At 33.9% G+C, this 52556-nt stretch carries 53 protein-coding genes; 38 read left to right on the top strand and 15 right to left on the bottom strand.

All coding sequences use genetic code 11. The annotated features are described in order from the left end of the window. Window positions 1-143 precede the first annotated feature (143 nt). The 3 genes from Q5Y73_RS23320 (at window position 144) to Q5Y73_RS23310 (ending at window position 1808) form a co-directional block, all read left to right on the top strand. Window positions 144-509, top strand: a complete 366-nt coding sequence (locus Q5Y73_RS23320; protein WP_305994333.1) for a hypothetical protein — start codon at window positions 144-146, stop codon at window positions 507-509. Between the two features lie 150 nt (window positions 510-659). Further along, window positions 660-1214, top strand: coding sequence for a PadR family transcriptional regulator (locus Q5Y73_RS23315; protein WP_305994332.1), 555 nt, complete (start codon window positions 660-662; stop codon window positions 1212-1214). 99 nt (window positions 1215-1313) lie between these two features. After that, window positions 1314-1808 (top strand): anthrone oxygenase family protein, encoded by a 495-nt coding sequence (locus tag Q5Y73_RS23310; protein WP_305994331.1) that lies wholly within the window; start codon window positions 1314-1316, stop codon window positions 1806-1808. Window positions 1809-2025: 217 nt separating this feature from the next. Here Q5Y73_RS23310 and Q5Y73_RS23305 read toward each other — a convergent pair whose 3' ends face one another. After that, window positions 2026-2823 (bottom strand): alpha/beta hydrolase family protein, encoded by a 798-nt coding sequence (locus Q5Y73_RS23305; RefSeq protein WP_305994330.1) that lies wholly within the window; start codon window positions 2821-2823, stop codon window positions 2026-2028. Window positions 2824-3040: 217 nt separating this feature from the next. Between Q5Y73_RS23305 and Q5Y73_RS23300 the strand changes: the two genes are divergently transcribed. Further along, window positions 3041-3562 carry a DUF4275 family protein gene (locus Q5Y73_RS23300; protein ID WP_305994329.1) on the top strand — a complete coding sequence of 174 codons (522 nt, stop codon included), beginning with the start codon at window positions 3041-3043 and terminating at the stop codon, window positions 3560-3562. Window positions 3563-3849: 287 nt separating this feature from the next. Here the strand turns inward: Q5Y73_RS23300 and Q5Y73_RS23295 are convergent, their stop codons facing one another. Continuing rightward, window positions 3850-5211, bottom strand: a complete 1362-nt coding sequence (locus Q5Y73_RS23295; protein ID WP_305994328.1) for an MATE family efflux transporter — start codon at window positions 5209-5211, stop codon at window positions 3850-3852. 319 nt (window positions 5212-5530) lie between these two features. On the opposite strand from Q5Y73_RS23295, the gene adh reads away from it, so the two are divergent. Further along, complete coding sequence (gene adh, locus Q5Y73_RS23290; protein ID WP_305994327.1) at window positions 5531-7051, top strand: aldehyde dehydrogenase; 1521 nt, start codon at window positions 5531-5533, stop codon at window positions 7049-7051. Between the two features lie 3 nt (window positions 7052-7054). Next, the gene (locus tag Q5Y73_RS23285) at window positions 7055-7396 is read left to right on the top strand and encodes a DUF779 domain-containing protein (RefSeq protein WP_305994326.1); all 342 of its coding nucleotides are present in this window, start codon (window positions 7055-7057) and stop codon (window positions 7394-7396) included. A gap of 113 nt (window positions 7397-7509) precedes the next feature. Here the strand turns inward: Q5Y73_RS23285 and Q5Y73_RS23280 are convergent, their stop codons facing one another. Together Q5Y73_RS23280 and Q5Y73_RS23275 are read right to left on the bottom strand one after the other, a co-directional pair. Then, window positions 7510-8853, bottom strand: a complete 1344-nt coding sequence (locus Q5Y73_RS23280; protein WP_305994325.1) for a D-arabinono-1,4-lactone oxidase — start codon at window positions 8851-8853, stop codon at window positions 7510-7512. Then, window positions 8841-10028, bottom strand: coding sequence for an amino acid deaminase/aldolase (locus tag Q5Y73_RS23275; RefSeq protein ID WP_305994324.1), 1188 nt, complete (start codon window positions 10026-10028; stop codon window positions 8841-8843). The genes Q5Y73_RS23280 and Q5Y73_RS23275 overlap by 13 nt, the downstream gene beginning before the upstream one ends. 251 nt (window positions 10029-10279) lie before the next feature. Here Q5Y73_RS23275 and Q5Y73_RS23270 point away from each other — a divergent pair, with 251 nt between their 5' ends. The 3 genes from Q5Y73_RS23270 to Q5Y73_RS23260 all read left to right on the top strand — a co-directional run bounded on the left by Q5Y73_RS23270 (window position 10280) and on the right by Q5Y73_RS23260 (window position 12961). Then, window positions 10280-12094, top strand: a complete 1815-nt coding sequence (locus Q5Y73_RS23270) for a 5'-nucleotidase C-terminal domain-containing protein (RefSeq protein ID WP_305994323.1) — start codon at window positions 10280-10282, stop codon at window positions 12092-12094. Window positions 12095-12241: 147 nt separating this feature from the next. Continuing rightward, window positions 12242-12481, top strand: coding sequence for a hypothetical protein (locus tag Q5Y73_RS23265; protein ID WP_305994322.1), 240 nt, complete (start codon window positions 12242-12244; stop codon window positions 12479-12481). 255 nt (window positions 12482-12736) lie between these two features. Beyond that, window positions 12737-12961, top strand: a complete 225-nt coding sequence (locus tag Q5Y73_RS23260; protein WP_305994321.1) for a hypothetical protein — start codon at window positions 12737-12739, stop codon at window positions 12959-12961. 103 nt (window positions 12962-13064) lie between these two features. On the opposite strand, the gene Q5Y73_RS23255 is transcribed toward Q5Y73_RS23260, so the two are convergent. After that, a complete protein-coding gene (locus tag Q5Y73_RS23255; protein WP_305994320.1) occupies window positions 13065-13385 on the bottom strand; it encodes a dehydrogenase in 321 nt (106 codons plus the stop codon). 176 nt (window positions 13386-13561) lie between these two features. On the opposite strand from Q5Y73_RS23255, the gene uptA reads away from it, so the two are divergent. The 18 genes from uptA (at window position 13562) to Q5Y73_RS23160 (ending at window position 30993) form a co-directional block, all read left to right on the top strand. Continuing rightward, window positions 13562-14653 carry an undecaprenyl phosphate transporter UptA gene (gene uptA, locus Q5Y73_RS24955; protein ID WP_371320267.1) on the top strand — a complete coding sequence of 364 codons (1092 nt, stop codon included), beginning with the start codon at window positions 13562-13564 and terminating at the stop codon, window positions 14651-14653. A 174-nt stretch (window positions 14654-14827) separates the two neighbouring features. Continuing rightward, the gene (locus Q5Y73_RS23240; protein WP_305994319.1) at window positions 14828-15334 is read left to right on the top strand and encodes a GNAT family N-acetyltransferase; all 507 of its coding nucleotides are present in this window, start codon (window positions 14828-14830) and stop codon (window positions 15332-15334) included. A gap of 130 nt (window positions 15335-15464) precedes the next feature. Beyond that, window positions 15465-16094, top strand: coding sequence for an MBL fold metallo-hydrolase (locus Q5Y73_RS23235; protein WP_305994318.1), 630 nt, complete (start codon window positions 15465-15467; stop codon window positions 16092-16094). Between the two features lie 51 nt (window positions 16095-16145). After that, entirely contained in the window at window positions 16146-16886 is a 741-nt protein-coding gene (gene nfsA, locus Q5Y73_RS23230; protein ID WP_305994317.1) for an oxygen-insensitive NADPH nitroreductase, read from the top strand. Between the two features lie 144 nt (window positions 16887-17030). Next, a complete protein-coding gene (locus Q5Y73_RS23225) occupies window positions 17031-18068 on the top strand; it encodes a class I SAM-dependent methyltransferase (protein ID WP_305994316.1) in 1038 nt (345 codons plus the stop codon). 43 nt (window positions 18069-18111) lie between these two features. Then, window positions 18112-19302: a M24 family metallopeptidase gene (locus Q5Y73_RS23220; protein ID WP_305994315.1), complete on the top strand. Its 1191-nt coding sequence runs from the start codon at window positions 18112-18114 to the stop codon at window positions 19300-19302. A gap of 144 nt (window positions 19303-19446) precedes the next feature. After that, window positions 19447-20406 carry an alpha/beta fold hydrolase gene (locus Q5Y73_RS23215; RefSeq protein ID WP_305994314.1) on the top strand — a complete coding sequence of 320 codons (960 nt, stop codon included), beginning with the start codon at window positions 19447-19449 and terminating at the stop codon, window positions 20404-20406. Window positions 20407-20550: 144 nt separating this feature from the next. After that, on the top strand, window positions 20551-22128 hold the full coding sequence (locus Q5Y73_RS23210; protein WP_305994313.1) for a DNRLRE domain-containing protein: 1578 nt from the start codon (window positions 20551-20553) through the stop codon (window positions 22126-22128). A 205-nt stretch (window positions 22129-22333) separates the two neighbouring features. Then, window positions 22334-23506, top strand: a complete 1173-nt coding sequence (locus tag Q5Y73_RS23205; protein ID WP_305994312.1) for a metallophosphoesterase family protein — start codon at window positions 22334-22336, stop codon at window positions 23504-23506. An 83-nt stretch (window positions 23507-23589) separates the two neighbouring features. Next, entirely contained in the window at window positions 23590-24159 is a 570-nt protein-coding gene (locus tag Q5Y73_RS23200; protein WP_305994311.1) for a hypothetical protein, read from the top strand. A gap of 13 nt (window positions 24160-24172) precedes the next feature. Beyond that, window positions 24173-24535 carry a hypothetical protein gene (locus Q5Y73_RS23195; protein ID WP_305994310.1) on the top strand — a complete coding sequence of 121 codons (363 nt, stop codon included), beginning with the start codon at window positions 24173-24175 and terminating at the stop codon, window positions 24533-24535. Window positions 24536-24586: 51 nt separating this feature from the next. Continuing rightward, window positions 24587-25972, top strand: a complete 1386-nt coding sequence (locus Q5Y73_RS23190) for a hypothetical protein (protein WP_305994309.1) — start codon at window positions 24587-24589, stop codon at window positions 25970-25972. Between the two features lie 66 nt (window positions 25973-26038). Beyond that, window positions 26039-26416 carry a hypothetical protein gene (locus Q5Y73_RS23185; RefSeq protein WP_305994308.1) on the top strand — a complete coding sequence of 126 codons (378 nt, stop codon included), beginning with the start codon at window positions 26039-26041 and terminating at the stop codon, window positions 26414-26416. A 294-nt stretch (window positions 26417-26710) separates the two neighbouring features. Further along, on the top strand, window positions 26711-27835 hold the full coding sequence (locus Q5Y73_RS23180; RefSeq protein ID WP_305994307.1) for a WG repeat-containing protein: 1125 nt from the start codon (window positions 26711-26713) through the stop codon (window positions 27833-27835). Next, a complete protein-coding gene (locus Q5Y73_RS23175) occupies window positions 27810-29396 on the top strand; it encodes a WG repeat-containing protein (RefSeq protein ID WP_305994306.1) in 1587 nt (528 codons plus the stop codon). Before Q5Y73_RS23180 ends, Q5Y73_RS23175 begins: the two co-directional genes overlap by 26 nt. 155 nt (window positions 29397-29551) lie before the next feature. After that, a complete protein-coding gene (locus tag Q5Y73_RS23170; RefSeq protein ID WP_305994305.1) occupies window positions 29552-29836 on the top strand; it encodes an autorepressor SdpR family transcription factor in 285 nt (94 codons plus the stop codon). Then, a complete protein-coding gene (locus Q5Y73_RS23165) occupies window positions 29826-30485 on the top strand; it encodes an SdpI family protein (protein WP_305994304.1) in 660 nt (219 codons plus the stop codon). Before Q5Y73_RS23170 ends, Q5Y73_RS23165 begins: the two co-directional genes overlap by 11 nt. Window positions 30486-30870: 385 nt before the next feature. Next, window positions 30871-30993: a hypothetical protein gene (locus Q5Y73_RS23160; RefSeq protein WP_305994303.1), complete on the top strand. Its 123-nt coding sequence runs from the start codon at window positions 30871-30873 to the stop codon at window positions 30991-30993. Between the two features lie 36 nt (window positions 30994-31029). Here the strand turns inward: Q5Y73_RS23160 and Q5Y73_RS23155 are convergent, their stop codons facing one another. Together Q5Y73_RS23155 and Q5Y73_RS23150 are read right to left on the bottom strand one after the other, a co-directional pair. Continuing rightward, entirely contained in the window at window positions 31030-31800 is a 771-nt protein-coding gene (locus tag Q5Y73_RS23155; RefSeq protein ID WP_305994302.1) for a DUF6920 family protein, read from the bottom strand. A 166-nt stretch (window positions 31801-31966) separates the two neighbouring features. Then, the gene (locus tag Q5Y73_RS23150; protein WP_305994301.1) at window positions 31967-33088 is read right to left on the bottom strand and encodes an AI-2E family transporter; all 1122 of its coding nucleotides are present in this window, start codon (window positions 33086-33088) and stop codon (window positions 31967-31969) included. A 174-nt stretch (window positions 33089-33262) separates the two neighbouring features. On the opposite strand from Q5Y73_RS23150, the gene Q5Y73_RS23145 reads away from it, so the two are divergent. Together Q5Y73_RS23145 and Q5Y73_RS23140 are read left to right on the top strand one after the other, a co-directional pair. Next, the gene (locus tag Q5Y73_RS23145; protein WP_305994300.1) at window positions 33263-33640 is read left to right on the top strand and encodes an ATPase; all 378 of its coding nucleotides are present in this window, start codon (window positions 33263-33265) and stop codon (window positions 33638-33640) included. Between the two features lie 304 nt (window positions 33641-33944). Next, window positions 33945-36275, top strand: coding sequence for an ATP-binding protein (locus Q5Y73_RS23140; protein WP_305994299.1), 2331 nt, complete (start codon window positions 33945-33947; stop codon window positions 36273-36275). A 128-nt stretch (window positions 36276-36403) separates the two neighbouring features. Here the strand turns inward: Q5Y73_RS23140 and Q5Y73_RS23135 are convergent, their stop codons facing one another. Together Q5Y73_RS23135 and Q5Y73_RS23130 are read right to left on the bottom strand one after the other, a co-directional pair. Further along, window positions 36404-37480 carry a KamA family radical SAM protein gene (locus Q5Y73_RS23135; RefSeq protein ID WP_305994298.1) on the bottom strand — a complete coding sequence of 359 codons (1077 nt, stop codon included), beginning with the start codon at window positions 37478-37480 and terminating at the stop codon, window positions 36404-36406. 61 nt (window positions 37481-37541) lie between these two features. Then, the gene (locus Q5Y73_RS23130; RefSeq protein ID WP_305994297.1) at window positions 37542-38708 is read right to left on the bottom strand and encodes a YheC/YheD family protein; all 1167 of its coding nucleotides are present in this window, start codon (window positions 38706-38708) and stop codon (window positions 37542-37544) included. 359 nt (window positions 38709-39067) lie between these two features. On the opposite strand from Q5Y73_RS23130, the gene gatC reads away from it, so the two are divergent. The 3 genes from gatC to gatB are packed head-to-tail and all read left to right on the top strand — an operon-like array spanning window position 39068 to window position 42330. Then, the gene (gene gatC / locus Q5Y73_RS23125; RefSeq protein ID WP_305994296.1) at window positions 39068-39355 is read left to right on the top strand and encodes an Asp-tRNA(Asn)/Glu-tRNA(Gln) amidotransferase subunit GatC; all 288 of its coding nucleotides are present in this window, start codon (window positions 39068-39070) and stop codon (window positions 39353-39355) included. A 60-nt stretch (window positions 39356-39415) separates the two neighbouring features. Continuing rightward, on the top strand, window positions 39416-40873 hold the full coding sequence (gene gatA / locus Q5Y73_RS23120) for an Asp-tRNA(Asn)/Glu-tRNA(Gln) amidotransferase subunit GatA (protein ID WP_305994295.1): 1458 nt from the start codon (window positions 39416-39418) through the stop codon (window positions 40871-40873). Between the two features lie 20 nt (window positions 40874-40893). Continuing rightward, a complete protein-coding gene (gene gatB, locus Q5Y73_RS23115; RefSeq protein ID WP_305994294.1) occupies window positions 40894-42330 on the top strand; it encodes an Asp-tRNA(Asn)/Glu-tRNA(Gln) amidotransferase subunit GatB in 1437 nt (478 codons plus the stop codon). A gap of 161 nt (window positions 42331-42491) precedes the next feature. Here the strand turns inward: gatB and Q5Y73_RS23110 are convergent, their stop codons facing one another. The 4 genes from Q5Y73_RS23110 to Q5Y73_RS23095 form a co-directional block, all read right to left on the bottom strand. Next, window positions 42492-42800, bottom strand: coding sequence for an alpha-helical endospore appendage domain-containing protein (locus Q5Y73_RS23110; protein ID WP_305994293.1), 309 nt, complete (start codon window positions 42798-42800; stop codon window positions 42492-42494). Window positions 42801-42877: 77 nt separating this feature from the next. Beyond that, window positions 42878-43153, bottom strand: a complete 276-nt coding sequence (locus Q5Y73_RS23105; protein ID WP_305994292.1) for a hypothetical protein — start codon at window positions 43151-43153, stop codon at window positions 42878-42880. After that, window positions 43146-44552, bottom strand: a complete 1407-nt coding sequence (locus tag Q5Y73_RS23100) for a radical SAM protein (protein ID WP_305994291.1) — start codon at window positions 44550-44552, stop codon at window positions 43146-43148. Before Q5Y73_RS23100 ends, Q5Y73_RS23105 begins: the two co-directional genes overlap by 8 nt. A gap of 2 nt (window positions 44553-44554) precedes the next feature. Beyond that, on the bottom strand, window positions 44555-45313 hold the full coding sequence (locus Q5Y73_RS23095; RefSeq protein WP_305994290.1) for a prolipoprotein diacylglyceryl transferase: 759 nt from the start codon (window positions 45311-45313) through the stop codon (window positions 44555-44557). Between the two features lie 223 nt (window positions 45314-45536). On the opposite strand from Q5Y73_RS23095, the gene Q5Y73_RS23090 reads away from it, so the two are divergent. The 6 genes from Q5Y73_RS23090 to Q5Y73_RS23065 all read left to right on the top strand — a co-directional run bounded on the left by Q5Y73_RS23090 (window position 45537) and on the right by Q5Y73_RS23065 (window position 50885). Further along, on the top strand, window positions 45537-46133 hold the full coding sequence (locus tag Q5Y73_RS23090) for an RNA polymerase sigma factor (protein ID WP_305994289.1): 597 nt from the start codon (window positions 45537-45539) through the stop codon (window positions 46131-46133). Next, window positions 46093-46464: a cytochrome P450 family protein gene (locus tag Q5Y73_RS23085; RefSeq protein ID WP_305994288.1), complete on the top strand. Its 372-nt coding sequence runs from the start codon at window positions 46093-46095 to the stop codon at window positions 46462-46464. The genes Q5Y73_RS23090 and Q5Y73_RS23085 overlap by 41 nt, the downstream gene beginning before the upstream one ends. A 17-nt stretch (window positions 46465-46481) precedes the next feature. Continuing rightward, window positions 46482-47081: a TM2 domain-containing protein gene (locus Q5Y73_RS23080; protein WP_305994287.1), complete on the top strand. Its 600-nt coding sequence runs from the start codon at window positions 46482-46484 to the stop codon at window positions 47079-47081. Next, complete coding sequence (locus tag Q5Y73_RS23075; protein WP_305994286.1) at window positions 47056-48342, top strand: DUF4097 family beta strand repeat-containing protein; 1287 nt, start codon at window positions 47056-47058, stop codon at window positions 48340-48342. Before Q5Y73_RS23080 ends, Q5Y73_RS23075 begins: the two co-directional genes overlap by 26 nt. Before the next feature lie 152 nt (window positions 48343-48494). After that, on the top strand, window positions 48495-48920 hold the full coding sequence (locus Q5Y73_RS23070) for a Fur family transcriptional regulator (protein ID WP_305994285.1): 426 nt from the start codon (window positions 48495-48497) through the stop codon (window positions 48918-48920). 213 nt (window positions 48921-49133) lie between these two features. Then, window positions 49134-50885, top strand: a complete 1752-nt coding sequence (locus tag Q5Y73_RS23065) for a glycosyl hydrolase family 18 protein (RefSeq protein ID WP_305994284.1) — start codon at window positions 49134-49136, stop codon at window positions 50883-50885. A 155-nt stretch (window positions 50886-51040) separates the two neighbouring features. On the opposite strand, the gene Q5Y73_RS23060 is transcribed toward Q5Y73_RS23065, so the two are convergent. Both Q5Y73_RS23060 and Q5Y73_RS23055 read right to left on the bottom strand, forming a co-directional pair. Next, window positions 51041-51397 (bottom strand): DUF2614 family zinc ribbon-containing protein, encoded by a 357-nt coding sequence (locus Q5Y73_RS23060; RefSeq protein ID WP_305994283.1) that lies wholly within the window; start codon window positions 51395-51397, stop codon window positions 51041-51043. Window positions 51398-51511: 114 nt separating this feature from the next. After that, window positions 51512-52030 (bottom strand): gamma carbonic anhydrase, encoded by a 519-nt coding sequence (locus Q5Y73_RS23055; protein WP_305994282.1) that lies wholly within the window; start codon window positions 52028-52030, stop codon window positions 51512-51514. Window positions 52031-52556: the final 526 nt, after the last annotated feature.

Raw genomic sequence — 52556 nt, 5'->3', positions numbered from 1 at the left:
TCTGGCGCTTTTCACTAAGAAAAGCGTCTTTCTTTATGAAATGGGGCAATATTGTGGAATAAAGCTATATTTTAAATTGAAATTTGAAGTTTGTACTTTTATAGTATAAGGGTATAAATGTTATGAAGGAAGGTGGCATTCTAGTGAAAACTAATCAAATCTATTTACTTATTATTGTTCTTGCTGTATTAGGTACTTACTGCTCCAATATTTATACGATTTCTTTCCCAGATAAATTCGACTTACCTGATAAGGGATTCTATACAGTTTTTTATATACAGGATAAAGGTTCAGAATCTCAAAGTGAATTGCCTGACTTCCTAAATCCTTCTACTCCACATAAAATGTCCACATTAATTTTAAAGAACCGGGAAGATTTCAACGAATTATATGGGGAGAATATTGAAAAAACTCCTTATTTTATTTTTGTGGACTCTGAAGAGACTATATTTCAAACATCAGACTTGAAAGAAGCAGGATTATTCTTTGAAGAGAATGTTTATAAATGATATGTGTAGGCAGCATTGTTTTATTTAAAATAACTCAAAAGATTATAATAGAAGATAAGTTGACTGATATGAGATGGGATAGTATATTAAATGCACATTCATTATTTAAATTTGAGTAGTTCACTATTAGTAGCAGAAGGAGTAATAATTATGAATAAACCACAGTTTATTGTATTAGGTATTTTGGAACAGTTAGGACAAGGAAGTGGGTATGATATTAAACAAATGTATGATCTTAAAAAAGTAGATCAGTGGTTAGATGTCAAAATAGGTTCAATTTATCATGCAATTAAGCAGTTACACAAAGATGGATATATCCATGAAGTGGAAAAAAAGCAAGCAGGGAAATACCCAGAGAAAACAATTTATACAGTAACAGAAAAGGGAAAAAATCGATTTGATTTGTTGCAGGAAAAGGCATTTTTGGGTTTGTTTCCTGACTTTTACGGATTTAAATTAGCACTAAAATTTAATGAAAGACGTACAAAAAATGAAATTAAAGAATACGCAAAAATGGCAATTAAAATCATTGATGAAAAACTTGGGTCTATGGCAGAACACTTAAATTCACTAGACTCGGAAAACCATCGATTTCACTATGATGCTTTTTTTATTAAGCATGAGAAACATTTATTCCAAGCTGAGAAAGAATGGATTCAAGATGCAGTTAGAAATATTGACCTTATTATACCTGTACAAAAGTGAGCTTTAATTGAATCTTAAATAATGAGCTTTTGACAATCTATTCAAACTTGAATATAATGAACAAAACTAATCAAATTTGAATAGATTGGAGAGATGGTTATGAAAACAAGCTATTATGAAAATGGTACTTTGGCTATCGCATTGTTGATCATCGGCATTATGGCAGGCTTTTTCTATACTTACACAATAAATGTGAATTTGGCAATGCTAGAAGTGAGTGGTGAAATATATGCTACAGTACAATCTTTGTTTAATGAAAATGTTCGCCATTTTATGTTCTTCATCTTTTTCTTTGGAGGTGGGGTGGCATCAGTCATCGCAGTGTTAGCCAATATAAAGTACTATAAAACAATATCTTTTTGGTTGATTGTTTCAGCAGGAATTATTTACATTTTTGGAATCATTATTTTTACCGCTCAAGTGAATTTACCACTGAACTACGAAACTGAAAGTTGGAATCCACAAGCATTGCCTAAAGATTGGGAACAAACCCGTGATGATTGGAATCAAGCTAACTCAATTCGGGTCCTATTCTCCATGCTTTCTTTCATACTCTATATACTAGTTTTGGTTATTCGAGCATCAAAAAAATGAATAACATTATTCTATAATCTGGCGGGTTTAGTGAACAACTTAGATGAAAAAATATCAAATAAAAATGAACAACTCTGACAGGTCTATGTCAGAGTTGTGGTTTTGTTATATCTGATGAGGTGCTCTATTTGTATTTGACATTCCCTGTTCTATTCATGAAAGGAGGATGATCAAGGAGGTTAGGGAAGGATTTTATTATTTATGGTATGTCCAATTCTTAATTGTTGACTAGTAACTGAATCTCTTCCTTGACTGTTTGCCAGGCGGAAGAGGTAGTATTTGTTAACATGAGATGTTCTGCAGTAGGTAGATTAACATATTTTACACTATCTCCTGCCCTTTCTGCTTCACGATGATAGTGATCACTAATTCCGATCGGCACGTGGATATCAAGTGCACCATGAACTAGTGTCTGGTGGACACCGATTGGAAGAAGTTCAACAGGAGAAGCATGTTTGTAGCGCTTTGGATATTCCTCTGGCGAACCCCCTATTAATTCAGCTGTTGGATTATCTGGTTCACGAGATAGCACCTGATCACGATAATGATGAACACCATGCATCATTTCAAGGTCGTTCACTCCAGCAAGGCTAACAGTACCAAGAATAGAGATAGGGTCTTCGATGAAAAGCTCGCTATCCCTTGCAATACGATGACGTGCAGCAATCCAGGTCGCGAGATGACCACCAGCGGAATGACCAATTGTGACAACCTTATTCAGGTCGAGCGGATAAGACTCTGAAAGGGTACGTATGTAGTCACTCGCGTTCGCAGCATCAATTAATGTACCTGGCCAACCTCCACCTTCCTGACCAGTGCGACGGTATTCAATGTTCCATGTTGCGAACCCGCTTGCTGTTAAGTCCTGAGCAGCCGGTCTCATCCTCTCAAGCGTGACTCGTTTTCGCCAGAATCCACCATGAATGACGATGGCAACAGGATGAGGCCCTTCACCTTCAGGAAGAAGTAGTTCCCCAAATTGATTTTGATTTGTTCCGTAAAATATTTTATCCATTCTTAGTTCACCTCAAATGTTGATGATTGATTCTAATTTTATTAAAACATAGTTTGTATTCGAAACAAAGTTATAGCCATTTGTCAGCTTGCCCTCAATCCCCAATAATGTGTTTAAACCACAAGAGCAACGATTTGTGTATAATTATGATATAAAAAAAGTTAGAAGTGAGAAGTCGAATAGAACTAAAATAAAAAACTCAATAGTAGGTGGATGTGTGAATACATATAGAGAACGATTAAATACAATTGTTGAGAAGTTACCCTATGAAGGTGTTTTTGAACTATTGTTTATAGCTGAAGCTGTAAAAAATAGATATGATTTTAAAGATGAAATGAAGAGTAAAGGTGTTATTGTAAATTACCTTGATTCAGCAGAAAAATTGAAGAGACAATGGGAAGAAAAGTTTACTAGCTGTATTAGTAAAAACAAAAAAGATGAAATCTATTTATATCAATATTTATGGCATGTTTTCAGCTATGAATTACTACCACATGAAGAAAAAGAAAATGCGATCAAAGCTTTTGACAATGAAAAGAAGAATAAATGCTATGTTTTTTATCAGAATCAAAATCATATTACCGGGTTTCCATTGAAGCTTGAAAATGCCGAAAAAATTAAAGCAGAGGATTTTAAAGGCGAACAAGATCTATATATAGTTGATGAAAACTTTACATGGACTTACGTACAAACACATGAACAAGAGTGGGGTTTAGGTCCTTATTTTTATAAACTATAAACTAACTTTCACTAAATTTATCAACTAAATCAAACAGTGATTTAACTTGATTTAAAAGAGCTTGTCTTAATGTATCTAATTCAGCATGTGTTTCTTAGTAATAAAATGATTATAAAGAATATTTTTTCATTTCTTTACGTCATTTCTATTCATGAATAAGAAATTATAGTCATTCTCATTTTTAATAAAGTAGCACTGTCAACTAAATAAGAGTGCTACTTTATTAAAATTATGGTAAATCTAAGTGGTCAACTTCTATCCAAGTGTTTTCTGGTGATTTGTATATTCTATGTCTCTGTTTGTTTTTTTGTTTTAACCAAAGCCATCTTTTCCCAAACGCGGGAACGCCATCTCCACAGCATGGCCAAACCTCTCAGCCATTCATCTAAAATATATCCGATCCAAATCCCATAAAGTCCAAATCCGAAATGAACACCTAAAATATAAGCAGTTGGAACACTAACCCCCCACATGAATATAGCCCCCATATAAACAGGAAACTTAACATCTCCAGCAGCTCTTAATGAGTTGTTGATGACAAGGTTTAACGCTCTTCCAGGTTCAAGAATAATAGTCAATAATAATAAACCGAGTCCTAAGCTTATAATCTCAGCATTATCAGTAAAACGACTCAACAATGGTTCACCAACAATATAAAAAATAGCTGCAATCATCAAACTTATGAACATTCCTATTTTTAAGCTGCGCATAACCTGTTTATAAGCTTTTTCATTTTCTCCTGCTCCGATATGTCGCCCAACGATAATTTGTGTTCCTTGTCCAATAGCAAGTGAAAATAATAGGATGTAAAAGATAAGATTAAATACATATATACGAGTATTAATGAACATTGTTCCAAGCAACCCTATAAAGGCTACAATGGTAAGCTGCTGTGTATTATAAAACAAACCTTCACCTGCAGCTGGTACTCCTATTTTTAAAAGCTTTTTAACATGTTCTTTTGGAAAATAAAATAGATGTCGGAAGTGGATAGGCTGTTTTACTTTTCGAATTAAAAAGATAAATAGGATGGAGAGACCAATGGCTCGGCTGACAACAGTAGATATCGCAACACCAGTAACACCTAATACTGGAATTCCAAATGGCCCAAAGATAAATAAATAATTACCAATAACATTAATGAGATTCATTGCAAGCGTGGCATACATCGTTTGTCTGGTAAATCCATGACTTCGAATGATGCCTGAAGCTGTCATGATTAGAGCTTGAATAAACAAAAAGGCACTGGTGATTTGTAAATAAGCTTTAGCCTCACTCATTAACTCTGGCGTTGTGTTTAATAATTTTAAAGCAAATGGTGCACTTATGAATAAAACTAGACTAAGTGCAATTCCAATAACAATATTTAAAGAAATAGATGTTCTTCCAATTTCAAAAGCCGCTTTTTTATTTTCTGCTCCTAGATTTTGAGAGATAAGAATCGTAGTACCTGTTACAACAATACCAAACAGAAGAATGATGAAGTTTTGAATTTGATTTGAAATTCCAACTGCACCAACCGAATTGTCTGAATACTGACTGAGCATGATTGTATCAGCAGTACCCATCATTATATAAAGTAGAAACTCAATGAAAATGGGCCAGGTTATATGGAAAAGAGATAATTTTTTGTTTGATTTTTCGCTCATCTTTTTGCTCCTAAAATATTTCAGTTTATCTTTAAATTTTCATCTATTTACTTATTATACAGCGAGTCCTTTTTTTAAGTAATTCGAACATTATATCACGTTTCATAATAGATGAATACATAAAAAATCACCATCTTAAGTTAATTATCGCATCAAATGTCTGATGATTCTTTAGTTTTGGATGAAAGGATGGGGGTTTATACATCAGACAAAAATAAGACGCAGCATTCTATCACTCCATATACTCGAATAAATTAGGAGTAGACAGACAACCTTTGGTAAACCTCATCAATTATAAATTCGTGAGGAGGAAATAAGTATGATTTATGCTGCACCAGGAACAGAAGAAGCTTTACTACATTTTAAAAAAAGGTATGATAATTTCATTGGGGGAGAGTGGACTGCTCCAGCAAAAGGTGAATACTTTGAAAATGTGAGTCCGGTGACAGGCCAAGTATTTTGTGAGGTAGCTCGCTCAAATGCAGAGGATATTAATAGAGCACTTGATGCTGCTCATAAGGCAAAAGATAACTGGGGGAAAACCTCAGTTACAGAAAGATCTCAAATTTTGAACAAAATTGCAGATCGAATGGAAGAAAACCTTGAGACGTTAGCTGTAGCTGAAACATGGGACAATGGTAAACCTATTCGTGAAACAACGATAGCTGACTTACCGTTAGCTATTGATCATTTTCGCTACTTTGCTGGATGTATTCGAGCACAGGAAGGAAGTTTAGGAGAGCTTGATGAGGACACCGTGTCTTATCATTTTCCTGAACCTCTTGGTGTCGTAGGGCAAATTATACCTTGGAATTTCCCATTGTTGATGGCCGCTTGGAAACTTGCACCTGCTCTAGCTGCAGGGAATTGTGTTGTTATTAAACCGGCGGAGCAAACACCAGCATCGATTATGGTATGGGCGGAGCTCATACAAGATTTATTGCCTCCAGGCGTATTGAATATTGTAAATGGCTTTGGAGTTGAAGCTGGAAAGCCGCTTGCATCAAGTGATCGCATCGCAAAAATTGCTTTTACAGGAGAAACAACAACAGGGCGTTTGATCATGCAATACGCATCTAATAACATTATCCCTGTCACTCTTGAATTGGGAGGGAAATCCCCAAATATATTTTTCAAAGATGTGATGGATCAAGATGATGACTTTTTGGATAAATCGATTGAAGGATTTTCTATGTTTGCCTTAAATCAAGGTGAGGTTTGTACTTGTCCATCACGTGCTTTAATTCATGAATCTATATATGATCAGTTTATGGAAAGAGTTTTAACTCGTGTTGGAGAAATTAAACAAGGAAATCCACTAAATATGGAAACGATGATCGGTGCCCAAGCTTCATCTGAACAAATGGAGAAAATCCTTGCCTATTTTGATATTGCTGGTCAAGAAGGTGCAGAAAGACTGATAGGTGGAAAAAGGAATGTTCTTGAAAGCGAATTCAAAGATGGTTATTATATTGAGCCTACGATTTTCAAAGGGAATAATAAAATGCGTATTTTCCAAGAAGAAATTTTTGGTCCTGTTGTTTCCGTTACAACATTTAAGGATGAGGAAGAGGCTCTGGAAATTGCAAACAATACTTTATACGGATTAGGTGCAGGCGTTTGGACAAGAAATATGAATACTGCCTACCGTTTTGGTAGAAACATTCAAGCTGGTCGAGTGTGGACAAATTGTTATCATGCTTATCCAGCACATGCAGCATTCGGAGGATATAAAATGTCCGGTATTGGCAGAGAGACACACAAAATGATGTTAAATCATTATCAACAAACTAAAAATCTACTAATTAGTTATAGCCCAAAAGCGTTAGGATTTTATTAAAAAATGTGTGATAAAGTTATAGCTACTAATGAGGCACTAGGATTGATACAAAAGTTAAAAGAAAAACATGGCCCACTTCTATTTCATCAATCCGGAGGATGTTGTGATGGAAGTTCTCCGATGTGTTATCCACAAGATGATTTTTTGTTAGGGGATAGTGACGTTAAGATGGGAGAGATCGGAGAAACACCTTTTTATATGAATAGACAACAGTATGAGTATTGGAAACATACTCAGCTTATCATTGATGTAGTGCCTGGCAGAGGGGGTATGTTTTCACTTGAAGGTCCAGAAGGTGTTCGATTTATAACAAGATCAAGAGTTTTTCCGAAAGAGGAATCTTGATTTTGTTGAATATTAGGGTCCCGTAAGGATGTTGGGACCCTATATTTTTTATTTGATCTCGTATCAACACTCCGTAAAACTTCAGCTTCTTTAAGTGAGAACTTGGGATCTCACTAAGCTATCCCTTCACTTTTACGGGTATTGTTAATATCAAATATCTTTTCTAAATATTCATTTAAGAAGATTCCATATGGATCCATTTGTTTTCTCATCTCTCCAAAATCATCCCACTTTGGATACAGCTTTCTTAAGCTTTCTGGAGTTAAAGTATGCATTTTTCCCCAATGCGGTCTGCCGTTATATTTTTGTAAAATAGATTCCATTTCTTTGAAATAGGCTTCATATTTCATTCCTTTATACATATGAACAGCAATATAAGCTGAATTCCTTTGATAGGAAGGACTTAACCAGATGTCATCTTTTTTTACGAAACGGCACTCAATCGGAAAGTGAACAGCAAATTGATGCTGATCCATACTATTTTTCATTTTTTCAACTACTTTTTTTAAGTTTGCTTCAGGAACACAATATTCCATCTCGTAAAATTTAACGAGTCTTTCAGAAGTATATATGAATGGGCTATAGTCTATATTTTCAGTATTGGGGACACCACTAGCTGATATTTTACTGATAGCTTTGCTTAAACGAGGTGCTATACGGCTAACTTCAGACAACATCCAAAAAACATAGTTCTCCAACACTACATTTTTGAATTTTTGTAATCGATGATTAGACGAGGATGGTTTTCTTGTTTCGTTTGTGATTTTAATTTGAGTTGTTTTGGTGTGAGGGTAATAAAAAAATTCAAAGTTCCGATTCGATTTCAAATGATCGAGCTGATCTAAACAATTTGATAAATTTTGTTTGTATGATCGACAATGGAGTTTGTAAGCAGGGACTACATTCAGTTTTACTTTCACTATGATCCCCAGTGCTCCGAGGGACACAGAAGCTGCTTTAAATAGATTTTGATTTCTTTCGTTGGAACACGTAATTACTTCTCCTGTACCAGACACGATGGTCAGTTCTTTTATTTGCGTGGATAAATTTCCTAGATGAACACCTGTACCATGTGTTCCTGTACTTAAAGCCCCTGCAATAGATTGGTGATCAATATCCCCCATATTTTCAAGTGCCATTCCATGTTCATGCAGTAATCTACTTAGCGATTTCAGTTTTGTTCCGGCCCATACTTCAGCCCACCGCTCTTCCTGATTTACTTCAACAATACCCTGCATATCATCTAATGAAACTAAGAGTTGGTTAGTGTGTACTAATGGGGTAAAAGAATGCCCCGAACCCACTACTCTCAAACGTTGTTTTTGTTTTATACAATGATGAATGAGCGTAGATACTTCTTCTATATTTTGAGGATAAATCAATTTTTGAGGTGAGCTTTTTACATGACCAGACCAATTTTTCCAGGTTTGCATTGGTTTGCTTTTTAAAGAAAGCATTTTCCTTCCCCCCTATAGGTTGCATATTCATCAACGACCTCTCCATTTGAAATGCAGTAGAGGCTGTTAAACCTTTCACACAATTCACCGCTTTTGCTGTGGCGGAAAAAGACAGGATCTCCAATATCCAAGTTTTCATTTCCTTTATATAAAATAGGAGTTTGTACTTCTCCCGCTCCTTCTAAAGAATGAAGATTTGCATTTTCAGGCAAATATGGAGCTGGCAGTTTATCCTTTCCTGTTGCTCCAGAAGCAACGTAACCTCCCCCTGAACAAGTATAAATATTTTCTGCAGGTTTTCTCACAATATCTAAGGCAAAACCTGCTGCAGGTTTATATTGAAAATCTTTATATGCGTCAAATAGAAGCGGTGAAAAAAAACCAGAGCCGACAGTAACTTCAGTAATCACTTCCTCTTTGCAGGTGCTTGCCAAACTGCCTGTTCCACCACCGTTCACAAATCGAAATGAGAGATCATATTCTTTTATGGATTCTATGATTTCTGATCTAAGCTCTTTAATTTGCTGAATCGATTGTTTTTTAAGCATCTGCACCACTGAATTTTTCAACAATTTTCCCTTAACCTGATCACCAACACCTGCAATTTGTGCTTCATAACCCATTAATCCATCTAGTTTCAACTGTTTGGATTGCTGAATCGTATAGATGAGCTGATGTATTTCATGTATTGAACGTAAAGGAGATCGATAGACTCCGAATCTGAAATTGGGATAAACTAATGACATATCTACGTCAATACATACTGGTATAATGATATTTTCATCCCGCACAGCATCTTCAATGATTTTGATATGTTTAAAGCAATCTACCATCAGTGTAATCTGCTTTCCTTTTTTTATTTCATGGGCTATAGAGGATATATAATCTTTGTTTGAAATAGGGTAACCGATTAACAAATCATCAAAGCCATTTTCAGATAGAAAAATAGCTTCAGATGCAGTAAAACACATCACCCCTTGAAAGCGCTCGCTTTTTTCCATAATCCTTTTTAGAACGGGTACACTTCGAATGGATTTGCTTGCAATCCGAACTTGTTTATTTAAACTGTGACTTAAAATTTGGGAGATATTGTCATCCAGTAGATCAAGATCCAAATAGGCAAAAGGTTTTGCAATATGGTTTGTAGCTTTTTTATATTGAATATATGTATTCATTCATAAGACTCCCCCTTAATATATTTAATGAGTCATACATGTATTTATATTCGATAACATGAATTTATTTTCCTTTATATGTATTTTAAATCTTTAATTTTCTTTAGGTTAGTAAAGAAAAGGTCATATTATTGTAAAAAAAAATTTATCAAAGTTAAAAATTATAAAAATATAGTTAAAAATAGTTGAAATTTTAGAATATTAGTTTACACTTATTGTGCAGTCAATTTTATTATTTTGGAGGGGAAAAAATGAAGCGTTTTTTAATTCTAGCTTTAAGTTGTTTTCTAATTTTCTCAAGTTTTAGTGTTGTATTTGCAGAAGGGGATGCAGCAACTGATACTGAAGGAACAGAGACAACTACTGAAGATGGCACTGTTGAAGGTGAAGAGCAAGAAGTGGTAGAAAAAGAAGGGACTTCTGAAGAAGGAGTTCAAAAGATTACCATCCTACATACAAACGATTCACATGCAAGAGTTAATGAAGGTAAGTATGATGGAATGGGTTTTGCTAAATTATCTACTCTAGTAAAACAACACGAAGAAGAAAATGCGAATGTGCTTTTACTAGATGCAGGAGATACATTCCACGGTACAACTTTTGCAACGCTAGAACAAGGGGAAAGTATTGCAGAAGTATTAAATGCAGTAGGTTATGACGGAATGGCTGCAGGAAACCATGATTTCAACTATGGTTATGAGAGATTGCTAGAGTTGGAAGAAATGACATCTTTTCCAGTTTTAAGTGCGAATGTAATTGTAGAAGAAACAGGGGAATTGCTACTTCCTCCGTATATGGTTCAAGAGATAGATGGTATTAAATTGGGTATTTTTGGGTTATCAACTCCAGAAACTCACTATAAAACACACCCGGATAATGTAGAAGGACTTAAGTTCACAGATCCTGTTGAAGCTGCTCAAAAAATGGTGGCTGAGTTACAAGAGCTTGAAGTTGACGTAATTATTGCGTTATCACATTTAGGAACAGATGCTTCAAGTACAGATACAAGTATTAAAGTAGCTCAAGGTGCTTCTGGCATTGATTTAATTGTAGATGGACACAGTCACACTACAGATAACGTTGGTGAAAGCGGCACTTTAATAGTAAGCTCTGGTGAGTATACTAAAAACTTAGGTGTAGTAGAACTTACTTTTGAAGATGGTGTGTTAACTAACAAAGAAGGAAAATTAATTACAAAAGAAGATGCAGCTGATGTTGAACCAGATGCAGATGTACAAGCCGTTATTGATGCAATCGCTGCAGCTCAACAAACGATTTTGGATGAAGTTGTAGGTTCAACAAGTGTAGTGCTTGATGGAGAAAGAGAACAGGTTCGTGCAGGTGAAACAAATTTAGGAAACTTAATTACTGAAGCAATGATTAACGAAACAGGTGCAGATGTTGCTCTTACAAACGGAGGCGGAATCAGAGCTTCTATTGATGTAGGTGAAATTACAAAAGGTGAAGTGATTAATGTGCTTCCTTTTGGAAATTACATCGTAACAAAAGAAGTAACAGGTTCAGTGATCAAAGCAGCATTAGAAAACGGAATTGATTCCTATCCAGAAGCAAAAGGAGCATTCCCACATGTAGCTGGTATTACGTATACGATTGATGCTTCTAAACCAGCTGGGGAAAGAGCGGTTTCTATCCAAATTAATGGAGAGCCAATTGACCTAGAAAAAACATATGTCTTAGCTACAAATGACTTCTTAGCTGCTGGTGGAGACGAATACACGATGTTTGCAGACATAGCAATTAAAAATGAATACCCGGCTCTTGATGAAGTACTTATTCAATATATTCAAGAAAAAGGAACAGTTAGCCCTGTTGTAGATGGTCGTGTAACAGTGATCAATGAAGTGACTGAAGTTGAAGAAACAACAGAAACTGAAGAAACAACAGAAACTGCAACAGGTATTTACATTGTAGTGTCTGGTGACTATTTATCTAAAATAGCAGTAAAATACAATACAACATGGCAGGAACTTCAAGAATTGAATCAGCTTGATGATCCGAACTTAATCTTCCCAGATCAAGAAATTATCGTTCCTGTTGTTGAATAATTTAAAATAAATTAAAACATCAAACATCCGAATTTAGGTTGAATACCTAAATCCGGGTGTTTTTCATTTTATTTTAAAAGATAGGCGCAAATCATGAAGGTTAGGCATACTTTATTATGAAAATATGTTGTATGGGAGGAAATATGATTGATACATGAAATGAACCATCAACAAAGTTATCGTCAGCTTATAAAACCTATGCCTCGTTTAAAACCACGCACATATGGAGGGGTGAAATTTAAACGTAGACCTAAACTTAAACTTGAGATTAGTATGAAGATGGATCATGACACTCATGATGTGCCAGTCATCGCTTATGCAAGAAGACGACCAAATGACCCAGGTTTCTCTGTTTATGGATATGGTTATCCCACTTCTATTTATTGATACTTAAGATTAGTTATAACATCATTAGTAAGGCTTTATTTGTTGAATCAAATATTGTCTTGCTTTTTTTGCATCTTTGAAAGACTCCAATAGTTTTTTTATTGCATATAAGTAAAGTTATTTTTTTCAGCTGTCCTTGAGCTTTTCTTGAATTTTATAGGTTGTGTATAAATAAAATTGGGCGTTTGCAGGAGGCAAAACGTCTATCATAGGCATATTTTGATATAGAAATTGAAGTAAGAGGAGGGAGTAACTTTGCATAATCATTTGTATTTCAGACCAGCTGTCCAAATTCGCCAACAGCCACCTAGACCTCGTCCAAGGCCTCGTCCAAGACCGAGACCCAGACCAAGGCCATATCCATATTATCCGTATCCTAGACCGAGACCATATCCATATCCAAGACCTGTCCCAGTACCATACCCTTATCCTTACCCACAGCCATACCCGTATCCCTACCCACCACCTTACTATTATTGAGAAGAAGTAAAAGAAGGATTTTGAAAATACCATCTTTTTATCGTTAAAAAGATGGTATTTTTGTTTGTCTAGATTCATTTTTATCAATAGTTTCGGAACGCTATTATTTCTTCCTAACAAAAGCATTTCGAAAAGCATCACTTATTTTTTTTTCCTCAATTCCCCATAAGGCAGAAAAATCTGCACAAACATTTTCATCAAACCAATCAGCAAGTATTTTACGATTATCTCCATTTTCTAATATAAATTTAGAATTAATCAGCACTTTTTTGTAGTACAATTGTTCAGCCTCTTCTATTTTTTCAGGAGGAATCCAAGTCTTTAAGCGCTTGACCGTCCTGTAAATTTCTTTATTGCATGCCCTTCGTATTTTACGGGCAGTAGGAAGGTCTAAATTATGCTTTGCAGTATCTTGATGTTTCATAATTATCTGCTCCTCTCTACAATTATATTTATGCAAATAGGGTCGTGTTAGCTACTAGGCTAGTTACACGAAGAAATTTGAACTCAATGCTCCTCCATTCCTGAAGGATATAGGCATGACAAGCTATGTGTTAGAATAAAATGTGGTAAAGACAATTTAAAGGCAGGGAGTATTACATGGAGATAATCACTGAAATCATTCAGAAAATATTTGTCTGGTTAACAGATTTAGGTTATTGGGGAATTATGATTGGGTTAATGATTGAAGTTATACCAAGTGAAATCATTTTGTCTTACGGAGGTTTCTTAATTTATGAAGATAAAATCACTTGGACAGAAGCGATGGTTTTTGCAACCCTTGGAGGAACAATAGCTCAAATCTTCCTTTATTGGTTAGGGAAATATGGTGGTAGACCTTTTTTAGAAAAATACGGGAAATACATCTTGATACATAAAAAACATCTAGATTTATCCGAAAAGTGGTTTAATCAGTATGGTACAGGTATGATTTTTACTGCCAGATTTATTCCTGTGGTGCGACATGCAATATCTATACCAGCAGGGTTAGCAAATATGTCTTTTTTACGTTTTACGATTTTAACAACATTAGCTGTTATTCCTTGGTCTGCTTTCTTTTTATTTTTAGGTATGAGTTTAGGGGAGAATTGGGAGCAAATTGATGAAAAAGCGCAGCCATTTGTCATTCCATTTATCATCGTATCTTTATTGCTTACTGTTGTGTATTTGATATATAAAATTAAAAAAAGAAATGCATCTCAAAATTACGGACTTGAAGGAGAAAAAATAGTAAAACATCAATTAAAGTATCTTCCTAGGAACTATAAAGTATTTCATGATATAAAACTAAGGGCAAATGGAAGAGTCCAACAGTTTGATCATATTGCTATCGGCCCCAACGGTGTATTTCATATTGAAACAAAACATTGGTCTGGTGAGATTCGATTTACGAATCAAGGGATTCAAAGAAGCAATAATGGAAACAGCAGCAATGATCCAACGGCGCAAATGTATCGTCATGAATATGTGATTAAGGAGTTACTACGAAAAAACAATATGAAAGCCAATATTCGTGGGCTGATCTGTTTTTCACATCCGAATAGTCAGGTTGTTGGTCAAAGTCCTGCTTTTAAAACCATAAAAGTGGATCGTTTATTGCACACCATTCAATCTTATCGACCAAACAAATCTGTAACAAACGAAGAAATGCAGCAAATTTCAAGTATTATTGAGAAAAATCTTGTAAGTTGATGTATAGGAAAATATATAGAAATCATGAATTGGTTATGGTAGAATCTAAAAACAAAAAGTTAAAAATTCAATGAAATACAAGGGGACTGTAGGTGAACGTTTGTTCATTTATAGCCTTTTTTTGAAGTGGAAAAGGGATTAAAATGACTTTTAATTTTTAAAGAGGTGAAAAACATGATTTATATAAAAAAACTAGAGGAAAAAGAGTATGAGTTTTTGATGGATATGAGGTATGAAGCTATATACATTTTAGAAAACAAACCCCCTAAAGAGGAACTAATGAATATACCTGATATCAAAAAATATAGTGATGAATGGGGAAGGAAAGGGGATAGAGCTCTAATAGCTTCGAATGAATCGAGTCAACCTGTTGGAGCTGCTTGGTACCGTTTGTTTTCTGATCATGATAAAGGGTTTGGATATGCGGGACCTAATATACCTGAGATTGGAATAGCTGTGCTTGAACAAGAAAGAAACAAAGGCATAGGTAAACTCCTATTGGATAAATTATTGCTTCAAGCGATAGAGGATGGATTCACTTCCGTTTCATTGAGTGTTGATCCTAATAATATTAGCGCCTTAACTGTATATAAAAAAATAGGTTTTGAATATCATAGTGTTTTTGGAACATCTTGGACCATGATACTTAACCTGAGTAAATTAAATCGTAACGACGGCTGAAGATGCTGTTATTTTAATATATTTCTTGTGGTTTGAAGAATGATAATTGGTGGTATAGCAATACTGCGTGGTATAATATCAGCAATTGAAGTTGAATCTATGAAGTTTTATTTTTTGAGGAGGATACACATTGAATAAACTACTAGTTGAAACCTTTACATTAGGTCCATTAGCTACGAATGCCTATTTAATATCAGAACCAACTGAAAATAAAGCAATCATCATTGATCCTGGTATGCAGCCACAGTCACTTATAGAACGGATCACTGATTTGCAAATTGAAGCTATTTTGCTTACACATGCACATCTTGATCATATAGGCGGGGTAGATGAAATACGCAAGTTAAAGAAATGCCCTGTTTATTTACATTCACTTGAGTCAAAGTGGTTAACAGATCCAGAATTGAATGGTTCAACAAGGTGGCCTGAATTAGGTGCCCCTATATATACAGACCCCGCAGAATTCACTTTAGAAGAAGGTCAAACCCTACATTTTTTAGGTGCTGAGTTTAAAGTTTTTCATACACCTGGTCATTCACCAGGAAGTGTTAGCTTTTTACTTGAAGATGATATTTTTAGCGGGGATGTATTATTCCAGCATTCAATGGGGAGAACGGATTTGCCTGGGGGAAATTCAGAACAACTGTATGAATCTATTTACGAGAAATTGTTTGTGTTAGAAGATAAAGTGAAAGTTCACCCTGGTCATGGCCCATCAACAACAATAGGTCATGAAAGAGAACATAATCCATTTTTATAACTTCAAGAGTCATGACGTTTGGATAATATGATGAAGGGAGTTTATGAGAAAATGAATGATACAATTAAATTGCTTCAAGCCCATCGTTCAATTCGTAAATACAAGTCAGATCCAATACCACAGGAATATGTAGATGAAATATTAGCTTCTGCTCAAATGGCATCCTCTTCTAGCCATGTACAAGCTTATAGTGTGATTGGTGTGACAGATCAAAAGAAAAAAAAGGAGCTATCCATATTATCTGGAAACCAAGTGTATATTGAAGAATGCCCTTTATTTTTTGTTTGGTGTGCGGATTTATATCGTTTAAAAGTGGCTTGTGGTATGGAGAACACAGAAATGGTAACAGGAACCATGGAAAACTTTATAGTAGCTACAGCTGATGTAACATTAGCTGCTCAAAATGCTGCTATAGCGGCAGAATCGTTAGGTTTAGGCATTGTATATATTGGAGGGATTCGTAATCAATCCAAGGAAGTTACTGATTTATTGCAATTACCAGAGCTTGTATATCCTGTGTTTGGAATGTGTGTAGGTTTTCCTGATCAAAGCCCTTCAAAGAGACCGCGTTTACAAACCGATTTAGTATATCATCACGATGTTTATAACATAAACAATACAACAAATGGATTAAAGAAATATAACGAAATAACAAATGAATATTACTTAGAGCGAACAAAAGGGAAGGTAAACACAGATTGGGCAAAACAAATGTCTAAAAAATTTCAAACGGCCTCCCGAAAGCATTTAAGAAAATTTTTAGAGGATCAAGGGTTTGGATTTAAAGAATGAAGTTGATAACACACTCTTAGGATGTAGAGTGTGTTTTTTTGCTTTTGTTTTTAAAATTACATTCTAATGAGATGAAATAAATGGGAATCCAGCTCAAACGATGAATATAATAGAAGTAATATTAATATTATTGGGGGGATTTCGTTGGAGAATACAGTAGTTTTTCCGTATAACGAACAAGATTTTAATAAAACTGAATTAGCACCAAGCTATAGAGTTGAATTAAGAGACCCAACTAATGAAAAACTGGACAAATTTATTAAGGCGAATGTAGTCAGTGATTGGTCAGAATTAAACTGGAATAAAATAGGCAAGCCTTATATCGTGGATAAAATGGCAGTAGATCGCTTGAATTGGGAGAAAGAAAACAAACAGGACATGCCAGTCAAAACTTCTTGGTCTTATTTTAATCGTTCTTTTCATGAATGGTTTGTTAAAGATGTTCCAATTGAATTATCTGAAAAAAAGAAAACGTTCACAAAGAGTCTTTCTAAATTTAAAATGAATGATGTAAAAGTAGTATTAAGTGATATTGTAAAGTTGAATTTGTGGAATTATGTACATCGCGTGCAAGATGGCATTTGGGACCCACGTGGAAAACGTGCATTGTTTGAAGGTTTGGATGTGAAAAAACCTCGTATTTTATTTTTAGGAGCTGCAGAAGGATATGAAGCGATGCAGCTGGCAGCAATGTATCCTGGAGCTGAAGTCGTTCTTGTGGATTATGATATTTATTGTAAAACTCATCGTTTCAAGGAATTCCCATCTACTTATCCATTTTTAGGAGATAACCCATCAACAGGCAGTGCGAAGGTATGGTATAAAGATGAGATGAATATTGAGTACGAAGTTGAAGATATTAGAAATCTGAAATATGGAAAAGAATTTGATATTGTCCTTAGTGTGGGGTTATTAGAACATGTCCCTGATGAGCATAAAGCTGAAATACTAGATATGCATCGTCGTTTTGTTAAACAAGGGGGCTATATCATTATGACTACACCTCGGAATCAAATACGTTCAAGAATATATTACAACATTATGGCTGACGTGATGAATCATACTTATAGAGAACTAATGGACATTCGTCAGATGGGATTATACGTATATGAAGCTGGTTTTGATATAATAAGACATGGGTTTATTAAGGTTCATAATGGAATTATAGCTCAAGTGAGATAGAGAACCCTTTTAAAAATAAGTGAAATAAGAGGAGAATTCGAAGATGTCACAACACTTAACAAGACAAAATAAATTGCAGCAAAAAATAAAAGAAAATGGAATACAAGGTTATTTAGTTTCTCAGAATGTAGACATATTTTATCTTACGGGTTCAATGCAAACGGGATATTTATTTATCCCTGTTGAGGGAGAACCTGTTTTTTATGTACGTCGCAGTGTCCAACGTGCGCAAGAGGAAAGTTCGTGTACTGTAAAAGCTTTAGGTTCTTTTCGAAATTTCGGAGAAATCTTAAAAACAGATTTTCCACAGATTTTTAATTCCAATAATGAATCTATACTGGCAACTGAATTTGATGTGCTGCCGATTCAAATATTCAACAGACTTCAATCTATTGTGCCAAATGTGAAATGGAAGGATGGGTCAGTACTCATTCGAGAGATAAGAATGATTAAATCCTCGGATGAAATCTCAATGATTAAAACAGCAGCTAGGGCAGTTGATCAAGCTTTGCAACAAGCTTTAGGGAAATTAAAAGCGGGTATGACTGAAGTGGAGTGGATGAGCGAAATAGAGTATTATCTTCGTTTACAAGGACATTTTGGACTCATGAGGATGAGAGGATTTAATCAGGAACTTGTAACAGGTATGGTAGCAGCAGGTATTGCAGCAGCAAAACCAACTTATTTTGATGGTCCAGCTGGAGGAGAAGGACTAAGTCCAGCAAATCCACAGGGATCAGGAAAGAATAAAATAAACAGAAACGAACCCGTGTTGGTTGATCTTGGCTGCTGTATTGATGGTTATGTCATTGATCAAACACGCACTGTAGTTATAGGGGAGTTGTCAAAGGATTTAGTAAAAGCCTATCAAACTGCTGAACACATTTTGAAATCAACAGAAGCGATGTTAAAGCCAGGAACATTATGTGAAGATTTATATTTCAATGCACTTGAATTGGCGGAAGGGGCTGGATTGAAGGATCATTTTATGGGATATGGAGCAGACCAAGTTAAATTTCTAGGTCACGGGATTGGTATGGAGATAGACGAATATCCAGTGCTGGCGAAAGGATTCAAATATGCTCTTGAACCAGGCATGGTTATTGCTATTGAACCTAAATTTACTTTTCCTGAGAGTGGAGTTGTGGGAATAGAAGATACATATCTAATCACTGAAAATGGTTTTGAAAAATTAACGGTGACTCGAGACGGGGTTATCAGTGTCACTTCCTGAACTGACTATTGTCATGAGCAATTCATGACCTAATTCATATTGTAAACTCTTCTTAACATTCATACACTAATTAGAGATGATACATATACTCTTTCATCATGAAAGTGTTGAGTATTAAGGTGGAGATGAGAGGAGAGTTTCAATATGAAAAAGATTAAACCGCAGTTATTTTCAATCCCATTGAATGGTTTGAATCAATATTACTCTATTCAAACAGATGATGAATTCAAACCATTGTTGCTTTATTTACATGGAGGACCTGGAGGTGCCAATCTAGCTATCTCAAGTATTTTGGATTTAAAAAGTAAATTAACGAAACACTTTTCTGTTGTGCAATATGATCAGAGAGGGGCTGGGAAGTCATATAACACAAGTTTATCAGCAGAAGATCTTTCTATAGATTATATAGTAGATGATATTAAGAAATTGATTGCTTACTTAATAGAAAAACATAACCAGGTGAAAGTTTATCTAGTTGGTCAATCATTTGGAACGCTCTTGGGGCTACGTTTATGTAGAGAGATTCCACAATTCATTTATGCTTACTTGAGCATTTCTCAACTAATTCATTTGAAAGAGAGTGAAATGTATTGTACCCAAGAAGCTTTAAAGATAGTAGAGGAGACGCGAAAACCTAGAGTGAAAACAATGTTAACTCAAAGTTTGAGTTTGTTTGAAGATGAGCAATACGCTGAATATATTAAATTGCAAAGAAGCGCCCTAGCTAAACTTGGTGGTTTTACCTTTAAGCGAAGACCATTTAATCCTAATATGTTATTTATTTTTAGCGCTCTCTCTCCTTTGTATTCAATCAAGGATGCATTCAATATGAAAAATGGAATGCTCTTTTCTACTGATACACTTTGGAATGATATCATGAAAATGAATTTATTTGATGAAAGTTGCCATTATGAAATCCCTTTATATTTTATAACAGGACTAAAAGATATAATAGCTCCACTCCATTTAGTAGAAAAGTACTTAAACAGTGTCACAGCACCAAAGAAAAAGTTAATCACATTTGAAAAATCTGGACATTTACCTCATGTTGAAGAGAAAGATTTGTATGAAGAAAAAGTCATTGAATTATTCATTCATCACTGAACTTAATAAACAGATTACAGATATTCACCTTCAGGTGATTTTTTTTATTTTTCGTAATTAAATTGTCACAATTTAGTAGATGATTCAATGAATTAAAGTGGTACAATTTTTTGGGGATTCTATATTATGGGAGGAAAAGAAAAAATGACCAATATCAGCAACAAAAAATCTGTAATGATCGTACTCATCAGTATCATGGTTTTATTATCTTTAGTTGCAGTATCATACGCTGGAAAATCTCAAACAGATGCGGCTGAAACGTCTTTTCGTTTTGTTGTCATGGGGGATAGCAGGGGTTCAAGTGATGGAATTAACGAAACAACTTTAAAATCTTTATTAGCAGAAGTTCAAGGATTATCGATTCAACCAGAGTTTATATTCTTCACAGGTGATCAAGTGATGGGAGGAACGGATGTAGCTCAAGAGTTGTCTGATTGGAATGATCTAGTAGATGACTACTATCCATTAAATAAATATTATCCTGCTCTAGGAAACCACGAAGATGATGAGACGATTTTTAGTAACTCTTTGACACACTTACCCTCTAATCAATTAGCAGGGTACCAGAGATCTGCCTATTATTTCGATTATGGAAATGCTAGATTCATAACTTTGAACTCTAATCGTAAAGATAATAGTGGGAACTACATTGTTGACGCAGAGCAACGTGCATGGTTAGAGAGTATTTTGAATAATAACGGGAAAACTCATAACTTTGTACAATTCCATGTTCCTGCATATCCAATTGGTGCGCATTATGGAAGATCACTTGATGCAAATGAAGAGGAAAGAGATGCACTTTGGGATATATTAGATGAGTATAATGTAACCTCTGTTATGACAGGGCACGAACACAATTATAACCGACGTGAAATAGACAGCTCATTTAGTGGCAATGGTTATAGGTTTGAAAATCAAATCTATCAAGTGACAATAGGAGGGGCAGGTGCTCCACTATCTACTACTACAAGAAATTCAGATAATGTTGTGGTAGGACCAGTAGCTAGTTATCACTTTATGGTGGTTGACGTCATAGATGAAATAGCAGAATTTAACTTATATGATATCAACAATAATTTGATGGATTCTTTCACGGTTGAAAGGAATACAAACTCTACTCCGCCATCATCAACTTCAACTATGAATTTTCAAAATGGTGTATTCCCAGTGTCAGCCTACGAAGGAACGTTTGATGCAACTCTTTCTGAAAATGATCCTATTGTTAATTATGGTGCTGAAGCAACACTGCTTATTGATGGAGATGATCCTTCTAGAACTGGAAATAATAAATATGCAGTTTTAAAGTGGGATGTTTCAGATATAGCAACAAATAAATCAGTTGTTTCTGTGAATATTACTTTAGATGTAACTGATGCTAGTTCAAGTTCTTATGAAATATATGAATTAAAACGAGATTGGTCTGAAGAAGAGGTAACATGGGAACAAAATACTAGTCATTCAAATTGGGAAACATTTGGAGCAGATGGTTTTTCAGATCGTGGCTCTGTAGTGTTAGGTACCGTTACAGCTAATACGACAGGAACATATTCAGTTGAATTAAATGTAGAAGGGATATCTGTTGTTCAATCATGGGTAAATGATCCTTCCTTAAATCATGGATTGATGATAGCTAATTCAAGCAATACAAATGGCCTTGACATTAGTTCTAGTGAAGCAGAAGATCCAACTTTACGCCCTAAACTTACTGTTATTTATGAATAGTATCATTTAGTTGTGTACTGCATCTCTTAATATTGCATAAAGAGGTGCAGGATAGTTGAAATCCCTATTTTTTTCTATATTATAAGAAGTTAGTTACAACCATCTAATTAAAGAATATTTTGTGAATGTAGTGGAGAGCCTCTAGTAAACTCTTTAAAAAATAGTATAATGTTTTTCCTATACTATTTTTGGGAGGACTATGAAATTGACTATTAATCGCAGCAAAAAAACAGTATTTATCGCACTAGCAACTATTTTATTCGTATCTTTATTAATGTCGTCTTATGTAGGGAGCAAAGGGGTAGATGCAAACGCCATTTCCTATCGCTTTGTTGTTATGGGCGACAGCAGGGGTTCAAGTGATGGAATTAATGAATCTACTTTGCGTTCTTTGTTATCAGAGGTGGAGTCTCTAGAACCTAAACCAGATTTTATTATGTTTACAGGAGATCAGGTACAGGGAGGTTCAGATGTAGCAGGAGAGTTGGTAGAGTGGAGTGATATTGTTGATGACTATTTTCCTATCAATAAATATTATCCTACTTTAGGAAATCATGAGGATGATGAAATTGTATTTAGTGTTGTATTCGATCATTTACCAATCAATCAATTAAGAGGTTATAATAGCTCAGCGTATTATTTTGACTACGGCAATGCACGTTTCATAACGCTGAACTCAAATCGTAAGGATCGAGAAGGGAATTACGTTATAGACGAGGAGCAACGAGCTTGGTTAGAGAGCATATTAGATACCAATGGAAAAACACACAACTTTGTTCAATTCCATGTTCCGGCTTATCCGATAGGATCACATTATGGAAACTCATTAGATGAAAATGCTGGAGAACGTGATGCACTTTGGGATATTTTTGATAAATACAATGTGACAGCAGTGATGACAGGTCATGAACATAATTATAATCGACGTGAAATAAACAGTTCATTTAATGATAATGGATATGAGTTTGAGAACAATATTTATCAAGTCACTATTGGTGGAGCTGGTGCCCCTTTGACATCTACAAATAGAGATTCTCGTAGTGTTGAAGTAGGTCCAGTAGCTAATTATCATTATATGGTTGTTGATGTACTTGATGGAGTAGCTGAGTTTACGACTTATGATATCAATAATAATATTCTAGATTCCTTTACAGTGGAGCGACAGGAAAATAATGGAGCAGCAGAACTACCTGTTGGAGAGACACCAAATTCAGGATCAGCTGAATTACCAGTAGATGAAACAACAAATACAGGATCAGGCAATGTTACAGAGGCTCCAAATACAGGATCCTCTGATGTGACAGAAGCAACGAATACAGGATCTTCTGATGTTACAGATACATCAAATACAGAAGTATCGGATTTATTAGATAATTAGAGGTTGGATTTGAAATTAAGATGTAATATATAGATCATTCAGAACAAGGTAAAACATGAAAACAGAAAGTTGGTAAATTATAGATGAAGCCGATATTTTCTGCACGTGATTTGGCGGTTACGCAAGCTTGTGTAGCCGCTCTTCTTTTTATTCTTATGCCAATATTGCATTTGATAGATAACAGTCAATATAAATGGTTATCTATGTTTCATGGTATAGGAGCAACACTTACTGTACTTTTAAGTTGTTACATGCTTCATTTAATATACCCATTACTTAGAGGAAAAGTTGGGGCAGTGAAGCGTCTAAAGCTCATTTTGCTACTGGTAAATATTTTAACCCTAGCTTCTATTGTTACTGCAAACTGGTTATATATTGGATACAGAGCACCTGATGGAGCTAGACAGTGGTTTATTTACCATCATCCATCGATTCATTTGATTTTAATGGAATATAAAGAGTTTGTTGCTTTATTTCCTGTCCCCTTAGGTATCGGGGCGTTGTGGATATTACATCGTTTCGGAAAAGAAATGGAACAATCTTCTAATACAGGCATTTCTTCAGTGGTTGCAATTCTACTAACCCTCATGTGGATTTGTTTAATGATTGGGTTTGTTTTTGGACTTGCAATGGTCAAAATAAAAGGGGTATAGGTGAATGTCAATGATGAAACAAAGAAAAACTGGAGAGATCTTGGCAGTGTTTATTTCTATTTTTCTAGGTTTGTCTACTTTAATTACAAGCCATATTTGGAGTATAACGAATCCAACGACTGCGAATTATTTTCTGCTAAAGGTGGGTTCTTGGTTGCCCGGATGGTGGGGAATTGGCACATACGCTGGAAAAGAGATGGTTGGTTTCATAGTGTGGATTGTGAGTTGGATCATTTTTCATTTTATATTTAAAAATATTCAGATTTCACTAGTAAAATGGATCAGTATATTTGTGTTTAGTATGTTTGCTTTAATGATTTTAATATGGCCACCGATATATCATGCGATTTGGGGTTGGCTCCCTACAAAACCATAATGTATTGTGATGCTTATATAAGATGATATTCAGCTGGAGGCGTATTTTTTTATGTCTGTTCAAAAAAAGTATAAATTGAGTTTTGCAATCACTTTTGTACTAGTTGTACTGCTAAGTTCTCTCTGGGTTACTTCTATTCCAACATCAGGATTTCTAAATGCTGAGAAGGAAACAATTGGGTTTAAGTTTGGATATATTCGTCCGTTTGAAGGAAATACGAATTTAGAAGGTTTTTATAATAATATAAAAGATACTACTTATTTTGCAGGAGCAGATCGATTAACAGAAAACTCAACTGGAATGAACCTATCTAACTTTTATCCTATATATGATGATTCTTCCTCTTCTTTATCCTTTAATGAGAAATATACGTATTTACCCTATGATATGACGGGAAAGTATGGTAGAAGTGTATATGCTATAGATTATGGCAATGCAAAAATGTTGTTTCTTCGTGGAGACCTGTTTAAAAATGAAGAAGAATCTATTTACCAAGAGGACTGGTTAAGATCCATTGTTGAGGCAAGTGACCAACTGTACAATATTGTTTTTATAAATGAGATGCCTCAATCCACAAATATTTGGGATGTGATGGATGAGCTCTCGATTAATTTAGTGATCACAGAAAATGAATTATATTCACCAAAATCTATAGTTGAGCAGGAGCCAGCAGATTGGGCAACTGCACAGTCTGAGAATTGGGACGTTTGGAATTTAAATTCTAATCCTAATATACAGGCATTATTGATTGATGCAGTTGGGTCACAGTTATCTGTAACGGCATTGAATTCATCAGGAGAACCTTTTGATCAAATGAAACAAGATCTGTCTTCTTATCAATACGACGAAAATATTGTTGCAAATGCGTTGATTCCAATTCAATCTCTATGGCGTTATCATCAAGGTTCTGATGAAATTAAGTCCACCATACCAGAAGGATATGATATTACAGGAGAAAATCCGATTACAAGTCGTTATCAAATCCCTGCGGATGATTGGCGCAGCCGTGAATATGATGATTCCAATTGGAAGCTAGGTAAAGGTCCATTTGGATACATGAAAGAGCAAATTCCATTAACTATTAATCAAAAGTTGCCTATGTTAAATGATACTGTAACCTATTATTTCAGAAAAACATTTAACATGCAGGATGATCCTTCACAACTGAGTAAGTTATTTTTGTATATGACGTTTGAGGATGGTTATGTAGCCTACTTAAATGGAGAAGAAATTAGTCGTGATGGAATGAAGGTAGGATTGGTCACTCATAATACATTAGCTCAGCCTAATGAAACTTATTTATATGTGGAAAAGGATATAACAAATCATAAGGATAAATTAAAAGTTGGACAAAACACAATCACTGTTGAAGTTCATCGAAGTCATCCTAAATCTTCAAATTTCATTTTTGATTTAAGTTTAACTTACACTTTTTGAAATTATAATTACCTCTAAAGAAGGATTCGACGACATCTCCGAGAGACTCCGACAGGAGTTTTTGTTATGAAAAAGAAAATTATGAATGAGGATATATGTAATATGAAAATAAAAGCATTGATGTTGGTGTTATGTATTATAATACTGCAAGGTTGCGGGGATACATCAACCCAATACAAATTATTAGCTTCTATTCAATCTACTAATCAACACATTATAGTTGAGAATGGTGATGTCTTCGTTTGGGAGAATGCTAAAATTACGATAAATGATGAGTATACATATGAAACAGAATACGTTCCTAGAGGTAAAACCAGCGTACCATATTCATTATTTACAAATGCAGGTGGGGAAGTATATCAACCTGGTTTGCTAAAGGTACGTAATGTAGAGATTATAGTTCCTAAGTTTGATGGGGAAAAGGATGCAGTCTTTTCTTGGTAGAGTATATTAAGGGTCTATTTTTGTAATAATGGATAAATTCAGAGAAATAAGGGAAAGCATTTCCCTTATTTTTTTGTGTAGATTTCTAATTTTATATAGATTTAGCGTAATATACAATCTGTAAGACCCCTTCTCATCAATTGGGAGAGAACAGCATAATTTCACCTAATAAGCTAATATTAATCTAACTTTCAACGGGAGAAATAAAACTCCCACTGAAAGCAAGATTTATCTGGAATATTATGAAAAGGATGAATATACTTAAATAGTAAACTATTAGGAGGTGTTTGGAGATTGGTTAAAAAATTGTTTTGTTTTATTCTTGTTTTTACTATGGTATTCCAGATGACTACACTATCAATAGCAGAAGATCTTGTACTAAAGAAACATGGTAAGGTTTTTTATACATATATGGATGAAGAAGATAATGAGTATGAAGAGAATACTTATCAGTATACTTATAAGGAAAATGGAAATTTATATCTCTCAACAGCAATATTTCGAAGCTTAAGAGATATTAATGTTTCCCAAGAAGGATCGATCCTTTATTTTTATAATGATTGGAATTTAAGAGGTTATGAATTGGAGATTGGTTCCAACGAAGTCACGGTCTATGAATATGAACAAGATATTATATCAAAATTCACAAAAAAAATAGGTGTAATCGCGACTGAAAAGTTAAAACAAAAGGTTGAATATTTTGGTGAGGGTTCAGGTATTGCAATTTCAATGGATATTTTAGATATTATGGAATTGGAATATGAAATGATAAATAATAAAGATCTAATGATTCATTTAATAGAAAAGAAGCCTACTGAGGTAGAAATAAATCTCTTTCCTGTTCGCTGGGGAACAAAATATGGATACATCAGAGCAAATGGACAATTAGCATTAGATTTCAAATATGATGGAGCCAGTTTATTTTCTGAGGAGTATGCAGCAGTTAGTATAAATGGAAAATGGGGTTACATCGATAATAAAGGAAACATAGTAATAAATCCGGTCTATGAATATGCAGGAGATTTTAACGATGGAATAGCCGTTGTAGGTAACATAGATCCTATACTTGGTATAATGCAATTTTCGTATATCAATTATCATGGTGATATCATTAATAAACGAGAAAACTTTGATACTGCTTTTCCTTTTAGTGAAGAATATGGCATTGTATATAATGGAGATTTAGTTGGAAGAGTGACACAGTCGGGGGAAATTCTTTATTACGATGCCTATATTTCTGAACTTAATCGTTATTCAGATGGTTTTATCCTAACCAAAGATGGAAACACAAACAAATATGGTTACATGGATGATATGTTTATTGGCTGGGCAATAGATCCATTTTATGCGAAAGCTAGAGATTTTTCTGAGAAAAAAGCAGCAGTATCATCAAATGGAGTCAAGTGGGGGGTATATTGACAGTTCAGGTAAGGCAATCATACCAGAGAAATATGAGGATGCTGGGGACTTTTCCGAAGGTATGGCACCTGTAAAAATTAATGGTTTATACGGTTATATAGATGAGACTGGTAATGTTAAAATAAATGCTCAGTTTCAAGCTGCAGAATCTTTTCAAAATGGATTGGCTCCAGTTAAGATAAAAGGAAAATATGGTTTTATTGATCAGACAGGTAAGTTCATAGTTTCAGCAAAATATTCTTATTTTGGGGAAAACTCAAGTCAAATTTCTCAAGCTTATGATGATGTTATGAATCCTGTTTATATCAATCGAGATGGAAAACAGCTAAACGTGTTAGATAGTTCGGGTAAGGAATATCGCTTGCTGACAATGATGGGAAGTCACGTTGAATTAAATGGAAAATATTTAAATGTACCAGTTAACTCAGGAACATCAGAAAACGACTCGTGGATCGGTATTACTTCTATTATTAAATACCTCGGTGGTACTTACGATTATGATGCAAATTCAAATAAGTTGACTATACAGATAGATAATCAAAATATTGAGCTGCAGAACAATTCTAACGAAATTATCATAAATGGGGAGAAAAGAGTTTTACTTTCTTCTGTAAGTAGTATTAATAATAGTTTAATGTTAACTGTTCAAGATATGTCAGAGCTCATTCATGCAAAATTAAAATTCGAATCTTATTTAGACACAAATGTAGTTGATGATGTTGTTCAATCCACTGGTATATTTAAAGAATTTGATATTGTAAAAGAGGAAGTGAACGCTGTTTATTATCAGTATCCTGCTTTTGATATAGCAGGAGAAATAGGAACAAGAGATCCATTTTTCATTTGGGGATCAGCCTCTAGCGATTACGCTAGTCCAAGTCATGAAGCACAGATAAACTTAAATAATATAAAAATATTAGATCCAGATGAATCAGTGATACAAAATGGATATTACACTGGAGGAACACATTATTTTAAATATAAAACATATGGTACAGGAATATTTGGACAACAGGTAGATGTATATGTGTTTGGCTCCGCTCCAGCTGAAGTTGTAGCAGCGGATAAGAAATTAGCTAGTAAACAAAAGGAACTTGATGATTATAAAAATTCTTTACTTCAATCTGTAACTGAAAAATATGCAGCACTGATAAATGAGCAGCCAAGTAATCCATCCATTCTAATTCGTTATGCGCTAGCATTAGAAGAATTAAACTATTATTTTAATGATGTGAATATTCAGCAGCAGCTGCAATCTAAATTAAATCAAGCTGACCAATTAAGTGAATTTAGCTCTACATTTTATGATTTGCACATTGCTGAGAGGTATTTATCAGAGGAGCATATTACTCAATTGTATAGGGAAGTTGCAACTAATGATCCTTACATCATCATCAATCATGCTGTAACTCCTGAACAAAAATATTATGCCGCTCAAGCATTATTAGGCTGGGGACATTTAGAAAGTTTAACAAAAACGTACTTGCAAGAGGCTTCTCAATCTTCTAATCAGAAAATAGGAGCAGCTGCTAAGCAGTTATTAATTGATTTAGGCTGGTAAGAATAATTCTACAAACCTCTTCTTTTACAAATTTAGTTGTTAAGAAGAGGTTTATTTTTTTTAATAGAAATTCCCAATATATGTTGACAATTGAAACTATTTAGATTATTCTATATTTAGATAATTATCTAAATACTAAAAAGAGGTAACCGATTATGAATGAATCATTTAAGGCATTATCAGACCCTACAAGACGTAAGATCATTCGTTTGTTGCGTGATAAAAATATGACAGCGGGAGAAATTGCAGAGCATTTTAATATGAAAAAACCGAGCATATCGCATCATTTAAATTCTTTAAAACATGCAAAACTTGTATTAGATGAAAGGCAAGGTCAACATATTGTATATTCTCTTAACACTACAGTGGTTCAAGAGGTATTTGGTTGGTTTTTAGAAATGATTGATAGCAAAAAGGAGGAAGATAAAGATGAAAAATAAAAAGTGGTCTTGGATTGATTTGGTTTTACTTATCATTGCAGCGATACCGATTTTCGCAGCGATTTTAGTATATGATCAATTGCCTGAACAATTAGCAACTCATTTTAATGTTTATGGTGAACCCGACTCATTTACAAGCAAGTTCGCATTTATCATTATATTTAGTATTGTAGTCATTTTAGTTCCCTTCCTAGTGAAATTATCAAAGTACATTGATCCAAAACGTGCGAATTATATTAAGTTTGAACGTGCTTTTGAAATTACAAGAATCGCGATAACCGTTTTACTTAGTGGGGTTTATGGAATCATGATTCTTTATAATTTGGGTTATAATATCGACATTATTATGGTTGTTTATATACTAGTAGGTTTAAATTTTATTATATTAGGTAATTACATGGGACAATTTAGACATAATTATTTTATTGGAGTTAGGCTGCCTTGGACGTTATCTAATGAAGAGGTTTGGCGTAAGACGCATCGATTGGCAGGTCCAGTTATGATGATTTCCGGAATTCTATTGTTGGTATGCATCTTTTTGCCAGAATTTATTGCGTTGTGGATTTTAGTTATTATAGTTTTATCCTCCGTTATGATTCCAACTATATATTCCTATGTTTTACATCAAAGATTGGAAAATAATAAATAAAAGGTTATTCTCTACGGTGGGGGACTATTATTCCTCAGTCCCCACTGTAGTATGTGATCATAAATTACGAATGACTCAAGATAAGCTGGTGTTTTTACAAATAATATTTAGAACAGCTTTATTGACGATCCTCTTAATATGGTTGCCAATGTCATTATTAAAAAGAAAGAGGTTGTTGTAAATTAAATAATCTAATAGATTTATTAATTTATTATAGTTACGTATAAAAGTAACTGATGTATTTTTATGTTTCGAATATGTTGCAGGAAGTGTTGACAAATAAAGGGTTAGTACTTATAGTTCTATTATGAAAATAGAAAAAAAGACGAATAAATCACACGTTGTCTCTGTTGCAGTTGATCTTTTTTTGCTAAGAGGTTATGTGGTGGATTGGCGCATCCAACTTTTTATCAACTCGATTGAAGGGGCTTTATCATTGGCTGAAATCCATGGAGACCCACAAGTTATAGAGGAAACTGGGTTGACTTTGCTTCAGTTGATTCGATGAGGACGTAAATAAGAACCTCAAAACTTGCTAATATGATTACTTTTTTTTATTATAAGTGATATCAAATATCTTAAGCTTATACCACGTAAACATTCCTTCATCCAACATCCAAGATACATTCATTTTAGTCGGGATTTTAATACCATGAACGATGTTGTGTTCTTTAACCTCACCTATACATTGCAAGCGCTCGGCACTTTCATCACTATCTTTATATCTTAGCGCACTGATTTTAACGAGAGTATTATATTCATCAAAATGAAAGAATGCTGATCCTGTAACACCGTTATATGTCATTGTAGCTTTAGCAGAAGTTTCATTTATATTCTCCCAGCTAATATATGAATTTAATGCTGCTGTCGGATACCATGGCAGTTCGAGTAAAAACCTTTGCAATGCCGATTCATTCAGTTTATCAAGATTGCTAACCTGGACAATAGGGATGAGGGAGGCTATTTTTATTGTCATGTAACCTTGAGCATTTATAAAAAGATCACTTCCATATACATGAATAAATGGCATTACCTTCATACTCACCTTCCATAAAAATGAAGGTTCATTCGTTGTAATATATTGCTCAGCGTTAGCTTGCAACCATCTTTTTTGAGTGGGTTTAAGTTTCATAAGTCCAGATTGTTTGAAATATACATTGTGAATAACTTCTTTACCAATAACACCAATATTGATAAGCCACAATTGAACAGGACGAGGTAGTGAAGCTAACATCGATTCTTCAATCATCGTTTTCTCAGTTAAATCCCTATATGATAATAATAAAGTTTTTTCTTTTTCTGTAAGACTCTTCATCAGAATCACTCCTATATTAACTTAGAAGCTTCTATATTTATATTTTACAATTTTTATTAGTAAAGTTAACCAATTGTTTTTAATGAAAAGTGAATAAATAATGAAAAATAAACCACATTTTATAAAAATGTGGTTGGAAGATATAACACTGAATTAGATTAGAAAATTAGTTGTACTCCTTTGGATCAAATTCTTCCTCAGGAAGACGAATCCATTTTTGAAAATAACCTTGCACATATAATTCCTTAATTAATATCGTAAGAATAGGAGCAAGGATTAAACCAGCGATACCAAACAACGATAAAGAGATGATCATAAAGGTTAGCATTGTAAAGGCAGACACGCCAAGAGAATCACCTACTATTTTCGGTTCTAAAATTTGTCTTAATCCAATGACTACGACCCATACGACGGTCAATTTAATAGCTAAGCTAGTATTGCCGATAATAAACAAATAAACAACCCATGGCAAGAAAACAGTGGAGACTCCAAGCAAAGGAAGTAAATCAAACACAGCAGCTAACAAGGAAACAGAAAAGGCATTATTTACGCCAAAAATTAACAAAGATATAAATATAACAACAAAGGTTAAACTGATCAATTTAAACTGAGCTTTAATATAACTTAAGATTCCCTTTAATACGTAATCCTTTAAGAAGTAAAAGGCTGTTTTGAATGTTTTTGGGGTTTTTTCGTTAGCAACAGACTTCCAATTTACAATTTCTACACTTAAGAAATAAGCAAGGATTAAACCAATAAAGAAGTTCACGATAAACGTTGAAAAGGTCACGATAAACATTGAAAATGAGGAAAATATGGATGTAAGGTTACTAAAAAACCATGTGGCTAATTCCGCCCCTGTTTCTGTAAGTGTAGAAGCATAACTTTTGATTTGATCTGTCACATTATCAGGAAGAGCTTGATATTCTGAATTGATAATCTCCACTTGTTTTATAATTTCATCTTCAATAATGCCTTGATATTCAAAGATTTTTTTTGTAAAGGCATCTATTTGACTAATGAACAGTGCTCCTCCACCAATGAAAGCACCTAAAATGATTAGAGCAAATAAAAGCATAGATAAAGCAGTAGCAATGGATTTTTTTATCTTTCTACGGTTGAGAAACCTTGCAAATGGTTCAATGATCAAAAAGATGAAAAAGGAGAAGAAAACGGGTGCTGCAATTTTATACAAATAACTAAAAACCCACATTGTTAAAAAAACAGTTAACACTACTAATCCAATATCAATGGCTGTTTTATAATACTTTCTATAAAAAGAAATCATACATCTACCTCATATTTCATATATTTTTAAAAATCTTACATAAATTATACTGAATATCATTTATTTTCTCAAATATAGTGCGAATTGGACATGTCTATTAATTTTTAGTAACATAATAGAATAAATATGTACTATTGACCTTTATAATTAAAATGATAGATGGGAGGAAGGACTATGTTTCGATTAGGACAAAAAGTAGTGATAGTAGAAGATAAATTTGAGCAAAACCTTCCCGTTGGATCATATGGATATATCATTGCAGTAGATAAAAATCCGGACAATGCATTTGACTTTGTTTTGCGCATCCCAAAATCGGGAAAACATATATATGTTCCTGCGTGTGATATAGAAGCGGAAGAAATACTCTTAAGAAGAGAAGCTGAAAAAGTGGAAAGAGAAGCTTTGATCGATTTTGCATTAGCTACTAAAAATGAAGAACTGTTCAAAAAAGTGATGAATGGTGATCTAATAGATACGTCAAAAGAATCAAAAGAGAATAATTTGAGTCAAGATGATTTTTTGAAACAAGTTCATTTGAAGGCTTGGATTTGATAGAATAGATAAAATTGAATTTAATAATGAGGCAATCCACTTTTTTAATTAAAAGTGGATTTTTTGATAGTATAGGAAAGTATAACTTTCCATCCTCATATTGGCTTAGGGCTCCGCAAAAGTAATAGGATTAATCTTCAGAGCGTTGCTTTACTTTTGTGAGTTTATTTATCCCCTATTCTAGTTTTTGCTAATATACAATCTCTTTTTTGTTTGGTAAAATGCAATTGTAATAGTTTCCAATCTTTTGAAAATTAAGGGTTGTATTATACGATGAATATTGATAAAGGGGAATATATTTATTATGAGAAGTATATTGAAAGGAAGTATAATATTCATTTTAATCATCGCTTTATTGTGGTGTTTAATGATTACATTTCGCTATCCCTATATTGGTATGGAAGCAGAATTAAATGAACAAAATCATTGGATCGTAAATGCAATTTATGATACTAGTGCTAGTGCTAAATTTAACCTTGAAGTTGGGGATCAAATCTTAAAAGTGAATGATCAAGCTCCGGAGCATCTTCCTTCTATAAAAAGAAATAATGATATTGAGCAAGCTTATAAGATTACTGTTTTAAGTGATGGCTCAGTTCGCGAGATAGACTTTAATAAGAATACGCTTCTCATAGATGATGTAATTGCACTTTTAGCAGGTATAATATGTTTATTCATGGCCATGATTTTATTTATGAAAAATAAAGCATCTTCTTCAGCTAAAATACTGGCGTATTTTTTTCTTACAGCTTGCATTATATGGTTTAGTCTAGGAGCTTCCATTAGGGGGGATGTGGTAGGAGGATATATAATCATTACCTTCATGATGGTTCTGCAGGTTGCATTTTTACATTTTTTAATCACTTTTTTTAAAGAAAAAGGAATTGCTGCATTATCAACAAAAATAACCAACTATTTGTATATATTTATCATCATTGTATCTTTCATCAGATTGCTTGAATTCATTCCTTCTCTATCGTATATTTCTTCTCTATTAAATGGTTCTTTTACATTGTTGTTTTTTACCCTTGTTTTTCTATTTAACATTGCATACCTAACCTCTATGTATTTGAAATATCGTAAAGAAAAATCTCACTTAACAACCATTGTGAAAAGTGTCTGGGTATGTTTACTTGTTTCTTTTTCTCCTTTCATTTTTTTATCGATCATTCCTGAATTAATAACTGGAAATGTAATTATTGATTATATTTATTCTAGTTTGATCATTCTTTTATTTCCTGTTTTCTTTGCCTATTTGATGTCCTCAAACCAAATATTTGATATTGGCTTTGTGTTGCGGCGATTCCTATTTTCTATCGTATTAGGTCTTGTGCCAAGTGTTTTATTTACTGGACTTTTTGCTTTGTTTTTTTACGAAGAGATAGCAGCTAAACCTATTTTATATATCTTATTATCCTCATTAATTTTAGTTTCTTGGATCATATATGCGATGGAGTATTATACAACAAAAATGGAGAAAGTCATATTCCCCAAAAAGTATGTTTTACAACTCATGCTGAAAAATATATCAAAAAATCTAGCCTCAATATCAAGTTATCGAGAATTAAAAGAAATGGTTCTGGTAGATATTATTGAAACGTTAGAGGTTTTTGGTGGAGCAATCCTATTCAAGTATAAAGATAAAAAAATAGAAACGGTTTTTGAAGGGAAATTGGATATAGATAAAATTGAAGAACTTGCTCAAACGTCTGCACTTTTGGAACATCCCGATTTCACATGTTTAGAAATTAATCATCACGAGGAATATACAAGTTATTTAATTTTAACAAGGAAAAAAAACAATGCTTTGTTAGGTGTGGAAGAAATTCAGTGGTTGAGATTAATCACTACCTATTTAGCAGTAAGTTTGGAAAATATTCATTTGATACGAAAATTAACACAAAAATTAGAACAATTTGCATTAAACTTTCCTGATCAAGAAGCAAAAGAAATTCAGTGGTTCCGAAAAATTATGTTCGAATTACAAGAGGAAGAAAGAGTTAGGATTGCTTCTGATCTTCATGATACAACGATGCAGGATTTGTTTTTCTTAAAAAGGCGGTTTGTTTCATTTGCAGAAAAATATGTTATGGATTCAAAGGATCAGAGAGAATTGGATAGCATTATTAATTTTATAGAAATGATTAATGTTAATCTTCGTCAAAATTGCTTTGAACTGAGTCCGTATTTATTAAAAGATATAGGACTTATTAATACGATACAAAGCATGCTGGATAAGGAGAAGTATTACTGTGAGTTCGAAATTTCGTTTTTCTATACACATGAGTCGATGATTGAAGCCATTGATTTGCAAACCAAAACGCATATATTTAGAATTATTCAGGAACTATTTAATAATGCTAAAAAACATTCAAAAGCATCTACAATGACTATTAGCTTAAATGTGATGGATCATCAATTGATTGTAAGTTATGAAGATGATGGAATTGGATTAGAAACTCAAGATAACAATAAAATAGACAACGGGTTCGGAAAAACAAGAGGAATAGGAATGGAACAAATGAAGGGACGTGTGGTGTTGTTAGAGGGAAGAATAAAAATAGAAACCTCGAAGAATATTGGGGTGAGTCTTAATATATGTATACCTTTAAATAAGGTTCTGATAGAGGACTGATGGTTATGAATTGTTTAGTAAGGGGAGAAGAAAGTGATATGGGTATGAAAATTGAGATAAAAAAGGATTATTCATGAGATGAAACAATCCTTTTTTGGAACCATCCTTAGCAATCTACTTTCGTCTTGTTACTGAATCAAATCATCAAACCAGGCCGCATCATCTGGACAATCAAGTGACATAAATCTCCCATCATGACCATCTCTAGACTGGTGGTATTTTAAGTATGCTTTTTCGTTCTCAATACCCAAAATCTCTATTTTTCCTGAGGAATGACTCATAACTAGCCGAACTCTCTTTCCTAATCCTGATGTTAGTGCTTTTGCTTGTTCCACCAGTTCGTACACTTCTTTTAGTGTAAGTACAAACCCTTTATTACCAGCTACAGGTCGATTTACAAAAAAGTAATAGGGGGTAACGCCCGCCCAGGAAAGCTTATTAAGTAATTCACCTAATACTATAGCATCATCATTTATGCCCCTTAATACAGGTGTTTGATTTACTAAGATTGCTCCTGAATTGTGAAGCGTCTGAAAAGCCCATTTAGCTTCCTCAGTTATTTCTCTAGGATGATTAATATGAGTCATGACATAAATTCTCTTATCAACAGTGGAATTTTCTTGAATTAATTGTAATAAATCTTCGTCTTCATATATCCGCATAGGGTTAAATACAGGTATTTTAGATCCTATACGAATGATCTTCACGTGGTCGATACTACGTAACTCTTCAATGATATATCTTAGCTTTGGAGTAGCTAAAATGAATGGATCGCCACCTGTTAATAGTACATTACTAATTTGTGCATTCTCACGTATATATTTTAAACCAGGTCCTACATCTGATACAGCTTCTTTCACATCGTTTCTAAACAATCTTTTCCGAAAACAATAACGACAGTATGCTCCACATACTTCAGATACAATTAATAGGGCTGTTGTTGTATATTTATGCTGGCAACCAGAAACTACATAATTTGATGCTTCATCACAGGCATCCCAAATCCCATATTCCTCTTTCTCACTTTCATCAGGTATGATCAACTTTCGAATAGGATCGTTGGGGTCATCCCAATGAATTAATTTTAAATAATATTCATTTATGCGAAACACAAATTTTTCAGTGATTGCTTTTAACTTCTCCCTATCTTCAGGAGGTATTTGTTCGATTTTAGAAATATCTGTTATATATTTTGGGTAAGCCATGATCATCCTCCTACTATGAATGATTAGTTTAGCTTATTCATTCTTATAAGTCGTTGTTACTTTAATTTGAGTCTACTAAAAATTTCGCATATCCCAAATTATTTTTAAATGATTCTTGTACCATGTTTTCACCATAAGCCTTTAGGATAGAGACTTGAGCCGATTTTGCATTACATTCAATAAACCATAGCTTCTTATTTTTATCTAGTGCAAAGTCTATGCCTAGTTGCCCGAAAGAACCATAAATTTGTTCCGTTTTCATGTAAACTTCTCTTAAAAAATGATCGATTTGATTTTTTAATTTATTTATTTCTTGCTCAGAATAGTTCAATTGATCTCTAAAAAATGTTTGAAAAGATACAGCTTCTGAATGTGTTGTAATATGAGCACCTTTTTGAGCAATTCGGACTGGGACAGCTAAAATCACTAAACCCCCGTTTCTATCTCGCTGTACTTCAGCTCGCATATCAACAATTTTATTTTCTACCCTCAGCAAGTTAATTGCAGTTTGTATATAAACTTGATTTTCTTTACCTTTATATAATTTTAAAATCTTTTGATACAATTTTTTTAAGTTTTTTTCCATCCCTTTGTGAATTTTCTTATTTAAAGAATATTGATAACGATAACCTTTCTTTTTGATTTTTTTAATTTTCATAATTCTAATCCCTGCTCTACCGTATATATCTTTTAAATAGATTGATTTCTCTTCTATTAATATTTTTTCTAAATCATCATAACCATTGAATGGAGCTGTTCGTGGTATATATGGCTCTAAACTTTTGAATTTTAGTAATTCTTCCAACAATTCTTTTTTGTCAAAATAACTTTTGGGATTCATTGTTTTAATATTTAATTCCTTAAATTTCTCTCTAGCAATTTCTGCTGATTGATTAGAATTATGAACTCGATCAAATATCACATCTGGGAAAGGAAATTCTTTGTTACTCCATTCTCTTCCTTTTTCTCTGAAAGTACCCACGATTTTTCTACGATCAAAATCTATATCATGACATCCAAAAAAATATAATGTTGTGTCTGTATCTTCGCTTGCTTTATAGAATTCATTGAACATAAAATACATTTTAAAATCGCTATCCTGTTTCATCAGCTTCTTTATAAAATTTTCCCGAACAAACACACCTACAACAATTTTTTTATTAGATAGGAGTGATTTTTTATTTTGATTAAAGTTTTTTAGACCTTCGGAAAAAAATGACAAATTCATATTCATCCTCCTCGATTATGCCTTAAAAGTGATATGTCAATCTCTTTGTACTAATGTATGTTTGTTCAAAGGGATGGCGTGGACGAATTGCCCCTATTTTTAACCCAAATTGTAGGTACTAAAAAGTCATAATTGAGTAAAATAATCCCATTAACATGTCAATCACACCATAAAATTTTGTCCCTGATTAGAAAAAAATAGGCGTATCCTGTGATATTGGATTATAGGTTATCCAATTTAAGAAGTTACACATGTAAGGATTGAGTTAAAAAAACAAGTAAGCTATAATGATGTAATGACTTAAAGTGCTTTTTATTACTACTAAGATGCGCAGTGATATAGGGATAGGGAGGATTTATATGAGTATATCCATCAAGGACGTGGAGCACGTTGCAAAATTAGCTCGTCTTGAATTAAAAGATGAAGAAAAGAATCAATTTACAAAACAATTAAATGCAATTTTACAGTATGCTGAGAAATTAAATGAATTAGATACGGAAAACATTGAACCTACAACACATGTATTGAAGCTTACAAATGTGATGCGAGAAGATGAAACACGTGATTCGTTACCTTTGGAAAAAGTATTTCATAATGCTCCGGAGGAAGACGAAGGTCAAATAAAAGTTCCTGCAGTACTTGAATAATAAAAAAAATAAATATAAGTTCATGTAATAAAAAGGTTTATTTTGGAAGGAGGCTTTACTGTGTCTTTATTTCATAGTCGGCTAAAAGACATACATAATCAACTGGTTAATAAACAATTAAAAGTATCAGATTTAGTAAATGAATCATATGAGCGAATTCAGAAGGTAGATTCAAAGGTGAAAGCATTTTTGACGTTAGATGAGGAGAATGCTAGAACTTATGCAGATAAATTGGACGAGTTGTTAGATAACAGCAGTGAAAGAGGATTGTTGTTTGGTTTACCTGCAGGGATTAAAGATAATATAGTGACTGAAGGTTTAAAAACAACTTGTGCTAGCCAATTTCTAACCAATTTTGACCCTATTTATGATGCTTCTGTCATGAAAAAGCTAAAATCAGCACAGTCTATTACCATAGGAAAGCTCAATATGGATGAATTTGCGATGGGAGGCTCTAATGAGAATTCTAGCTTCCAAACTACACACAATCCATGGAATACTGAATATGTACCTGGTGGTTCAAGTGGTGGCTCAGCTGCTGCCGTCGCGGCGGATGAGGTTTATTTTGCTTTAGGATCAGATACAGGTGGCTCCATTCGTCAACCCGCAGCTTACTGTGGAGTTGTCGGACTAAAACCTACTTATGGTTTGGTTTCTCGTTTTGGACTTGTGGCTTTTGCTTCATCATTAGACCAAATCGGTCCAATTACTAAAAATGTTGAGGATAACGCTTATGTTTTACAATCAATTGCAGGTTATGATGTTATGGATTCTACTTCAGCCAATGTAGAAATTCCTGATTATATAAGTGCATTGTCTGGTGATGTGAAGGGTTTGAAAATTGGTGTTCCTAAAGAATATCTATGTGAAGGCATTGATCCAAAAGTAAAAGATTCAATTATGAGTGCATTGAAAGTTCTAGAAGGGCTTGGAGCTGAATGGGAAGAGGTATCACTACCCCATACTGAATATGCTGTAGCAACCTATTATTTGCTGGCATCTTCAGAAGCATCTTCCAACCTAGCTAGATTTGATGGAGTACGTTACGGTGTAAGAACAGAAAATCCAGACAATTTATTAGATGTATATTTGAAATCACGTAGTGAAGGTTTCGGTGATGAAGTAAAAAGAAGAATTATGCTTGGTACTTATTCATTAAGCTCTGGATACTATGATGCTTACTATTTAAAAGCACAAAAGGTCCGTACTTTAATTAAGCAAGATTTTGATAAAGTGTTTGAAAAATATGATGTTGTTATTGGACCAACAGCTCCTACAACAGCATTTAAATTAGGATCTCAAATTGATGATCCTTTAACGATGTATTTAAATGATATATGTACAATACCAGTTAGTCTTGCAGGTATTCCTGCGATTAGCGTACCATGTGGTTTTGTAGATGGTTTGCCTGTTGGATTGCAAATTATTGGGAAAGCGTTTGATGAATCAACTGTGTTGAGAGTTGCTCATGCATATGAACAAAGTACAGAATATCATCAAAATCGACCGCAGTTATAGGGAAGGAGGAAAAAAGATAAATGTCTAATACTAAATTTGAAACCGTCATTGGATTAGAAGTTCATGTAGAGTTACACACAAATTCCAAGATCTTTTGTGGTTGTTCCACTGAATTTGGAGCTCCTCCGAACTCTCATACATGTCCTATTTGTTTAGGTTATCCTGGGGTATTACCTGTTTTAAATAAAAAAGCAGTTGAATTTGCAATGAAAGCAGCGATGGCTCTTAATTGTGAAATAGCAACAGAAAGTAAGTTTGATCGAAAAAATTACTTTTATCCTGATTCTCCAAAAGCGTATCAAATCTCTCAGTTTGATAAGCCAATTGGGGAGAATGGCTGGATTGATATCGAATTAGATGGAGAAACGAAAAGAATTGGTATTACTAGACTTCATTTAGAAGAGGATGCAGGTAAACTGACACATGTTGATGGCGGTTATGCATCATTGGTTGATTTTAACCGTGTTGGAACTCCACTTGTAGAAATTGTATCAGAACCAGATCTTCGTTCTCCTGAAGAAGCTAGACTTTATTTGGAAAAGTTAAAGGCGATTATTCAATATTGTGATGTGTCTGATGTGAAAATGGAGCAGGGCTCCTTACGCTGTGACGCAAATATAAGTATTCGTCCTTTTGAACAAGAAGAGTTTGGAACTAGAGCGGAATTGAAAAATATGAACTCATTTAGCGGTGTGAAAAAGGGATTAGAATATGAAGAGTGGCGTCAAGCAGATGTAATCAACAGCGGGGAAAAGGTTGTACAGGAAACGAGACGTTGGGATGAGTCAAAAGGTAAAACTTTCTCTATGCGAGGAAAAGAAGAATCTCATGATTATCGATATTTCCCAGACCCAGACCTCGTACAGCTATATATTGATGATGAATGGAAGGAACGTGTAAGATCATCTATTCCTGAATTGCCAGACTCAAGAAAGAAGAGATATACGGAACAATTTGAATTGCCAAGTTATGACGCTGAAGTCATCACTTCTTCAAAACATTTGGCTGATTTCTTTGAAGAAAGCTTAACGTATACTAAGGATTCAAAATCTGTTTCAAACTGGATGATGGGTGATTTGTTAGGATATTTAAATGCAAACAATTTGGAATTGCCTGACGTTAAAGTAACTGGTAAAGGTTTAGGAGAAATGATTGGTTTAATTGAAAAAGGAACGATTAGCTCCAAAATAGCCAAACAGGTGTTTAAAGATATGATTGAATCTGGAAAAGCACCTCAAACCATTGTAGAGGAAAAGGGCTTAGTTCAGATTAGTGATGAAGGAGCTATTAAAACGATTGTTCAACAAATCATTGAAAAAAATCCTCAATCTGTCTCTGATTATAAAGCCGGAAAACAAAAAGCGATTGGCTTCTTAGTAGGGCAAGTCATGAAAGAAACAAAAGGAAAAGCGAATCCAGGTTTGGTAAACAAACTTATTAAAGAGAGTTTGGATTAATCTGCAAGAAGTATATTATTAAGAGCAACAAAAACCGCTGAATCCTAAGGTTAGGAACAGCGGTTTTTGTAGTACAACACAAACGACAAATGATTTAGTAACCATAATCCAATGCAGTTTAATATAATGAAAGCAATGTATGAATAAAGTGTGTAAGGCTTTTACTCTCCGTCTAAACCTTCAATTAATTCTTTGACATCATCTAACTTAAAGTCAAGCAAGATTTGTTTTTGAATCACTCTTTTTAATGTATCAGCGACATTGGCATTTACATAAATTAAATTTGTGATGTCTGCATGATCACTTTTTTTGAAGTTTTCAACCACAGCTTGAATCTTTTCACCCTCAGCATTAATAATATGTGATAATCCAATTTCCTCCATAGCAATTGAGGTTAATAATAAATCTATGGCCTTTTCACGATCGATAGTGATGTTCGGGTCAATATTTGGAACAGTAGGTAAACTCAATTAAATTCCTCCTTTAATCAGCGATAATTTATCGTATGTTTTAGCTTAGGGTATGTGACTATTTTTTAAGGGTAATTTTAATTAAAGGAGAGCATCAATAAACCAAAACAAGCTGCATTTAAAAGAAATGTAACAACAGCTCCTACACATAACCCTTGCATAATTCCTTTATCTTTATAAGAAAAATAAACAATGGCGGGTATCATATATAAAAGCTGTGAAACACCAATAAAGAACATAGGCATAACCATTGAAATGAGAATAACAGAGAGTGCAAATGCAATAAGGTGAAATATAACAGTTAAACCAAGTCCTTTCCAAAACTGTATGAGGTGCCTTTTATCATCACTCATAAGATTTTTCTCCTAACTTCTCTTTTAATTTTCCATCCAAGCCATCACGATAAAACATATTATATGTGTCAAATGGAATGATTCTTCCATCAGGATGAGCAATGTGAACACAGGACTTTTTAACTGATCGAACATCGAAATTATAACGATCTAAAAACTGCATAATGATGACCCGAAATACATTGTCATAACTTATATTTTCTTGTATGGATACCTTAGGCAAACAGCAAAGCAGCTCTTTTAAAGATGAAGCAGCTGAAGACGGGGAATGTGATGTTGAAAAAAGCTCAAACATTTTTGATTTTAAGACATCATCTTGCTCAAAGACAATGGTGTTTCTAGCCCCTTCCAAAAACACTTCAGGGTCTATCAACCCTGTTAAAGGGATAGCTGTACCATTCATTTTGAGTGCATATCCCATTGCTAGACAATCAGGATGGCATGGTACTGGAATGACATCTTTTTCTGAGAATAAATCTGACTGATTGATGATTTCTTGCCTAACTTCGCTTAAAGTTAATCGGTCCTCAGCGGGGTTGAAATCTTCTATACGTCCTTCAATCTGAATGGGCTGGAAAGTCACGCCTCTAACTGCTTTTTGGGAAATTCCATACTGAATGATCTTACCGATCTCATGATCATTCAAATCCTTTTTTAATGTGACAACTAATGTAGTTGAAATATTAAATTCATTTAAATGTGCGATGGCTTTTTCTCTAATATCTAGTAGGTTTACTCCTCTGAGCTCTTGTAATGCTTTTTCTTCAAAGCTATCGAATTGCAAATAAATTTCAAACCCAGGTTTATATTCAGCAAGTTTTTTTACAAAATCACGATCTTGTGCGATTTTGATTCCATTTGTATTCACCATTAAATGTTTGATGGGTTTTGATTTGGCTAAATCTAATATTTGAAAAAAATGTGGATGTATGGTGGGCTCTCCTCCACTGATTTGCACGATGTCGGGTTCTTTTTCATTTTGAACAATAGCATCTATCATAAATTCAATTTCTTCTAAAGAACGAAATATCTCTCGATTTGGATTTGAATCAGCGTAACAAATGGGACACTGTAAGTTGCATTTGTCAGTGATTTCTAATAAAGTTAAACAACTGTGCTGTTCATGATCAGGACATAAACCGCAATCATAAGGACATCCATATTGAATAGGTGTGTTCCATCTAGCAGGCATTTCAGATGGTTTAATAAATTCGCGGCACATTTTGTAGTAATCTACATCAGTGGAAATGAGGACTTTTTCACGTCCATGCTCCAAGCAATGTTTCTGTAAGTATACGTTGTCTTTTTCTATAATCACTTTAGCTTCTACTTTCATTAAACATTGTGAACATACACTATTGGTTAATTCATAAAAAAGATAAGGTCGATTTCTAGACATTTTTATCCCTCTTTCTCTTTTTTTAAGTTTATGTATGTGTAATAAGCGATACCTGCAATACAGGCGAGTTGAATATTGTTGAAAATGTAATAGGGGTGAGGTGTAGGTTTATAAAAGTCGATCCAAAATCTAAATAATAAATAGGAAACCATAAATAATTGAAATAACATACCATGCTTTAGTTGTTGTGATTGTTTACTGTTAGATTGAGAACGTTTCAGGATAAGAAGAGCACAAGCCAAAAACATTAAAAAAACAATTTCATACAACTGTGTGGGGTGTCTTAAAATCCCATCCCCGAAATCAATACCTGAAAACCAAACTGTAGGGTTACCATAAGTGTGATCAGATAGTCCTGTTAAAAAACATCCGATTCTTCCAATCATCATCCCAATGATTAAAGGGAATACAATATCATCACCAGTGGATTGGGTCATTCCTATTTTCTTTTTTGTGAGTTCTACTCCTATTAATCCACCCAGCAAACCACCAACAATAGTTTTACCTTTCATTAAAAATTGCAAATGATTCCAATTCTCTCTAAAAAGTGAGGGTGACTCTAACCAGTAAAGTACTTTAGATCCGATGGCGGCTCCTAAAATAGCTCCGATTAAAATCCACAGTGAGTTAATGGGAGACATTGAATTTTTATTCCGAGTCCATAAATAAATTCTAAATCCTAAAAAGTATGCGAGAGTTTCAAAAAAAAGATGAGGATGAATACTGATTAATCCTAAGTTTATGTATACTGGAAATTGCATAATTACCCCCGTTCATAACCCCTAAATAATTACAATTCAATAAAAATGTTACCATAAAAAAAGGTGTGCTATAAGTACTACTTTTCTCTAGTACCGTTTTTTTAAAACTAAAAAAAATGAATGATTTTGAAGTGGATCTGATTTGCATTCCGTCTAAGTATATAATTAAAGAAAATTGAAGTTGTATTTTGAGTCATTTTATATGGAATTAGGTGGTGAAGCGATGGATCAATTAACAGATGAACAGCTTGTGAAACAAATACAAATGGGAAGAAATGAAGCTTATAGTTTGTTGGTGGAAAGACATAAGAATTATATTTTTACGTTGATATTTCAAATGATTGGACATCGTGAAACTGCTGAAGATTTATCACAGGAAGTATTTATTAAATTGTTTCGTACACTGGCTTCTTTTCAGGGGAATTCTAAATTTAAAACTTGGTTATATCGCTTAACCGTGAATTTAGTCATAGATCATCGAAGATCTCAGAAAAAAAAGTCTGTTGTAGCTTGGGTGGATGAACTCAAGGATAAGTTATTTACAGACTCTAGTGAGGAACCTGAAGCAAAAGCATTAGTCAAAGAAAAACAGGAGCTTGTGCATCAATTAATAAATGATTTGCCGGATAAGTATCGTATTATTATTTACTTACATCATTTGAGGGAATTTTCTTGCTCCGAGATTGCTGAAATTATGCAAATTCCTACAAAAACAGTAGAAACAAGATTATATAGGGGTAAAAAAAGATTAAAACAAAAATGGATGGAGGTGGATAGTTATGTTCAGGAAAACTCAAAAATCCAATCCACAACAATTTGAAGATTTAGATCAGCATTTGAATTCTATTCCGATTTTAAAACCTTCATCAAATTTTGTAGATAATATAATGAAGCAAACAAATCTAATAGAATCAAAAAAGAAATTAAATATCCAAAAGCAGATGAAACAAAAAAATGAAGCGATCCATTTTATTATCGCTAGTGCAGCAACTTACTTTTTTATTTCAGAAGGAATATTTTCAATTTATTATCAGATGAATCCTGAGCAGTTTAGCATGGAAGTAACTGAAACCGTAAATGGTGCCATCTTATATGGTTCTGAATTAATGAATATGATTTCTGCAAAATTCTCACAGGTGTTTCATCAATAATTTTAGGAGGGTACAGTATGGAAAATCGTGAATTGCCAAATAATTCAGTTGAATCAGAACAGGAGAGAATGGATGATTTCATAGAGCAAAGAATTCACCACCATAAACAGCAAATGAATTCAAGCTCAGTTCCTGTTCAAGCAGCTAATAACAAAAACAAATTTGTAACAGGCTTATTAGCTTTTTTATTGCCTGGTATGGGTCATTTCTATTTAGGATTGATGCAAAGAGGACTCATGTTTATGCTGCTGTTAGCTATAGATATTGTATTTATTGTTTCTTTGGGGATAAATATTGAAGATTCGAGTATTCCTTTGATCGTTTTGTTTTCTTTAATCATTCCAGCTATATATTTTTACAATATTTTTGATGCTTTGCAATCAGCGGATAAGATCAATGCTTATGGATCTTCCGAGGATGCAAAAATGAATATAAAAGATGGGAAAACGTTTGGAATTGTTTTAATTGCAGCAGGAGCACTGTTGTTTATTATCAGTAATAAACCAGCTTGGATAAGTCTAGTATTTGATTTGTTTGGATCTTATCTAGGAGGAGTTGCTTTAATCTTGGCAGGAGGACTATTGCTTCTCAGTGAGTTCAAGAAAAAAAATAAATAATGAGATAGGACGTGGGATTTATATGGTGAAGGTGGGTAGGTATACGTCAGCTTTATTATTAGTCCTTGTTGGTACAGCACTTCTGATAGATCAAACAAGATCAACATCTTATTTAGACAAAATAATAGAGTGGTGGCCGGTTATCATCATTTCCTTTGGGGTAGAGTATTTATGGTTTCAAACCAAAAGAAATAAAGGTAAAGATATTAAAGTAGATGTAAAGGCTGTAATCATAAGTGTTATGACTGTTCTGATCCTATTCGGGGTTACATCTGGATTTCCATTTCTAAACCAGCTTGATTTAGTATATTATCGATCAGCATCTGAAAACGATATAAAATTTGAAAAAAAGGATGAGCTCATTACTTTATCAGAAAATACATCTAAGTTATATATAGAAAATTTAAATGGGATCATTGAATTACAGCCAACTGAAGAAAAAGAGTTGAAGATTGAAACTACAGTTTATGTATCAAGTATGGATCAAGAAAATGCAAAATCGATAGCTGACGAGTCCATAATCAAGTGGAATAATGAAAGTGCCAGTACTTTTCAGGTTTTTGCTATAGGAAAAGAATATTATAAATATGGGTTGAAATATAAACCAAGAATAAATTTAATTGTTCATGTACCGGAAGGTAAAGAACTAGATATACAGCTAGTAATGAAAAATGGTTCTGCAATTGCTGCAGACCTATCCATATTAAACGACTTAAATGTGGATACAACAAATGGAAATATTTATATCGCTAACATAAAAGGAAATGTTGTTGCCGATACAACAAATGGAATGATTGAAGTTTATGATATTGAAGGCGAAACGGTGTTAGATACAACAAATGGAGATATATTTGCTGAGGATATTGCAGGAGATTTAATTGCCGATACAACGAATGGGAGAATATCGGGTGAATTGATTGATGGTAAAGTTGTAGCCGATACTACAAACGGTTCTATTCAATTAGAAGAAGTTTATGATAATGTAACGGCTGACACTACGAATGGCAGTATTAAGGTTAAATCTGGGAGCATAGATGGAAGATGGGATTTAGATACTACAAACGCAACCATAGAAATCATTGTACCTGAAAATGAAGATTTCTCTTTTAGAGCGAAGGCCAGTAGAAGAGCTTTCTCAAGTGACTTCCCATTTCAAATTGATGATAGTGTAATGGAAGGTGTCGTTGGCAGAGGAGAGTTCAAAATTGAGGCAAATACATCAAATGGATCAGTAAGCGTGAAAAAACTATCTGTGGATTAATGCATAATCCATTAAGCTCCTTCTAAAAAAGAGGGGGCTTTCTAGTGTTGAAGTGAGATGAATTTTACTCAACCGTTGACAAAGCGTTTATAACCACCTTAAAATAGATATAATAAACTTCAAATGTTCAGATAGAAAGGCGGTAGGGAAAAATGATGTCCCAATTAGAACATGCCTTAAAACAATTAAAAACAAATGGTGTTCGTATGACTCCTCAACGTCATGCGATCCTTTCTTATATGTTAGAAACTGACACTCATCCATCTGTAGATGAAATTTTCAAAGCCCTTGGAGGTCAATTTCCAAATATGAGCGTTGCAACAATATATAATAATCTGAAGGTTTTTTTAGATGCTGGTCTTGTTCGAGAATTAACTTTCGGTGATGGTGCGAGCAGGTTTGATGCTAATGTAAATGAGCATTATCATGCGATTTGTGATGATTGTGGCAAAATCGTTGATTTTCACTCTCCACCACTATATCAAATTGAAGAAATTGCTTCTGAAAAAACGGGTTTTATTGTTAAAAATCACAGAATGGAAGTGCACGGTACTTGTCAGGAATGCATCCAAGCATAATTTGTCATTTATTTTAATACTGAAATCATTTAATATTAGACGTATTGGTCCTTCTTAATGGGACTATACGTCTTTTTTTATCACGTTCTCAGTTTCACCTGATAAGGTCATCTAACACTTTCAGCAGGAGATTTAAAAACACCCACTGAAAGCAAGATTCTCTTTATTATTTTCTCTATATTACTCCAATTATTTAACACAGGATGTGAACGAATGAATAACAAGATTTTTAGTATTACACCAAGAAAGAAAAAACGTACTACACTGTTGAAAATGATCTTATTGTGCTTATTGTTTTTTGTATTAGTTGTTTCTTACTTGTTCTATCAAAACTGGTTATCTGGACAACCTTCATCTGATAGAATTGTAGAAGATTTTGATGGTTTAGAACAGCCTATTTTTTATGAGAATGTATTGCAGTCATACTCCGCATTAGGCAGTGGCGAAGGATTGAAATTACCAATTGAATTTGTAAAAGAACAGATAGACCCTAATGTTAGAGTTGAAGAGGAAACGGGTTCTGTCATCATTACAACTGCAAACAAAGTGATCCATTTTAAAACTGATCAATTAACCGGGATGATAAACGAAGAACCTTATACATTACAGTTTCCTATTGAAGTTATTAATGGTTCAATCTATTTTCCTATCTATCATTTGCTGGAGTTCTACGATTTGAAAGTAATAGAATCTGAAGAGACAGGTGCAGTGTTGATGTGGAAAGCTGGAGATTCAATTCAGTGGGGGAAGGTAGTTAGCGAAGATAAAACTCAAAGTCTTTCAATAAGAAGCGAACCTTCTATTAAGTCTCCAATAGTACAAAATATATCTATACATGATAAGGTTATGCTTCTTGAAGAGAAGCCAAGTGGATGGTATTTGGTTCAGCTTGAAAGTGGTTATCAAGGTTATTTGGGAGAAGAACATATTGTTTTAGACGAGCTTGAAATTATACCAAAACAAATGAAAGAAGAGCCAAATGTTTCGTGGAGTCCACTAGGGGAAAAGATTAATTTATCTTGGGAGGCTGTTTATAATAATAAAACAGATACTTCTGCAATTGGTGAAATGAAAGGTTTAAACGTGGTTAGTCCCACGTGGTTTGATTTATTGGATGAGTCAGGAAATATTGAGAATAAAGCAGATGCTCAATATGTAGACTGGGCACATTCTCAAGGTTATCAGGTATGGGCTTTGTTCAGCAATAGCTTTGATCCTGATAAAACAAGCGCAGCTTTATCTAATTATGATACTCGGATGAGCATGATTAAACAGCTTGTTAGTTATGCAGAGTTGTATAATCTTCAAGGGATTAATATTGATTTCGAAAATGTATATTTGAAGGATAAAGATAATCTTACACAATTTGTTCGCGAGCTTACCCCTATATTACATGAACAGGATCTTGTAGTGTCTATTGATGTAACGATAAGAGGGGGAAGTGAAATGTGGTCGTTATTTTATGATAGAAAAGCACTTGGAGAAATAGTAGACTATATGATGGTAATGACCTATGATGAACATTGGGCTTCTAGCCCTGTAGCAGGCTCTGTTGCTTCATTGCCTTGGGTAGAAAAAGGAATCGTTGACATCATGAAGGAAGATCAGGTGCCAGCAGATAAGTTGATTTTAGGAGTGCCTTTTTATACTCGTTTATGGATCGAGGAAGAGGTGGACGGGGTTCCATCAGTTTCATCAAAGACATTGTTTATGGAGACAGTTCAAGGAATCATAAAAGATAAAAAATTAGATGTACAGTATTTAGAAGATGTTGGACAAAATTATGTTGAATACAAGGAAGGGAACACGACTTATAAAATATGGATAGAAGATGTAGTTTCTATGGAAGCTCGTGCAGATATTGTAAAAAAATATGATTTAGCAGGTATAGCCTCTTGGAGAAGAGGATTTGAAACACCAGAAATCTGGGATGTTATAGATAAGACACTTAACAAAAGACCATAAGAACCATAATGACGTATTTAAAAAAGCAATCCGACGAAGAATCGGATTGCTTTTTTGTGTAGTATTAATTAGTTTATCAAGTTTTCATAGTAATTCCTGTACTAGTTTCAACGTGAGGTGTAGATGTAAAAACTCCTACTGAAACAAGATTTTCTTTAATTTTCTTCTTTTACATCGTTAGATCCAGTTACTTGATCTTTATCAAATGTAAGGATTGTTTTACAATGCATACAGCGGTCTGTTTTACCTATATGTCTTGTAGGTTTATCACACTCAGGACATTGTATGGTAACTGAGCTTGTAGAAAGTGTTCCAGCCCAAAAGTAAACAGCCATGCTACCTAGTAAACTGATTGTACCTATAATCATAAATGGGATTGAGATGATGTATTTACCTAAATTGCCCCACAGTAATAAGCCACCTGTACCAATAATCATGATTCCCATGCCACCTAGAGTCAGTAAAAGCCCCCATAGGCGCAATTCATTAATTTTACTTGATTTTAAGAACATTGTTAATCCTCTTCTCATTGTTTTTAAGAACTTATTATCTAAACATAATATATAGAAACATTATATTAGAGGAACACGAGTGAAACAAGCTAAAAAATGTTACAGCTTAACTAACTAATCTAGAGGTGACAAAGATTTATAGTATTTTCCCTTTTCCACATATCCTTCCCGGATTCTTTTCATTTCATCAAGGTCATGCTGTGTCAATTCTCGAACTACTTTAGCTGGGCGACCAAAAGCTAAGCTGTTCGGAGGGATAATTTTCCCTTGTGGCACTAAACTGCCTGCCCCTATAAAAGCTCCTTCTCCAATTTCTGCACCATCCAAAATAATAGATCCCATACCAACTAATGCATTTTTTTTAATTGTACAGCTATGCAATAAAGCTTGATGTCCTACAGTAACGTCATCCTCAATAATCAGTGGGTATGCAGGGCTTTGGTGTAAAGTACAGTTATCCTGTATATTTGTTCTTTTTCCTATTATTGTTGGAGATACATCTCCTCTAATTACAGTATTGAACCATATGTTACTTTCATCTCCTATAGTTACGTCACCAGTAATCGTAACGTAATCAGCTAAATATACAGTGTTAGCGATAGATGGTTTCTTTCCTTTATATTCATAAATCATATCAGTACCTCTTTGTCATTTATTTTAACAATCACTTTCTACATACTATAAAGACCCCCTCTTCTTGAGGGAAACTGCCATATCCTGTGGAACGCTCATAATCAGTCACTTCCAAGAGATCATTCTGACATCACTTTATCCACGAACTGACAATCTTACATTTGCTCATCCATGAGCCAAACACGATGCATCAACACATCTGGAACTAGTCTAACTTTTAGTGGAAAAAAATAACTTTCACTGAAGAAAAAATACTCGTTATAATTTGATTGAATTTGGTTAAGTTATAATATACAGATTGAAGGTGATTAGATCAAGAATTAAAGCTTTAATTAAGGAACAATCATTGTCTGAACATTCTAAAAAAACTCACTTTTATACATCTATAATTTTTTTTGAAAATAATGTTGACATGTTATATGATTCTGTGATAAATTTAATTTCGCCGCTTCGGAAAACATTTAAAAATGAGAAGCAGCAATCTAATAGATTCATAGTTTTCGATGAAACAGATTGAAAAAAACTT

The organism is Chengkuizengella axinellae (assembly GCF_030730905.1).
Taxonomy (GTDB): Bacteria; Bacillota; Bacilli; order Paenibacillales; family KCTC-33759; genus Chengkuizengella; species Chengkuizengella axinellae.
This window is presented reverse-complemented; position numbering and strand designations above follow the sequence as displayed.

Coding starts and splice junctions, on each gene's coding strand:
- Q5Y73_RS23285 (WP_305994326.1), top strand. CDS start 7,055: ATGTGTGATAAAGTTATAGCTACTAATGAGGCACTAGGATTGATACAA.
- Q5Y73_RS23240 (WP_305994319.1), top strand. CDS start 14,828: ATGATTTATATAAAAAAACTAGAGGAAAAAGAGTATGAGTTTTTGATG.
- Q5Y73_RS23065 (WP_305994284.1), top strand. CDS start 49,134: ATGAATAACAAGATTTTTAGTATTACACCAAGAAAGAAAAAACGTACT.
- gatB (WP_305994294.1), top strand. CDS start 40,894: ATGTCTAATACTAAATTTGAAACCGTCATTGGATTAGAAGTTCATGTA.
- Q5Y73_RS23070 (WP_305994285.1), top strand. CDS start 48,495: ATGATGTCCCAATTAGAACATGCCTTAAAACAATTAAAAACAAATGGT.
- Q5Y73_RS23175 (WP_305994306.1), top strand. CDS start 27,810: ATGGAGTCAAGTGGGGGGTATATTGACAGTTCAGGTAAGGCAATCATA.
- uptA (WP_371320267.1), top strand. CDS start 13,562: ATGGAGATAATCACTGAAATCATTCAGAAAATATTTGTCTGGTTAACA.
- Q5Y73_RS23270 (WP_305994323.1), top strand. CDS start 10,280: ATGAAGCGTTTTTTAATTCTAGCTTTAAGTTGTTTTCTAATTTTCTCA.
- Q5Y73_RS23200 (WP_305994311.1), top strand. CDS start 23,590: ATGAAGCCGATATTTTCTGCACGTGATTTGGCGGTTACGCAAGCTTGT.
- Q5Y73_RS23170 (WP_305994305.1), top strand. CDS start 29,552: ATGAATGAATCATTTAAGGCATTATCAGACCCTACAAGACGTAAGATC.
- Q5Y73_RS23190 (WP_305994309.1), top strand. CDS start 24,587: ATGTCTGTTCAAAAAAAGTATAAATTGAGTTTTGCAATCACTTTTGTA.
- Q5Y73_RS23210 (WP_305994313.1), top strand. CDS start 20,551: ATGACCAATATCAGCAACAAAAAATCTGTAATGATCGTACTCATCAGT.
- Q5Y73_RS23100 (WP_305994291.1), bottom strand. CDS start 44,552: ATGTCTAGAAATCGACCTTATCTTTTTTATGAATTAACCAATAGTGTA.
- nfsA (WP_305994317.1), top strand. CDS start 16,146: ATGAATGATACAATTAAATTGCTTCAAGCCCATCGTTCAATTCGTAAA.
- Q5Y73_RS23105 (WP_305994292.1), bottom strand. CDS start 43,153: ATGAGTGATGATAAAAGGCACCTCATACAGTTTTGGAAAGGACTTGGT.
- Q5Y73_RS23135 (WP_305994298.1), bottom strand. CDS start 37,480: ATGGCTTACCCAAAATATATAACAGATATTTCTAAAATCGAACAAATA.
- Q5Y73_RS23145 (WP_305994300.1), top strand. CDS start 33,263: ATGTTTCGATTAGGACAAAAAGTAGTGATAGTAGAAGATAAATTTGAG.
- Q5Y73_RS23130 (WP_305994297.1), bottom strand. CDS start 38,708: ATGAATTTGTCATTTTTTTCCGAAGGTCTAAAAAACTTTAATCAAAAT.
- Q5Y73_RS23280 (WP_305994325.1), bottom strand. CDS start 8,853: ATGCTTTCTTTAAAAAGCAAACCAATGCAAACCTGGAAAAATTGGTCT.
- Q5Y73_RS23085 (WP_305994288.1), top strand. CDS start 46,093: ATGTTCAGGAAAACTCAAAAATCCAATCCACAACAATTTGAAGATTTA.
- Q5Y73_RS23310 (WP_305994331.1), top strand. CDS start 1,314: ATGAAAACAAGCTATTATGAAAATGGTACTTTGGCTATCGCATTGTTG.
- Q5Y73_RS23185 (WP_305994308.1), top strand. CDS start 26,039: ATGAAAAAGAAAATTATGAATGAGGATATATGTAATATGAAAATAAAA.
- Q5Y73_RS23140 (WP_305994299.1), top strand. CDS start 33,945: ATGAGAAGTATATTGAAAGGAAGTATAATATTCATTTTAATCATCGCT.
- Q5Y73_RS23155 (WP_305994302.1), bottom strand. CDS start 31,800: ATGAAGAGTCTTACAGAAAAAGAAAAAACTTTATTATTATCATATAGG.
- Q5Y73_RS23090 (WP_305994289.1), top strand. CDS start 45,537: ATGGATCAATTAACAGATGAACAGCTTGTGAAACAAATACAAATGGGA.
- Q5Y73_RS23215 (WP_305994314.1), top strand. CDS start 19,447: ATGAAAAAGATTAAACCGCAGTTATTTTCAATCCCATTGAATGGTTTG.
- Q5Y73_RS23255 (WP_305994320.1), bottom strand. CDS start 13,385: ATGAAACATCAAGATACTGCAAAGCATAATTTAGACCTTCCTACTGCC.
- gatC (WP_305994296.1), top strand. CDS start 39,068: ATGAGTATATCCATCAAGGACGTGGAGCACGTTGCAAAATTAGCTCGT.
- Q5Y73_RS23305 (WP_305994330.1), bottom strand. CDS start 2,823: ATGGATAAAATATTTTACGGAACAAATCAAAATCAATTTGGGGAACTA.
- Q5Y73_RS23315 (WP_305994332.1), top strand. CDS start 660: ATGAATAAACCACAGTTTATTGTATTAGGTATTTTGGAACAGTTAGGA.
- adh (WP_305994327.1), top strand. CDS start 5,531: ATGATTTATGCTGCACCAGGAACAGAAGAAGCTTTACTACATTTTAAA.
- Q5Y73_RS23275 (WP_305994324.1), bottom strand. CDS start 10,028: ATGAATACATATATTCAATATAAAAAAGCTACAAACCATATTGCAAAA.
- Q5Y73_RS23055 (WP_305994282.1), bottom strand. CDS start 52,030: ATGATTTATGAATATAAAGGAAAGAAACCATCTATCGCTAACACTGTA.
- Q5Y73_RS23060 (WP_305994283.1), bottom strand. CDS start 51,397: ATGTTCTTAAAATCAAGTAAAATTAATGAATTGCGCCTATGGGGGCTT.
- Q5Y73_RS23195 (WP_305994310.1), top strand. CDS start 24,173: ATGAAACAAAGAAAAACTGGAGAGATCTTGGCAGTGTTTATTTCTATT.
- Q5Y73_RS23095 (WP_305994290.1), bottom strand. CDS start 45,313: ATGCAATTTCCAGTATACATAAACTTAGGATTAATCAGTATTCATCCT.
- Q5Y73_RS23220 (WP_305994315.1), top strand. CDS start 18,112: ATGTCACAACACTTAACAAGACAAAATAAATTGCAGCAAAAAATAAAA.
- Q5Y73_RS23150 (WP_305994301.1), bottom strand. CDS start 33,088: ATGATTTCTTTTTATAGAAAGTATTATAAAACAGCCATTGATATTGGA.
- Q5Y73_RS23080 (WP_305994287.1), top strand. CDS start 46,482: ATGGAAAATCGTGAATTGCCAAATAATTCAGTTGAATCAGAACAGGAG.
- Q5Y73_RS23295 (WP_305994328.1), bottom strand. CDS start 5,211: ATGAGCGAAAAATCAAACAAAAAATTATCTCTTTTCCATATAACCTGG.
- Q5Y73_RS23165 (WP_305994304.1), top strand. CDS start 29,826: ATGAAAAATAAAAAGTGGTCTTGGATTGATTTGGTTTTACTTATCATT.